This is a genomic window from Gammaproteobacteria bacterium (assembly GCA_021647245.1).
Taxonomy (GTDB): Bacteria; Pseudomonadota; Gammaproteobacteria; order RBG-16-57-12; family RBG-16-57-12; genus JAFLJP01.
The window spans coordinates 1-54,189 of sequence record JAKIVC010000023.1 but is presented as its reverse complement, the minus strand read 5'-3'; the positions used below and the strand labels follow the sequence as shown (position 1 = coordinate 54,189).

52 protein-coding genes, 1 pseudogene and 1 riboswitch are annotated in these 54,189 nt (G+C 46.7%); of the genes and pseudogenes, 8 read left to right on the top strand and 45 right to left on the bottom strand.

Annotated elements, in window-relative coordinates; genetic code table 11:
• Positions 1–165 precede the first annotated feature (165 nt).
• The 36 genes and pseudogenes from rpoS to L3J94_07995 form a co-directional block, all read right to left on the bottom strand.
• Complete coding sequence (gene rpoS / locus L3J94_08170; protein ID MCF6218716.1) at positions 166–1,122, bottom strand: RNA polymerase sigma factor RpoS; 957 nt, start codon at positions 1,120–1,122, stop codon at positions 166–168.
• A 14-nt stretch (positions 1,123–1,136) separates the two neighbouring features.
• Entirely contained in the window at positions 1,137–1,826 is a 690-nt protein-coding gene (locus tag L3J94_08165) for a peptidoglycan DD-metalloendopeptidase family protein (protein ID MCF6218715.1), read from the bottom strand.
• A 44-nt stretch (positions 1,827–1,870) separates the two neighbouring features.
• Positions 1,871–2,425 (bottom strand): DedA family protein, encoded by a 555-nt coding sequence (locus L3J94_08160; GenBank protein ID MCF6218714.1) that lies wholly within the window; start codon positions 2,423–2,425, stop codon positions 1,871–1,873.
• Positions 2,426–2,446: 21 nt separating this feature from the next.
• Entirely contained in the window at positions 2,447–3,106 is a 660-nt protein-coding gene (locus tag L3J94_08155; protein MCF6218713.1) for a protein-L-isoaspartate(D-aspartate) O-methyltransferase, read from the bottom strand.
• On the bottom strand, positions 3,103–3,861 hold the full coding sequence (gene surE, locus L3J94_08150; protein MCF6218712.1) for a 5'/3'-nucleotidase SurE: 759 nt from the start codon (positions 3,859–3,861) through the stop codon (positions 3,103–3,105). The genes L3J94_08155 and surE overlap by 4 nt, the downstream gene beginning before the upstream one ends.
• A 553-nt stretch (positions 3,862–4,414) precedes the next feature.
• A complete protein-coding gene (locus L3J94_08145; GenBank protein ID MCF6218711.1) occupies positions 4,415–4,723 on the bottom strand; it encodes a DUF3301 domain-containing protein in 309 nt (102 codons plus the stop codon).
• Positions 4,723–6,573, bottom strand: a complete 1,851-nt coding sequence (recD, locus tag L3J94_08140) for an exodeoxyribonuclease V subunit alpha (GenBank protein MCF6218710.1) — start codon at positions 6,571–6,573, stop codon at positions 4,723–4,725. Before recD ends, L3J94_08145 begins: the two co-directional genes overlap by 1 nt.
• Before the next feature lie 17 nt (positions 6,574–6,590).
• On the bottom strand, positions 6,591–7,166 hold the full coding sequence (gene pgsA, locus L3J94_08135) for a CDP-diacylglycerol--glycerol-3-phosphate 3-phosphatidyltransferase (protein ID MCF6218709.1): 576 nt from the start codon (positions 7,164–7,166) through the stop codon (positions 6,591–6,593).
• Between the two features lie 3 nt (positions 7,167–7,169).
• Positions 7,170–9,008: an excinuclease ABC subunit UvrC gene (uvrC, locus tag L3J94_08130; GenBank protein ID MCF6218708.1), complete on the bottom strand. Its 1,839-nt coding sequence runs from the start codon at positions 9,006–9,008 to the stop codon at positions 7,170–7,172.
• Between the two features lie 98 nt (positions 9,009–9,106).
• A complete protein-coding gene (locus L3J94_08125; protein ID MCF6218707.1) occupies positions 9,107–10,189 on the bottom strand; it encodes a DUF1972 domain-containing protein in 1,083 nt (360 codons plus the stop codon).
• A 104-nt stretch (positions 10,190–10,293) separates the two neighbouring features.
• Complete coding sequence (locus tag L3J94_08120; GenBank protein ID MCF6218706.1) at positions 10,294–11,292, bottom strand: sulfotransferase; 999 nt, start codon at positions 11,290–11,292, stop codon at positions 10,294–10,296.
• Positions 11,292–12,401, bottom strand: coding sequence for a sulfotransferase (locus tag L3J94_08115; GenBank protein MCF6218705.1), 1,110 nt, complete (start codon positions 12,399–12,401; stop codon positions 11,292–11,294). Before L3J94_08115 ends, L3J94_08120 begins: the two co-directional genes overlap by 1 nt.
• Positions 12,329–13,246 (bottom strand): NAD-dependent epimerase/dehydratase family protein, encoded by a 918-nt coding sequence (locus L3J94_08110; GenBank protein ID MCF6218704.1) that lies wholly within the window; start codon positions 13,244–13,246, stop codon positions 12,329–12,331. Before L3J94_08110 ends, L3J94_08115 begins: the two co-directional genes overlap by 73 nt.
• The gene (locus tag L3J94_08105; GenBank protein MCF6218703.1) at positions 13,243–14,460 is read right to left on the bottom strand and encodes a glycosyltransferase family 4 protein; all 1,218 of its coding nucleotides are present in this window, start codon (positions 14,458–14,460) and stop codon (positions 13,243–13,245) included. The genes L3J94_08110 and L3J94_08105 overlap by 4 nt, the downstream gene beginning before the upstream one ends.
• Before the next feature lie 193 nt (positions 14,461–14,653).
• Positions 14,654–15,047 (bottom strand): annotated as a pseudogene (gene tnpA, locus L3J94_08100) (IS200/IS605 family transposase).
• A 157-nt stretch (positions 15,048–15,204) separates the two neighbouring features.
• Entirely contained in the window at positions 15,205–16,518 is a 1,314-nt protein-coding gene (locus L3J94_08095; protein ID MCF6218702.1) for a hypothetical protein, read from the bottom strand.
• A 6-nt stretch (positions 16,519–16,524) separates the two neighbouring features.
• The gene (locus L3J94_08090; protein ID MCF6218701.1) at positions 16,525–17,601 is read right to left on the bottom strand and encodes a hypothetical protein; all 1,077 of its coding nucleotides are present in this window, start codon (positions 17,599–17,601) and stop codon (positions 16,525–16,527) included.
• Positions 17,592–18,839 (bottom strand): O-antigen translocase, encoded by a 1,248-nt coding sequence (locus L3J94_08085; GenBank protein MCF6218700.1) that lies wholly within the window; start codon positions 18,837–18,839, stop codon positions 17,592–17,594. The genes L3J94_08090 and L3J94_08085 overlap by 10 nt, the downstream gene beginning before the upstream one ends.
• Positions 18,826–19,929 carry a DegT/DnrJ/EryC1/StrS family aminotransferase gene (locus L3J94_08080; protein MCF6218699.1) on the bottom strand — a complete coding sequence of 368 codons (1,104 nt, stop codon included), beginning with the start codon at positions 19,927–19,929 and terminating at the stop codon, positions 18,826–18,828. Before L3J94_08080 ends, L3J94_08085 begins: the two co-directional genes overlap by 14 nt.
• On the bottom strand, positions 19,926–20,837 hold the full coding sequence (locus L3J94_08075) for a WxcM-like domain-containing protein (GenBank protein MCF6218698.1): 912 nt from the start codon (positions 20,835–20,837) through the stop codon (positions 19,926–19,928). The genes L3J94_08080 and L3J94_08075 overlap by 4 nt, the downstream gene beginning before the upstream one ends.
• Before the next feature lies 1 nt (position 20,838).
• A complete protein-coding gene (gene rfbB / locus L3J94_08070) occupies positions 20,839–21,879 on the bottom strand; it encodes a dTDP-glucose 4,6-dehydratase (GenBank protein MCF6218697.1) in 1,041 nt (346 codons plus the stop codon).
• A gap of 79 nt (positions 21,880–21,958) precedes the next feature.
• On the bottom strand, positions 21,959–22,417 hold the full coding sequence (locus L3J94_08065; GenBank protein ID MCF6218696.1) for a hypothetical protein: 459 nt from the start codon (positions 22,415–22,417) through the stop codon (positions 21,959–21,961).
• Positions 22,414–22,707, bottom strand: coding sequence for a nucleotidyltransferase domain-containing protein (locus tag L3J94_08060; GenBank protein MCF6218695.1), 294 nt, complete (start codon positions 22,705–22,707; stop codon positions 22,414–22,416). Before L3J94_08060 ends, L3J94_08065 begins: the two co-directional genes overlap by 4 nt.
• A gap of 1 nt (position 22,708) precedes the next feature.
• Positions 22,709–23,605, bottom strand: a complete 897-nt coding sequence (gene rfbD, locus L3J94_08055; protein MCF6218694.1) for a dTDP-4-dehydrorhamnose reductase — start codon at positions 23,603–23,605, stop codon at positions 22,709–22,711.
• A gap of 1 nt (position 23,606) precedes the next feature.
• Positions 23,607–24,161, bottom strand: coding sequence for a dTDP-4-dehydrorhamnose 3,5-epimerase (gene rfbC, locus L3J94_08050; GenBank protein ID MCF6218693.1), 555 nt, complete (start codon positions 24,159–24,161; stop codon positions 23,607–23,609).
• Complete coding sequence (gene rfbA / locus L3J94_08045) at positions 24,161–25,033, bottom strand: glucose-1-phosphate thymidylyltransferase RfbA (protein MCF6218692.1); 873 nt, start codon at positions 25,031–25,033, stop codon at positions 24,161–24,163. Before rfbA ends, rfbC begins: the two co-directional genes overlap by 1 nt.
• Positions 25,034–25,092: 59 nt before the next feature.
• Positions 25,093–26,106, bottom strand: a complete 1,014-nt coding sequence (locus tag L3J94_08040; GenBank protein MCF6218691.1) for an NAD-dependent epimerase — start codon at positions 26,104–26,106, stop codon at positions 25,093–25,095.
• Between the two features lie 22 nt (positions 26,107–26,128).
• Complete coding sequence (locus tag L3J94_08035; GenBank protein MCF6218690.1) at positions 26,129–27,412, bottom strand: nucleotide sugar dehydrogenase; 1,284 nt, start codon at positions 27,410–27,412, stop codon at positions 26,129–26,131.
• Between the two features lie 32 nt (positions 27,413–27,444).
• The gene (gene cysC / locus L3J94_08030) at positions 27,445–28,053 is read right to left on the bottom strand and encodes an adenylyl-sulfate kinase (GenBank protein MCF6218689.1); all 609 of its coding nucleotides are present in this window, start codon (positions 28,051–28,053) and stop codon (positions 27,445–27,447) included.
• An 86-nt stretch (positions 28,054–28,139) separates the two neighbouring features.
• Positions 28,140–28,991, bottom strand: a complete 852-nt coding sequence (gene metF, locus L3J94_08025; GenBank protein MCF6218688.1) for a methylenetetrahydrofolate reductase [NAD(P)H] — start codon at positions 28,989–28,991, stop codon at positions 28,140–28,142.
• 60 nt (positions 28,992–29,051) lie between these two features.
• Positions 29,052–30,458: an adenosylhomocysteinase gene (gene ahcY, locus L3J94_08020; protein MCF6218687.1), complete on the bottom strand. Its 1,407-nt coding sequence runs from the start codon at positions 30,456–30,458 to the stop codon at positions 29,052–29,054.
• A 12-nt stretch (positions 30,459–30,470) separates the two neighbouring features.
• Positions 30,471–30,549: riboswitch (S-adenosyl-L-homocysteine riboswitch) on the bottom strand.
• Positions 30,550–30,569: 20 nt separating this feature from the next.
• The gene (gene metK / locus L3J94_08015) at positions 30,570–31,730 is read right to left on the bottom strand and encodes a methionine adenosyltransferase (GenBank protein ID MCF6218686.1); all 1,161 of its coding nucleotides are present in this window, start codon (positions 31,728–31,730) and stop codon (positions 30,570–30,572) included.
• Between the two features lie 34 nt (positions 31,731–31,764).
• A complete protein-coding gene (locus L3J94_08010; protein MCF6218685.1) occupies positions 31,765–32,703 on the bottom strand; it encodes a Wzz/FepE/Etk N-terminal domain-containing protein in 939 nt (312 codons plus the stop codon).
• 2 nt (positions 32,704–32,705) lie between these two features.
• A complete protein-coding gene (locus tag L3J94_08005; GenBank protein ID MCF6218684.1) occupies positions 32,706–35,519 on the bottom strand; it encodes an SLBB domain-containing protein in 2,814 nt (937 codons plus the stop codon).
• Between the two features lie 164 nt (positions 35,520–35,683).
• Complete coding sequence (locus L3J94_08000) at positions 35,684–37,231, bottom strand: hypothetical protein (protein MCF6218683.1); 1,548 nt, start codon at positions 37,229–37,231, stop codon at positions 35,684–35,686.
• A gap of 66 nt (positions 37,232–37,297) precedes the next feature.
• Positions 37,298–37,567, bottom strand: a complete 270-nt coding sequence (locus L3J94_07995) for a helix-hairpin-helix domain-containing protein (GenBank protein ID MCF6218682.1) — start codon at positions 37,565–37,567, stop codon at positions 37,298–37,300.
• A 272-nt stretch (positions 37,568–37,839) separates the two neighbouring features.
• Here L3J94_07995 and hflD point away from each other — a divergent pair, with 272 nt between their 5' ends.
• Complete coding sequence (hflD, locus tag L3J94_07990; protein ID MCF6218681.1) at positions 37,840–38,487, top strand: high frequency lysogenization protein HflD; 648 nt, start codon at positions 37,840–37,842, stop codon at positions 38,485–38,487.
• Here hflD and L3J94_07985 read toward each other — a convergent pair.
• The 4 genes from L3J94_07985 to L3J94_07970 all read right to left on the bottom strand — a co-directional run bounded on the left by L3J94_07985 (position 38,479) and on the right by L3J94_07970 (position 41,951).
• Entirely contained in the window at positions 38,479–40,296 is a 1,818-nt protein-coding gene (locus L3J94_07985; GenBank protein MCF6218680.1) for a tetratricopeptide repeat protein, read from the bottom strand. The two genes, hflD and L3J94_07985, sit on opposite strands and share 9 nt — an antisense overlap.
• Before the next feature lie 46 nt (positions 40,297–40,342).
• Positions 40,343–41,509 (bottom strand): nucleotide sugar dehydrogenase, encoded by a 1,167-nt coding sequence (locus tag L3J94_07980; GenBank protein MCF6218679.1) that lies wholly within the window; start codon positions 41,507–41,509, stop codon positions 40,343–40,345.
• Between the two features lie 104 nt (positions 41,510–41,613).
• Positions 41,614–41,793, bottom strand: coding sequence for a hypothetical protein (locus tag L3J94_07975; protein ID MCF6218678.1), 180 nt, complete (start codon positions 41,791–41,793; stop codon positions 41,614–41,616).
• Entirely contained in the window at positions 41,790–41,951 is a 162-nt protein-coding gene (locus L3J94_07970; GenBank protein ID MCF6218677.1) for a hypothetical protein, read from the bottom strand. Before L3J94_07970 ends, L3J94_07975 begins: the two co-directional genes overlap by 4 nt.
• A gap of 24 nt (positions 41,952–41,975) precedes the next feature.
• On the opposite strand from L3J94_07970, the gene hpnD reads away from it, so the two are divergent.
• The 3 genes from hpnD to L3J94_07955 all read left to right on the top strand — a co-directional run bounded on the left by hpnD (position 41,976) and on the right by L3J94_07955 (position 44,761).
• Positions 41,976–42,839, top strand: a complete 864-nt coding sequence (gene hpnD, locus L3J94_07965) for a presqualene diphosphate synthase HpnD (protein MCF6218676.1) — start codon at positions 41,976–41,978, stop codon at positions 42,837–42,839.
• A gap of 52 nt (positions 42,840–42,891) precedes the next feature.
• Complete coding sequence (locus tag L3J94_07960) at positions 42,892–43,647, top strand: YciK family oxidoreductase (protein MCF6218675.1); 756 nt, start codon at positions 42,892–42,894, stop codon at positions 43,645–43,647.
• A 193-nt stretch (positions 43,648–43,840) separates the two neighbouring features.
• Positions 43,841–44,761 (top strand): GGDEF domain-containing protein, encoded by a 921-nt coding sequence (locus L3J94_07955; protein MCF6218674.1) that lies wholly within the window; start codon positions 43,841–43,843, stop codon positions 44,759–44,761.
• A gap of 84 nt (positions 44,762–44,845) precedes the next feature.
• Here L3J94_07955 and L3J94_07950 read toward each other — a convergent pair whose 3' ends face one another.
• From L3J94_07950 to L3J94_07940, 3 genes are all read right to left on the bottom strand, one after another.
• Complete coding sequence (locus L3J94_07950) at positions 44,846–46,567, bottom strand: protein kinase (GenBank protein ID MCF6218673.1); 1,722 nt, start codon at positions 46,565–46,567, stop codon at positions 44,846–44,848.
• Between the two features lie 210 nt (positions 46,568–46,777).
• A complete protein-coding gene (locus L3J94_07945) occupies positions 46,778–47,593 on the bottom strand; it encodes a formate/nitrite transporter family protein (GenBank protein MCF6218672.1) in 816 nt (271 codons plus the stop codon).
• A gap of 234 nt (positions 47,594–47,827) precedes the next feature.
• Positions 47,828–48,856 carry a glycosyltransferase family 4 protein gene (locus tag L3J94_07940; GenBank protein ID MCF6218671.1) on the bottom strand — a complete coding sequence of 343 codons (1,029 nt, stop codon included), beginning with the start codon at positions 48,854–48,856 and terminating at the stop codon, positions 47,828–47,830.
• 346 nt (positions 48,857–49,202) lie between these two features.
• Here L3J94_07940 and ylqF point away from each other — a divergent pair, with 346 nt between their 5' ends.
• From ylqF to L3J94_07920, 4 genes are all read left to right on the top strand, one after another.
• On the top strand, positions 49,203–50,066 hold the full coding sequence (gene ylqF, locus L3J94_07935; protein ID MCF6218670.1) for a ribosome biogenesis GTPase YlqF: 864 nt from the start codon (positions 49,203–49,205) through the stop codon (positions 50,064–50,066).
• Entirely contained in the window at positions 50,059–50,901 is an 843-nt protein-coding gene (locus L3J94_07930) for a S1-like domain-containing RNA-binding protein (GenBank protein MCF6218669.1), read from the top strand. The genes ylqF and L3J94_07930 overlap by 8 nt, the downstream gene beginning before the upstream one ends.
• A complete protein-coding gene (locus L3J94_07925; protein ID MCF6218668.1) occupies positions 50,898–51,242 on the top strand; it encodes a hypothetical protein in 345 nt (114 codons plus the stop codon). The genes L3J94_07930 and L3J94_07925 overlap by 4 nt, the downstream gene beginning before the upstream one ends.
• A 131-nt stretch (positions 51,243–51,373) precedes the next feature.
• Positions 51,374–52,966 (top strand): ABC-F family ATPase, encoded by a 1,593-nt coding sequence (locus tag L3J94_07920; protein ID MCF6218667.1) that lies wholly within the window; start codon positions 51,374–51,376, stop codon positions 52,964–52,966.
• Positions 52,967–53,037: 71 nt separating this feature from the next.
• On the opposite strand, the gene grxD is transcribed toward L3J94_07920, so the two are convergent.
• Positions 53,038–53,364, bottom strand: a complete 327-nt coding sequence (gene grxD / locus L3J94_07915; GenBank protein ID MCF6218666.1) for a Grx4 family monothiol glutaredoxin — start codon at positions 53,362–53,364, stop codon at positions 53,038–53,040.
• A 125-nt stretch (positions 53,365–53,489) separates the two neighbouring features.
• Positions 53,490–54,189, bottom strand: a 700-nt coding sequence (locus tag L3J94_07910) for an HDOD domain-containing protein (protein ID MCF6218665.1), incomplete at its 5' end; no start/stop codon positions are given.

Here is a 54,189-nt window from a genome sequence, read left to right as displayed (position 1 = left end):
AATTCTGGCGTTCTTCTTCTGATAACCGAATGATGTATTTCTTTTTCATGAGCACCCTCAACAAGATATTGACCAACCATGAGAAGGAATTTTAACACTAGGCAATATCACATTGAAAGAGTACTAGTACATCAACCATCTTATGTTACCGGGTCAGTTGATGTACTAATTACTATCCAGCAGCGCATCCATTGAGAAGCCCTCGCGAGACATAATCTGGCGCAGTCGCTTCAGCGCCTCCAACTGAATTTGGCGCACTCGCTCACGGGTAACACCCAGCTCAACACCCACCTCTTCAAGGGTAAACACATCGTAGCCATTAAGGCCAAAGCGGCGTGACAACACCTCGCGCTGTTTCTCACTCAACAAACCTAACCAGTGCTCGATACTGTTACGCACATCTTCATGTTGCAGGCTTACATCCGGCTCATTGCCGTGATCGTCTGCAATGCCATCAATAATAGAACGGTCAGTATCACGCCCCATCGGCACATCCACTGAAGTTACCCGCTCATTCAGGCTGATCATACGCTGAATCTCTTCTACCGGCTTATCGAGCATCTCGGCAATCTCTTCAGCGCTGGGTTCGTGATCGAGTGTTTGCGACAGGTGGCGCCCGGCACGCAGATAAACATTGATCTCTTTCACGACATGAATCGGCAGGCGAATGGTACGGGTCTGATTCATAATTGCCCGCTCAATGGTCTGGCGAATCCACCATGTGGCGTAGGTTGAAAAGCGAAACCCCCGCTCTGGGTCAAACTTCTCAACTGCTTTGATCAGCCCCAGGTTTCCCTCCTCAATCAAATCAAGCAGAGCCAAGCCCCGGTTCAAATAGCGCCGTGCGATCTTGACCACCAAGCGAAGATTACTCTCAATCATCCGTTTGCGGCAGTTTTGATCACCTCGCTGTGCCCAGCGTGAAAAATGAACCTCCTCCTGAGCCGTCAACAGTGGGGAGAAACCAATTTCATTTAAATAGAGGCGTGTGGCATCCATGTCACCATCCGATACCTCTCCTTTTTCAAAAGTGACCTCACCCGTAGTTGTACTATCAATAACCTCTGACTTTTTATCCAGATTTTTGTTATTGTTATTTTTTTTATCCCGACCTGACACCATACTCTCTACACCTGCTATCTATTTTTTCTCGGCAAAAATTTCATAGGATCAACCGGTTTCCCTTCACGCCTTATCTCAAAATGCAACATCACCTGGCGAGCACCACCGCTCCGCCCCATAGAGGCAATTAACTCACCCCGCTTCACCTGCTGCCCCTCTTTGACCCGGTTTTCATCATTATGTGCGTAAGCACTCAGGTATTGAGTGGAGTGATTGATAATAATCAAGTTACCCATCCCCACCATCCCGGTACCACTATACACAACCTTACCTGAGGCCGCCGCAAACACGGGCTGCCCCCGCTTGCCCGTGATATTGATCCCCTTATTCAGTGCTGAATAGGAAAAATAGTGCAACACCTTGCCCTGCGTGGGCCACTGCCATGTGATATCCCTGTTATCGGCGGAAGATTTAGAAGAAACTTGAGGGGTTAACGCCCGCGCCGTCACGGACTCTTTAACCGCTGGCAACGGCTTTGAGGCGGCAGCCTTTAGCGATGGCTGAAACACCACAATATCCCCAGGAATTACTCGCAAACGCTGCCCTACGTTCACACCATAAGGTGGCGGAATACCATTCCATTTCGCCAGCTCACGGTAATCGTGCCCATACAACCAGCCCACCGAATAGAGTGTTTCACCCGGCTCTACCACATGGTAGACGTGGCCGCCACAGCCCGACAGCACCAGCAGCAAAGCAGCCATTACAAGCCACTTTTTCATCAAGCGATAAAGAGGCACCACTCAGCCTACCGACCGAATATCAGGTAGGCAACCACCAACAGCGCAACCAACCCCCAGCCAATGCGATCAATATTTTTTCTTATTGCCGACTCCATTCGCTCACCACCCCACACAATCAAACCTGCCACCAGAAAAAAACGCGCTCCCCGCCCCACCAATGAAGCGAGAATAAAGGGCAAAAGCGGCATCGCAATCACACCGGCACTGATCGTAAAAACCTTGTAAGGAATCGGTGAAAATCCCGCAATCAGAACAGCCCAGATACCGTATTCATCAAACCACTGCTGTGCTAGCAGATAGCCGTCCCAGTAGCGTTGATTGCCCTGCAACCACGCCTCAATCATCTCAAAAGAGAACATTCCAATCACATAGCCCAGCACACCACCGGCTACCGAAGCCACCGTGGTAATCAGTGCAAACCACCACGCCCGCTGGCGACGTGCCAGCGCCATCGGTGCCAGCATCACATCCGGTGGAATCGGAAAAAAAGAGGACTCGGCAAAACTCAGCCCCGCCAGCCCCCAGCTGGCATGACGATGCTCTGCCCACTTCATCGCCATACTATACAATCTTGAAAACACTTAACTAACCCCGCCTACTAATGGAACAAAACTCACATAATCCAGCACCTGTTGCTGAAATCCCTCTTCAGTGTGCGTAATCAGCAGCAGATCTTGCCGCCCCGGTGGCCCCACCGGAATCACCAGACGACCACCCACTGCCAGCTGCTTTTTAAGTGATTCTGGCACCTGTTCCGGCGCAGCCGCCACCAAAATACCATCGAACGGCGCTCGACTCTCCAGCCCCCATGCACCATCACTGTGGCTCACCCGCACATTACGAATGGCCAATTTACGCAGATGGCGCTGTGCCATCTCCACCAACGGCTGAATACGTTCCACGCTGTAAACCTGTTCGACCAGTTGGGAGAGCACCGCCGCCTGATAGCCGCAACCGGTTCCCACCTCCAGTACCCTCTTCATCTCACTGCCCTGCAACAGCAGCTCGGTCATTCGCGCCACGACATAGGGCTGGGAGATCGTTTGACCATAACCGATGGGAAGCGCGGTATCTTCATAAGCACGGCTGGCCAGTGCTTCATCAACAAAAATATGGCGCGGCATCTGACGAATCACCTCCAACACCCGATGATCCTTAACGCCACCCTCCATAATGCGCCGAACTAAGCGGTCGCGGGTACGTTGCGAGGTCATGCCGATACCCTGATGTGAGTGATTCATGACCACGCCAAACTTCCCACCCGCGAGCGCAGCTCATCCAGTACACCGTGCTGAGTAAGATCCACATGCAGCGGCGTTAATGACACATAGCCGTTTTTCAACGCATCAAAATCGGTTCCCGGCCCAGCATCCTGTTCAGGCCCGGCAGGGCCAACCCAGTAGATAGCACGGCCACGAGGATCCTCCGACTTAACCACCGGTTCGGCACGGTGGCGCTGGCCTAAACGTGTCACCTTAACCCCTGCCAGTTGATCCATGGGCAGGTCTGGCACATTAATATTTAAAATGGTATTGGCGGGCAAATCGGTCAATTCGAGCTGTTTCAACAGTTTCACCACCACTTGACAAGCAGTCGAAAAGTGCTGGTATGGGTACTTCCCCACCAGCGAGACCGCTATGGCAGGCAAGCCTAGAAAACGCCCCTCCATCGCCGCCGCAACGGTGCCGGAATAGAGTGTATCATCCCCCATATTGGCACCGGCATTGACACCCGAGAGCACAATATCCGGCTCATAATCAAGCAACCCGGTAACCGCTAAATGAACACAATCAGTGGGGGTGCCATCAACACAAAAGCAGTTACTATCCACCTCTGTCACCCGCAACGGCCGGTCCAGTGTCAACGAATTACTCGCACCACTCCGATCGCGGTCAGGTGCCACCACGCACACCTGTGCGATTTCAGCCAATGATTGCGCCAGCGCTCTAATCCCCGGGGCAAGGTACCCGTCATCATTACTCAATAATATTTTCACGTAAAAAATCTTGTGTAGTTATCCAATAATTCAATAGATTACAATGAATCACACACTCAAAGTACCTCTTTATCCCCTCTATTTTACGAACCCGGGTAAAACAGGGAATATTTCCCGTGGAACAACCCTAGTACATCAACCCTCTTATATTGCCTAGGAGGCTGTCGGGCTTAGGTGATCGTAGCGAGGGAAAGCCATTTTGAGTCCATTTTTTTGATCGTTTGAGGCGAATATTGAGCATATTCAACGAAAATGATCGAAGAAATGGGCCTGAATGGCTTTTCCGCAGTAGATTCACCCTAAGTCCGACAGCCTCCTAGTCAGCGATTCTGTGGCATTTCGCATCAAGGCATAGCTCGCGGGTAATGGTTATTTCCTTGACAAGCGCTATAACGCCGAGGCGGAGTGCCACAGAAACGCCCGCAAGGTGGGTCTGTCAGTACCCATGGCGGCGTTGCGTTTCTTGTAAAGGGAATAACCATTCCCTGCGAAGCGCGCCTTATCATGGGTACTGACAGATCAACTGACCAGGCAATATAAGAGGGTTGATGTACTAGTCACGACTCAACATGGTGAGCTGTTGTACCGTTGGCCCGAGCATGACAACCAGCCCCTCTTGGCGGTCACCGCCACCGGTGCTGTAGTCAAAAGCATATTCACGGCGCAGCTGAATTCGCCCGCGGAGATTGCGTCGCGGCCAAATTTTTTTCAATACCACCGCTTGATCCAGATAGTTCCAGCCCTCTTTTTCACACGCTTTTTTGCAATATTTCACGGCAGCTTCATGAGCACGCATGGAGTCGAGCCAAAACCAAACAGCCAGCCCAACCAGCACCATAAAGATCAAAAACTCTTTGTCCATCAATATCTCAGCGCCTCTGTCAATCCACTGGCTCGTGCAGTCGGGCGATTAATGGCCCGTTCAAATATTGAGGGGTGCGACCAGATCTCCACCCTTTTTTTAGCACGGGTAATGCCGGTATAGAGTAGCTCTCGGGTGATAACCGGCAGCGCTTCATCGGGCAGTAGCAAAATGATCTGCTCAAATTCGGAGCCCTGGCTCTTATGTACCGTCATCACATACGTTGTTTCATGCTGCGGCAGACGGTTGGGTAAAATTTTACGCAGTGAACCATCAGCCATCATGAAGAAGGCACGCAACCTGCCTCCATTGTCACTGTCTGGCCAAATCAAGCCAATATCTCCATTATAGAGCTTTAGCGCAGCATCATTGCGGGTAATCATTACCGGTCGACCGGCATAAAAGCGCTGACGATTATCGATTAAACGCTGCTGGTTAAGCGCCTTTTCCAGCCGTTGATTGAGTTGCTGAACCCCAAACACCCCTTCACGCAGAGCACACAGAATACGGAAGCGGTTAAAAGCCTGAAGTGCATCCGCAGGATTATCGCAATGAAGGTAGTGACGGTAATACGCAACCCCCTGCTGAGCAAGCCGGTGTGGCAGCTGCTCGGCTGTGACACTCTCCAACTTGATATTATCGTTAAACAGGTCATCAAAGCTGGCAAGTGCTTTTTTTGCTTTTCCGGCGTTTACCGCCATCGCTAACATTCCGATACCACCTGCACCATCAAAGCGATAACTTTTTCGTAACCAGACAATGGCGTCATTCAAGGGTGAGTCAAGCTCTTTAAGCGCTACAAGATGGTTTCCGGTCAGCGCCTGCAACTGCTCACATATTGCGACAGAGTAGCCGTCACGCAGCCCAGCCGCGCAAATATCACCCAACACGCTACCCGCCTCTACCGAGGCCAGTTGATCTTTATCACCCAACAGAATCAACCGGCAGTGCAGGGGAAGTGCATCCAATAAGCGCGACATCATGGGTAGATCGATCATTGACGCTTCATCGATCACCAGCACATCCAGGTGCAGTGGATTGTCACGGTTATGGCGAAAGCTCACCTTGCCCGGTATGACACCCAGCAGGCGGTGCAAGGTAGTCGCCTCGTCGGTGATCGCCTCACGCACGGTATCTGAACAGAGTAGTTGGCTCTTCTTTTCCCGGATAGACTCACTGAGTCGAGCGGCGGCCTTTCCTGTGGGTGCGGCCAGTGCAATACGTGGCGGGGTTGCCTCTTGCTGCTCAACCAGGAGTGCCAGCAGTTTAACCACGGTGGTGGTTTTGCCGGTACCAGGCCCTCCTGTGATCACTGAAAACGGTTTAAGCACCGCAATGGCCGCCGCGATTTTCTGCCAATCAATCGACGCTGGGCTATCCGGAAAAAGTCGTTGCAAGCCTGCCTTAAGAAGTGACAAGTTTGCCTCAACCACTTGAGAGGCATGTTGGTTTAACGCAGCCGCAGTAGCGGCTTCGAAGTGCCAATATTTTGCGAGGTAGAGCCGGTCTGCGGCATCAAGCACCATCAACCCATGATCGCCTGGGAGAGCAACCTGCTTGCACCCCCGGAGTGCACTGCGCCATACCGAACGCTTAGGGGCTAATAGTGTTTCTGTTTCGGGATGCCGGTCACTGCCAAACAGCGGCTGTCCAGCAAATTTTTTTAGCTCAATACAGAGATGCCCCTGCCCGGTTTGGTTGCTCAGTAAGGCGGCGGCCAGCAGCACTTTTGTGCTGACATCGGGGGATTTTTCGGCAATAAAACGGGCGAATTGATAATCCAGGTCACTAATCAACTTCAGGTTGGCGCACTGTTTAAGGTGGCTCAGGATGCTGTGCGGTTCCTGCATTGCTGTCGCCATCGCCCTTATGAGTCGTGCTTGTTAAGAATTGGCCACGCAGCTTTCAAGTAGATAACCATTGAATAGAAAGTCAATATAGCTGAAACATAGAGCAGCACCAGCCCTGCATCCGCCGCTGAAACGCCCACAATCGGCGCCTGATAAAGCAACAGTGTGATGGCGATCATCTGTACGGCTGTTTTCACTTTGCCAATCATCGAGACTGCGACAGCGGCGCTTTCGCCAATTTCGGCCATCCATTCGCGTAACGCAGAAATGGCAATTTCACGACCGATGATAACAATGGTAGGCAGTGCCAGAAAGATGCTATCGGCACTGGTCGGATTGCGTTCCACCAAAATAATAAGCGCAGCCGCAACAATCAGCTTATCTGCAACGGGGTCAAGAAAAGCACCAAATGCCGAGGTTTGATTCCAACGGCGCGCCAAATAGCCATCCAGCCAATCGGTAACAGCCGCCACCATAAAAACCACGGTGGCAGCAAAAGCTGACCATTCAACCGGTAGATAAAAGAAGATAACCAACACCGGAATGGCCAAAATCCTGCCGTAGGTCAGTATATTGGGTATTTTCTCTTTCATTTTTTATACATCATCCTGGTGAAACTGATCATAAATGCGTTGTGCGAGCTCAGTGCTGATACCACTCAACTTAGCCAGATCTTCAACCCCGACACGCTTTATCTCCTGAATACCACCAAAGTGCTTTAAAAGCTGTTGGCGTCGTTTTGGCCCCAGCCCCGCAATACCTTCAAGCGGTGAAACATTACGTATTTTAGCACGTCTAGCACGGTGGCCGGTGATGGCAAAACGGTGAGCCTCATCACGAATCTGTTGAATCAAATGCAAAGCGGGTGAATCGGCCGCCAGTATAAAGGGGCTGGATGATGCGGACAAGAAAAGGCTCTCTTCTCCAGGCTTGCGGCTTACCCCTTTGGCAACGCCAACCAACAATACACCATTAATTTGCAGCTCTTCGAGCACCCCTTCTGCCTGACTCAGCTGGCCCTTACCACCATCAACAAAGAGAATATCTGGCATTGCACCTTCACCCTTCTTTAACCGAGTGTAGCGGCGCAACAGTGCTTGGCGCATCGCGGCATAATCATCACCGCCGGTAATATCCTTAATATTAAAGCGGCGGTAATCAGACTTAACAGGCCCCTGCCCGTCAAATACCACACACGAGGCCACCGTTCCCTCCCCCATGGTGTGACTAATATCAAAGCACTCCATTCGCTGCGGAATGGCATCCAATTGCAGCGCATCTTGTAGTGCTTCATAGCGCTGTCGCATATTAGCCTTGCTGGTAATCTGGCTACGCAGTGCCACACGCGCATTATTGGTCGCCATCTCTAACCAGCGACGGCGCTCACTGCGCACCTCGGTTGAGAGCTGTACGGCATAACCTGCCTGCTCACCCAGCAGCTTTGCCAACCAACCCATCTCATCCAGTGGATGGTTGAGTAAAATGCGCTTTGGTATTCCACCCTTTGCGTGATGAGCGGCAAGATAGTATTGAGGCAAAAAAGCGCCCAGCACCTCCGATGGTGTGGCATGTTGGGTCTGTTTTGGGAAAAAACTCTTATTTCCCAAATTACGCCCGCCTCGAATAAAGAATACCTGCACACAGGCGAGACCCTTTTCCACTGCACAGGCGACCACATCCAGATCCCCCCCCTCATTACTCACATACTGCTTCTCCTGCACACGGCGAAGATTGGCAATTTGATCACGGTAATCTCCCGCTTTTTCAAATGCCAAGCTGTTTGATGCGACCTCCATACAGGCCACCAGATCATTTATCACCTGCTCATTCTTTCCTTCAAGAAACATCACCGCATGGTTAATATCCTTTGCATAAGCCTCCTTGGTTACGAAACCCACACACGGCGCGGTACAGCGTTTAATCTGGTACTGCAGGCAGGGACGGGTACGGCTGCGATAAAATGTATCTTCACATTGACGCACTGGGAATATTTTCTGCAGTAAATTTAAAGACTCACGCACTGACCCCGCACTGGGATAAGGACCAAAGTAACGCCCTTTAGCACGTTTCACTCCCCGGTGATAACCGAGCCGAGGAAAATCATCATGGGTGGAGAGAAAAATAGAGGGGTAGCTCTTATCATCCCGCAGCAAAATGTTATAGCGCGGTTTGAGCTCTTTAATCAGATTATTTTCGAGTAGCAGCGCCTCCCCTTCGGTATGGGTGACGACCACTTCAATATTGGCAATTTGTGTCACCAATAACCGTGTTTTGGGGTTGTCCACACGCTTGCGAAAGTAGCTGGTGAGACGTTTTTTGAGATTTTTTGCCTTACCCACATAAATCACCACCTGCTCAGCATCCAGCATGCGGTAAATTCCAGGTTTACTGGTGATATTTTTCAGAAAATGGGGGGCATCAAACTTATCAGCCATGTGATTTTGCCGCATCGATGTTTGTCCAGCGTTACAGCTTCTTCTTTAAGTTTTGTGCTATACGCCTTAGGTTTTGCTTTTTCCTCATACGAAGCACCTCAATTTAATAAAGAAAAATACTGTTCAGCGACAGTTTCCCAAGTGTAGCGATTCTGAGCTAGCTCACGCATTTCAGATGCTATTTTTTGCGCCAATCTATCATCAACATTAACCACCTTATCCATCAGACTTTCAATGCTATTAAAGAAAATCGCACAATCATCGGTAGTGCTTCGGTTAAAATCACAATCAAAAGCCACTATCGGAATACCAAAATGCATCGCTTCAACAAGTGAAGGATTGGTTCCTCCTGCAGAGTGGCCATGCACATAAATAGAAGCTTGGGAGCGCAGTGTTCGAAGCTTTCCTAAATCATAAATCGGGTCTAATAAGTATAAATTATCACAGGTTGAAAATCGCTCATGAATACTCCGTCCGTATTCACTGTTACCCCAGTTACCCACCACGACTAGGGAGTGATTTTTCAGCTTCGAGAAGGCATCAACCATCATCTCAATATTATTTTCAGGTTCAATACGACACACTGAAAATGCATATTTCACTGGCAGATCATACTCAGTAACACTCTTCAATTCGGCGTTCATAACGTGGTCGCCACCGTAAGCAATAACGTGGCTATCAATACCATAAGTCGCTTTCACATAATCAGCAATTGCACCATTATCTGCAATCACTTCATGAGAAAAACGCACGGCCATCTTTTCGGATAGGCGCAGAAACCATTTCGCCAACCCTTTCCATTTCTGTCTGCGCCACTCGATACCATCAATATTGGTTATGATTTTGGCAGAGGAAAACAAGCGAACCAAAGGCAGCATGGTTGCACCTGAGACACCCAGCAAAAGAATCACATCAGCACGCCACATTGCCAGCAGCAGCGAGATCCAATCATAAATAATACTTTGTGCGCCATTGGCGTTGAGTGGAATATATTTGAGTTTTGCTGATAAAAAAGATCTCTTCTTTTCAGGATAACTTTTGCTGCTGCAATACACCGTCACATCGCACGGCAAGTCATTGGCATCATGAAAACGTAGCAAATTTTCCACCAGAGTCTCAAACCCGCCATAACTGGCAGGCACGCCGACAGTGCCAATAATGGCTATTTTTTTACTCTGCACCTGGAAAATCCTTCAAAATATTTGCCCAGAGGTTTTAGTAGTCCCAAATTTTAAGCACACAAAGGTGATGTAAACAGAAGAGCCATACATACAAACCACTTTTTTCATGACGCATATCCAAGTTGTCGCATGGTTTGCGTAAAAGGTTCTTGAATATTCTCAGCCAAAGGAAATGGCGATTTAGGGGGAGTTAGGTGCAATGTTTGCTGTGCATACTGACTAAACACTTCATCCTGGCGCAGTTGACAAAAATCAATAATTTTTTTCAACTCAGACTGGGCAGATACACATAACTCTTCATACTTCACGCGTAACACATGGCCTGGGTAACGCCTCTCTAGCTGCAAACCCTCTCTCATTGTCACAATCCACTCGACAGCGGCCATATCAACATGGTTCGTCCATTGCTTCATATCACCTACATACGACACCAAATCCTCATGCTGAGAAACAACCTGCTCCAAAAGAAGATTCCACTTGCGATTATTCACACCCCACCAGTCATGAATTTCCCCATTTTTTTGTTTCCCCAGCCTAGCAGACCACCCTTCTATCGAGTGACATGTATCCCAACCATTCCTGACCAAAAATAAAAACTTTGCATCCGGAAACAATGATTTTACAAACGGTACACGAAAAATCAACTCTGGGTATTTATCCACCACACGTTTAGAAAAAGTTGCGGTCAAATACGCACCAAACAAGCGATGTGCATTTCTCTTCATCAGCTCATCTACATCAGAAGCATTAAGGTAATATGAGGCACTCTTCCTACTATAGCTGCCAATCAAATCTTCATTCGGGTGAATCGCATGCCAAAGTGCTTTAGGTTCATTCAAAAATCCGACATCTTTATGCATAGACAACACGATACCTAGAATGGTGGTGCCACTTCGTCCTGTACCTAAAATAAATACCGGATTATCCGCTGTTTTTAACTGTGGAAGACGCTTGTAAAGCGAGAAGCTGGCAGATAGCAAAGGATTAATCCACTGGCCTCTGGTGGTTAGTGGTCTGCCTTCAAAAAGCAGGTAGCTTACAAGTCTAGAATAGAGTTTTGTGGGGCGTTTTTTTATGTAACGAGCATCAACTTGTGCAACCATTACGACATTTTCTCGTTGGGCTTTATCAATCGGCGGCGTATAGACCCTATCATGCTCTTGCTTCTCTTTAGGTTGAACAATAACGCCATAGATATTTTTAATATAAAAGTCACCATGTTTAACCATCTAAGCCAAACAGCTACAGAAACTGGACTAACCTTATAACCCAAACGCTTCATCTCTTGCGCTGTAACACGCTGACAAAGGTATAGCTCCACCTTTGATAAGCCCCCTTTTGACCATCCAGAGGCTTTTGAGTGATCAATGCCTATTTTACTATGGTCATCTGCACCTGCCGAAGAACCAACTTGTGGTACTTCTAGCATATTCGGCTCATAGGCCAAACCAACAAAATCGCACAACCTTCTAATTTCACCTTCAGGATTGTTTAGTAAACTCTCAAACTGAAGCGAAAAAAAACGTGGGTGCTTTTCAAGGCTTTGAGCTGTTTGCACAGAAGAGACCCACAGCTTTGAAATTGTATATGGATGATAATTCACCCATGCACGAAATGCCTCACGAATAGGGATGTTTTTTGCCCCCAAAAAACGTCTGCGCCACTTATTTTTTTGTGAAAGCAAAACATCTCTTGGGTCTCTTACTAGATTGATAATATATGCTTCTGGAAAAGATGAAAATATAGTTTCCGAAGCATACAGATAGCGTGGCGTTTGCTCACATGGAATACATTTTCCATTTTTCTTTGTTTCCTCCCTCAAAAAACGCTCATAAACTGATACAGGGTCCTTCTCGGTGCATAAGCTTAAAATTATTTTTGCATCATTACTGTAGCGCCCCCTACTTACAGGAGAAAAAAGGCCGTCTCTCGCAGAGGTTATTAGCCGCTCCAACATGCTTACAAGTTTTATATCATCCCAACAATTACGCTGGCTAACTATCCGATCATTGATCATCTGCTCAAAAAAGTGTAACTCACCAAATGTATGTACTTGACTACTCTTCCCAAAGACACGGCCTAGCATTGTTGTTCCACTACGACTACTACCGACAATAAAAATTATTTTATCATTGCCCATCACTTTACTTGAGCCCTCACCCATCCCCACGTTTTTGCCATGCCATCTAGCAAACTTATCTCGGGATTCCATTCAAACTCTCCTTTTGCTTTAGCAATATTCAATACCACTTTGGGTACATCATAGGAACGTCCTAAGCTATATTTGGGCTGAATATTTTGCTCGGTTACAGTTGAAAGCGTTGCCACTATCTCCTGAATAGAACACCCTTGACCACTGCCCGCATTAAACACACCAATAGCATGCGAGTGGCCAACCTTCTCACATAGCTTTGCCAAATCCTTTATATAGATAAAATCACGCACCACGCTGCCATCCCCCCAAACTTCAATGCTTTCACCAGCCACAACTTTAGCCATAAATGTGCCTATCACTCCTTGCACACCCGCATGCCCTTGCCGTTCACCATACGGATTAGAAACCCTAAGTACAGCATACTCAATACCATATAAGTGGTGATACATCTGCAAATAATTTTCGACTGCAACCTTCACCACACCATAGGAGCATATGGGTCGTAAAGGATGAGACTCTGAAATGGGTGAGTGCTCAGGAATGCCGTAGACCGTTCCACCAGAAGATAAATAGACAATACGCGAGACACTAGAGTCACGTACTAGATTTAGTAATTTAATTGTTCCAACCAGATTAGATTCAGTATCATAAACAGGGTCTTTATTTGAAGTACTTGGTACCGTAGTGCTGATCAGGTGATAGACCACATCAATGCCTTCCAGTGCTTCTGCCAATGCGGGCACATCATCAAAGGGAGACAAACGATAATCAACTTGAGTCAACGGGGCTCTAAACTTCTCCACACCACGATCAAACACCCTCACTGAGTGACCTTGAGCCAGCAGATGATCCACAATATGCGAGCCAATAAAACCATTTCCACCAAGAACTAGAGCTTTCATGATAGTACTTCAGTATATATTCCATGAAGCGTTTGATATAGGCTCTGGTCGTTAAACTCACGATCAGAGAACTCTTTAGCCCGTTGACCCATCGTTTTAATACGCTGAGAATCATTCCACAACTCACGAACTGTTTGTGCCAAGGCTGCCGAGTCCGTCGCCTTATATATTAAACCTCGTTCGCCATGTGCGACCAACTCGGTAATCCCCCCCCGATTGGAGCCAACCACAGGCTTACCAAATGCAAAAGATTGATTAATCACATAAGGAAAATTTTCGTGCCAAATGGATGGAACCACAACAAAAGCACATTGCTTTAGCTCTTCATCCATCTCCTCCCCCCACTTCGCTCCCGTAAACACAATATTTTTCACACCCAAATTTTCTGCCATTTCTTTCAAGCTACTCAAATCAGGCCCATCCCCAACCAAGCGAAAAGAAACCTGTGGCAATTGAGCCGCCGCTTGCACCAATATATCCACACCTTTCTCATCAATAATACGTCCGAAAAATAACACCGAACCTTTAGGGGTGTAAGTTGCTTGATATTTTGTACTATCAAAGGGGTTGCGTAGCTTACGCCAACGAAAAGTATCTTTACCCCAAAACTCTTCTGTTTTGTGTGCCATAAACTCGCTTGAAAATAGGAATGTATGTATATTTTTGCGGTAAATATTCAAATAATTATGCACATATGCTTCAATGCCGCTTGCTACACTGTAAACCATCGAATCATGGGCGCACCGGTTAACCACTGCACGATAAAATTTACCGCCTTTGCACTCTTCACAAATCTTTCCACGATGATAAAGCTTATAACTTGGGCAAATATGCTTATAGTCATTGCAACTCATCACCACAGGAATACCCGCTTCCCTCGCCGCATCCAAAATAGAAGGGGTAAGCTTCACATAAATAGCAAAGGCATGAATAATATCCGGTTTAAAATCTTCAATCAGCCTTGCCATTGCTTGCTTGGATTTTTTTGAATAAACCATAGCAGGGAAAGCTTGTATCTTCTGCGCAAAACCACCCGATTGATAATCCACACTTTTGGGAAAGTAATCAGCCCACTGCGTGTCCAAACCACCTTCTTGGCATGAGAAATAAGCGACCTCATGCCCATTTTTTTCTAATACACGCCCAACCCCACGGTAGAATACTTCAGCGCCACCTGTGATCGTATAATTATTATGTGCTAATAATACTTTCATGATTAAGTTATAACTCTCAAAGTCGGCCTTTATTCACAGAAACGATAGCGTCGTTTACACGCACATGTAAAAGGTTATTAATAGGGCGAAATGTGAATACTCCACTGGCTAAAAGCCGATGGCTTCGAGTTACGGCTGAATGCCGATCATTTCGCCTTAAGGCGACTTACAGCACGCTAAAACCATCGTCCAGCTAATTTTGCTTCTGATTTTTTATATACTCCTGCCAAACTTCATCTGTCACATTCCCGCTCGAAGCAACCCAATAGCCTCTAGCCCAAAGATGCTGATCCCAGTATCTTTTTTTGAGAGCAAGATACTCCGACAATAATTTATGCGAACTTTTACCTTTCAGAAACTGCACTACTTTGGATACTGATAGGTTCGGGGATACCGATTAGCATATAGTCTCGGTTGATCGAGCCTGCATAGATCATCATCTCCTTGCTACGAGCCATTTCTCGAAGTAGCTCTCGACACCGAATACTCACGTCTCCGCCTAGTATTGAGTAACGATATTTCGTCACCCACACTATGTGGCACTTACAATCCCAAACCGCATGGCTACCATACTTATCATTCTGCATCTCTTAAGTTAAGCATACCACCGCACCCCAGCCGCCCGAAGGCGGGGGATTTACGGATCCCCTATCGGGGACTTTAAAGATGGAATTAAGCTAAAAAATACCAAACTAGGCCACCGCTTGATTTTTTTGGTGGGGCACCACACTCGACAGTAGCTCTTCATGATTCAACTCGCTCCTTAATCGCTCGCCTTCTTTGCACCAATGCTATCCCACAAAAGAGCCACAAATAAAAAGAAAATGTTCTAGCTTCAAATGCTTGATTTAAAAGATTTAAAGGAATGGAAGTAAGAAGCAATGTCACGGCGACCATAGCAATATAATTGCCTTTATACCTTAACAAATTTATAGAGCACTTCACCCGTTTATACACATGAAAAAGAAACAACAACCAACACACAAAGCCAAACAACCCGTAATAGACATACATTGCCACCCAGTAAACATCTTCAATCACATAAGGAAGAACGGCTATAAGGATAGCGGGTACCATTGGAAAATTTATGGTAACAAATTCTGTGAAAACATACTTATCAGGGCTAAAACCAATAATGTTGTGCCCGGATAAAAACAATTCTGGTAAAATATATACAATAATTCCCAAACGGGAGTTCATCATCCCTTCCATAAGTTGAGAGGTATTAGCCTGAGCCTCTACAACCCTGTCAACAGAAATAGTGGCCCACGCAAACACCATCAGTAGAGGTAGCACAACCACACACCAAACCAGGAGCCTCTTATAACCATATTGCCAAACTAAATAGCCCATTAGCACCATTATCGAAGTCACAAATACTGACTTGGATCCAGATAAATATATTAATGCAATAAAAATTGAGCCGACAAACCAGATCTCCCTTACTTTACGAGGCTTTTTCAATATCCAAAAGACAAAACCAATCATTAGAAAGTATGCGTAACTTATTGTGTCACCCATTGTACCCATGAGATCGTTTCTGTCCTCAAAACGATTGCCTGTAAAATCCTTAACAATTCCCCCTAGACCTTCCGATGCACTCCTTGCCGATAAAAAATCTCTTGCAGAAATGCCACCAACTAACTGAAACAAACCTACAAATAGCTGTATTGTGATAGCAAGCCAAAACCACCGTACAAGCTTATCTATCTGTCCCTCATTAGGGTTTAATAATAAAATTATATAAATTAGTAACACATATCGTAACAGCGCTTTAATATTTGCTACGCCTAAGAAAACATCAGCCCCAGGGTTCAATAACAAAGTTGCAAATGCCAAAAAAATGAATAAGAGCAAATAAAAATCCACCCTCCCGCCTATAATGGATATTGGTCTAACTAATAAAAGCCTCTCTAGCATTAACAAACCCATCAGCCCAAAGACCAATAAGTCAGGAGCCTGCCTTAAAAGTGAGTAACCAATATCACCCACAGGGAGCCATTTAAGAATAAACTCTTGGAGTGGTAGGTACACCACCAAAAACAATAGTACCTTCATACTTTTTTATTTCAACATAGCGAAGTCTAAATATTGCTCCGCTACTGTTTTGCAGTCATGTACTCGTTCAACGTATTCTCTAGCACTTACTCCAGATTCTTCAAAGCTGTCCCTCTTCTCCAAGCATAACTGAAGCTGCTTGAAAATATCATTGGAGTTAGGCTTTATATTAATAACGGGACAATTTTCTACGCCCAATGCCTTGATTGCTTCAGGCTCTGAACCACTCAAAACCTGTTTCCCATACGAAAGTCCAATAATTGCATTCATCCCATAAGAATAGGAGTTTGCTTGGTCTATTATTACATTAGCTATTTTTAATTCTTCAACATATTTAGAGTACTTGAGCTTAGTAGGGGTGGTGACTTCAACATCATTAGGATACCTTTTCTGCAGTTTATTCATTGCCTCTGTAATTATATTAGAACCTTTAAATCCCGGTCGGCTAATACCATGAAAAAAAACAACTTTATTACCAACAGTGTTAGAAGGGCTCCCTATTTCTTTAACATCAAACGGCAAAGGAATAATCCGCAAAGGCTTTCCCTTATCTTGGTAGCCTAAAGAGTATTCATACATAACAGGCACAAAACCTTTAGCCGCACTACAGACCTTTTCATTTAGCTTTATTCTCTTAGGTCTCAAGTAGTTTGGATCCCCCTCTTGATCCAGAATATCTCCTTCAAACCATGTATAGTTAAGCTTATCTTTTGTTGCTTGGTATGTGTAAAAGTCATTTCCTGCCACACTAAGAAAAAACCTCCCCTTATATCTAGAAAAAAAGAAGTCAAATAGAAAGGACGGGACAAGAGGTGAAAACACCATAGCATGACAAGCAAATATGATATCAAAAGAGTCTAAGTCTAGAGCCTTTAAATAAAATGGCCCTCGAATTGAAGTTGCATAAAACCCAGCCCTTCCCTTCAAGCCAAAGCTTAAATCTGTATCTGATGTAATCGCCTTCCAGCCATCTCCCCCTGAAATATGGGTAACACCATGCCCAAGTTGAAGAAAGCCTTTCTTTAGCTCACGGTACATTCCACTATATTCACCCAGTAACAGAATATTCAATTCTATACCCACACTTTTCTTGTAAGTAAAATAACCACTATTAAATAAAGGAAGTAATTTATAGAAAAAGCGTATGTTATCCCAACTAGACCGTAGGTATCTAACATAAAAATTGCGATGAAAACAAACGACAAAGAGAATATCAGCTCTGTAACAATGTACATTTTAGCCATTGCTTTCGCTGCCATTAAAGTCGCGACTAACCAAGCCGCGATCTTGATAACATCGCCAATCAACTGAAACAGAAACAGATCTTTCATTGGTAAAAATGCGGAAGAAAACAATATGTTAATAATTTCATCCTTAAAAAATAAAATACCTAGGGACATACATATTACTATAGGTAATATAATGATATATCCCGAAACCAACTCTTTTCTAAGTTCTTTTTTATCAGTCAGTTCTGAAAACTTTGGTAAAAAATAAATACTCAAGGTAGTTGTTACCACCATTAGGTACATCATAGATATATACCAAATTGCCTGCCAATAGCCTGCCTCATCCCAACCAATATTTTCACCGATATAGTTTCTTATTATCAAATGAGAAATAGGTATCGTAAGGGCTGTAGTAAGTGCCATCGCAGCAAAAGCCATTAACTTTTTTGCTTCAGGTTTATTAAAATCCCCTTTGAAGTTACTAACTTTAATAACTTGGTGCTTTCTCAGCATCCATAATACGATAAAAAACACCACCGATTGATTGGTAACCAAGGCAATTAGAGCGCCATCCAAACCAAGCCAAAAAATTAAAGATGTTGTAAAAATAAGGCTATAAATACTTTGAATAATATTTATTGATACCCAAGTTTTGATTTCTTTTAACCCATTCAAAATAGACAGGAGGAGACTGTTCAAAACAAACAAAATTATGGTGAAACCAAAAATCACAAATATATAACTATGATCACCTGACTTTAAAAAATATATTGACGTATAATTGGAAAGAAGCACTATGCCCGCCCCAACCAACGCGGAGGCAGTCAAACATATTTTACTTGCTGTACTAAATAAAATGGAGAGGCTGCTTCCCTCATCTTTTGCATACTCAGCTGTATACTTAGTTACACCAGCATTGATTGCGCCTTGTGCAAAAGTCATCACAACTTGGGTGAAATTTTGAAATTGACCTATAAGTGCCAAACCAGCTGGCCCAATATACACGGCAACCGCCTTATTAATGACCAATGCAGCTAGCAGCTTTATCACTGTGGCTATAAAACTAAGAATAGATGTTTTAACTAAAGTCATTGACCAACAATGCTACTTTTTTTACATCATCCAAAGACAGCACAGGACTCACTGGCAAACTCAATACCTCTTGGTGAACTCTTTCAGTAATTGGGAGTGACTTACTCCTCCATTCGGCATAAGCCTGCTGATGATGTGGAGCTGTCGGATAGTGAATTAAAGTTTGCACACCCCTTCGCTTTAAATATACCTGTAAGGCTTCTCTATTTTCACAGCGCACCACGAACAAGTGCCACACATGCGCTTCTTTTTGTGTTATGTGCGGCAAAGTAATATCTGTATGTTTGATACCCTCTAAATATGTATATGCAACTTCACGGCGCTTTTTTATTTCTTCATCTAAGCCACGCAATTTCACCCGTAACAGAGCTGCTTGCAGCTCATCCAGTCGACTATTGATACCTTGATATAAATTTTCATATTTTTTATAACTGCCATAATTACCTAAAGCACGAATTGCTTGAGCAAGGTCGTCATGTTTTGTAGTCACTGCTCCGGCATCACCCAATGCGCCCAAATTTTTACCTGGATAAAAACTAAAGCCTGAAGCATCACCCCACGCACCAGCTTTAACCCCACTCAAACTTGCGCCATGTGCTTGTGCAGAATCTTCAATCAACAGCAGACCATGTTTATCTGCAATATTTTTTAGTGCGGGCATATCTGCCAGTTGACCATATAAGTGCACTGCCAAGATTGCTTTTGTTTTAGAGGTAATCGCCTGCTCAACCAATTCTGGGGCAAAGTTATATGTATTTAAGTCAGGTTCAACCAATACAGGCTTCAAACGATTTTCTGTAATCGCAAGAATCGAAGCAATATAAGTATTGGCGGGCACAACAACCTCATCGCCTTTTTGCAGTTTGCCCATTTCCATATATGCCCTGAAAATAAGGATCAGCGCATCCAAGCCGTTGCCAACACCAATGCAGTGCTCCACCCCACAATAATCAGCAAACTCTTGCTCAAAATATTTTACCTCTGAGCCTTGTATATACCAGCCACTATCTAATACCCGCTCAAAGGCTTCCACCATTTCATCTTTGTACTGTGCATTTATTTCTTTTAAATCTAAAAATGGAACTTTCATTTTTTCACCATACCTAGAAATTCGTCATAGTCACGTATATACTCATCCGCATCATAAATATCAGAAGCTAACACCAACAAAACAGCATCTGATGAGTATTGATATTGAATACCCCAAAGCATAGGAGGTATATGTAAGCCTTTGCTGGGCTTATCAAGCAATACTTCTGAGCGACCGTACCCATTATCCACAACAACTGAGCAGCTACCTTTCACACAAATAAGAAACTGGTGAATTGTACGATGTGCATGTTCGCCCCTGACCTCTTTTCCAGGAACATCAAAAACTGTAAAATATCGCTTAGGAACAAAAGGCAAGTGCTGAGGAGATTCAGCAAAAGACAAACTTCCACGTAAATCATTAACTACTGGAATGTCATGTAAAATAGCTCCCGCAATACTTTTCATGCTTGTTTTAACCGTAGAGCACTGTTCTGAGCTAGAACCTTTATCACTATTTACATAACCAGCAATGTTAGCGGGATTTCCAACAACAATAGCATGAGGCGGTACATCTTTGGTTACAACTGATCCCGCACCAACCATTGCATTTTTATTTATTATCACCCCTGGAAGAATTGTTGCGTTGGCTCCGATTGAAGCACCTTCTTTAACAACTGTTTGTAAAAAACTATCAGGGTATACTTTGGAACGAGGGTGTAAATCATTGGTAAAGGTTACATTTGGCCCAATGAACACATTATTTTCAATTGTAATTCCATCCCAAAGCTGAACACCATTTTTAATCGTTACAGAATCACCAACCACAACATTATTTTCAATGAATACTTGTGCGCAAATATTACAGTCCCGCCCTATTTTTGCACCTGACAAAATTACACAAAACTGCCATATGTTCGTTCCTTCTCCAATTTTATCGCTTTGCACATCTGCTAATCGATGAATCACTTCATGCCTCCAAATACCAAGCTACCGTTTTACGGATGCCTGTCTCAAATGTTTCAACAGGCCTCCAATCTAAATCATCACTCATCTTTGCCGCATCAATCGCATAGCGCCAATCATGGCCTGCCCTGTCTTGTACAAATGTAATTAAATCAGTGTGCGGTGCGTTCTCAGGTTTATGTTCGTCCATGAGTTGGCAAATCAGTTTGCATATATCAATATTTGCCCACTCATTAATGCCGCCAATGTTATAAACCTCACCCAGCTCACCACCACGTACAACTGCATCAATGCCTGAGCAGTGGTCGGTTACATACAGCCAGTCCCTAATATTAGAGCCATCACCATAAACAGGAATTGCTTCTTGCTCTAAGCATTTGCGAATCACTGTTGGAATAAATTTTTCACTGTGTTGGTAAGAGCCATAGTTGTTTGAGCAGTTGGTGGTGGTTACGGGTAGGCCGTAGGTATGAAAATAGGCACGCACCAAGTGGTCTGATCCTGCTTTTGATGCAGAGTAGGGTGAGTTAGGCGCATAGGGTGTGGTTTCGCTAAAGGCGGGGTCATTAGCTTCTAATGTGCCATACACTTCATCGGTTGAAATATGGTGAAAGTGGCACTGCATTTGATTCCTACCTTTTTCGCCTTGCCAGTATTGGCGCGCCGATTCCAGTAATGTGAAGGTGCCCATTACATTGGTTTTTACAAATATTTCGGGGCCCGATATTGAGTTATCAACGTGAGACTCTGCGGCAAAGTGGACAATAGTATCGATATCGTGTTCACGTAAAAGCTTATCGATCAGCTCTCGATCACAAATATCGCCTTCTACAAAAAAGTGACGGGATTCGTCCGGTAAATCCTTTAGGTTATCCAAAGAGCCGGCATAGGTGAGCATGTCAAGGTTGACTATTTTGACTTGATCATCCGTTGCCAGCATGTAACGGACATAGTTACAGCCAATAAAACCTGCGCCACCCGTTACTAAAATAGTTTTAGGTGTGTAGGCGTTAGATGATGAGTTAGGAGTGTTTGAGGTGGTCATTTTAAATCTTCTTTTAAAGAATTTTTGTTACGGATCAGCAGTGAAAAAGAGGCGGTTTTTCTAGTTTAATTGGACTGAATCACGGATCTAACAACCCCTTTTTTTTTGCATACTGAAAAAGTGTTTCATTGAGGCTCTTTATATCAGCAAACACATTTAAGGCGGTGTGAATGCCCTCAAGCAGTTCTTCCCTGTTGTCAGGATATTCATGTGTTAATACATTCCTTAAATTTCTATAATCCATCCACTGCTCGGCGCTGCTTAATAGCTCTAGTTTTTCCAGTCGATCCAAAACATCAAGCATACTCATCGAGGGCTGATACTCACCTAAAGCATCAAGAAGCTCTCTAAATAGTTTGTTGCCCATTAAGTCTTGTATTTTAATAAACCTGAAGATGAAACTATCAATCACCTTCACCTTATCAAAATCATCCAATGACTCTGCACTTAAAGTATTTGAAAAGCTGACCACCTCTTCATGGGCTCTATTGGCGCGACTTATATGCAATGCTAATGTCTGAAATGTTTCAGAAATCACAAATGCACCCCTTCCGACTTTGCGGTATCGTGGATAGACTTATGTTCACAGCCTTTTGTTTTTACGATTAAATCAATCTTTCTCAAACCAATAGCCCGTTGGATTTTTGTTATTAGTCGTAATTTTTTTTGTAATCCGCACGGCTGGTCAGTCTCCACATAAAGGTCAATATCACCACCACGAGCCGAATCATTAACTCTCGACCCAAAGAGCCACACCTCACTGGCTGAACCTAATGAGTGTTGAATAATACTCTTAATGGCTAATACCTGACTTTGAGTGAGTCGCATTTTACAGCTTTCGGCTGCGAGCAGCCGACGCTTCCGCAAGCGTGTTAATCACCTCGGTCAGAGACTCTGCCCAAGGCTGTAGCTTTATTTCAAACGTTTCTTCCAACTTTGTACAGTTTAGCTCAGAGTTTACGGGGCGTTTGGCTGGTGTTGAGTAATCTTTGCTGGCAATAGCGTTCAGCGTGCTGATTTTAAGCGCCATGTGCTGATTTTTTGCTTCTAAAAAGATAGCCTCTGCAAAATCAAACCATGTGGTCACATTGGGCTGTGCAATATGGTAGGTTCCCCATGCTCGCTTATTGCTCATTAACATTCTATAAACTGTTTTAGCTATCTCTTGAGCGGAGGTTGGTTTGCCATGCTGGTCGGCTACCACACCCAATGTTTCTCGTTCTGCAGCCAGGCGTAACATTGTTTTGACGAAATTACTGCCGTGCGGGGAGAATACCCAGCTGGTGCGTAAGATATAGTAGGCACTACACATCGTTTTCACAGCCTCTTCACCGGCCAGTTTTGTCTCACCATAAACACCAAGGGGAGAGAGTGCGTCACCTTCGAAGTAGGCTCCCTGCTTGCTGCCATCAAAGACATAATCTGTTGAGATATGAACCAAGGGGATCTTTAAATCGGCACATGCTTGCGCCAAATAGCCAACGGCGGTTGCATTAACTGCCAGTGCAGCCTCGGCATCTGATTCTGCTTTATCTACCGCCGTATAGGCTGCGGCATTAATAACCGCATCGGGTTGTTGTTGCGCGACTGTTTTTTGTACGGCGACTTGATCTGTAATATCCAGCGTATTGCGCTCAAAGCCGACCGCTTCACAGCCGTGGCTTGCCGCTAATGCCATTAACTCGCGGCCAACCTGCCCCTGAGACCCTGTAATTAAAACTTTCATTTCAATAATTCGGTAGCAGTGAAGTGTCGATCTCACAGAGCATGGGAAGTGCCCGATCCTTCTCTGATAACAGCGGCTCTTTTAGGGGCCACTCGATAGCCACTTTTGGGTCACTCCACAGCAGCCCACTCTCATCGTCAGGGCGGTAATAGTCGGTACATTTATACAAAAAGTCAGCACGCTCAGAGAGCACACAAAAGCCGTGGGCAAATTGCGGAGGTATCCAGAGCTGATGGTGATTCTCTTCACTTAGGATACAACCATACCACTGGCCAAATGTGGGTGACCCGATACGAATATCTACGGCCACATCAAACACCGAACCAGAGCTTACCTGAACCAGCTTCCCCTGGGGATGGTTAACCTGAAAATGTAACCCACGCAGCACACCCTTGCTTGAGCGGGAGTGATTATCTTGCACAAAATCCACATCTGGAAAACCAGCGGCCATGTAACGCTCTTTATGATAGGTTTCCAGGAAAAAACCACGTGTGTCACCAAATACCTTCGGCTCTATATGCAACACGCCGTTTAGATTAGTTTTATTTATTTTCATCACGCCTTACCCTTTAACAGTTTCAGCAGATACTGCCCATAACCATTTTTTTTCAAAGGAGTGGCTAACTTCAACAAGTCTTCATCTGAAATATACTTTTTTTGCCAAGCAATCTCCTCCAGGCAGGCAATTTTCAGCCCCTGGCGTTTCTCCAGCACTTCAACGAATTGAGCGGCCTCTAGCAGCGAGTCATGGGTGCCGGTATCGAGCCAAGCAGTACCACGTCCCATGCGTTGAACATGCAGTGCATTCATCTCAAGGTAAACTTTATTGACATCGGTTATCTCTAACTCACCCCGTGCGGAGGGCTTGAGATCAGCGGCTATATCAATCACTTGTTCGTCATAGAAATAGAGGCCGGTTACCGCATAGTTTGATTTTGGCTGCTCGGGTTTCTCTTCAATGGAGAGCGCTTTGCCTTCTTCATCAAAATCAACCACGCCATAACGCTCTGGGTCGTTGACGTGATAGGCGAAGACGGAAGCGCCACTCGCTCTAGCGGCCGCATGGCGCAACTGATTCGACAAACCATCGCCATAAAAGATGTTGTCTCCCAAGATCAGAGCCGAGGGTTCACCTGCCACAAAATCTTTGCCAATTTGATAAGCCTGTGCCAGCCCGTCAGGGCTAGGCTGCTCCGCATAGGAGATCGAAAGACCCCATTGTGAGCCATCTTTCAATACATGCTGAAACATCGGCAAGTCACGGGGTGTTGAAATCAGCAAGATTTCACGAATACCCGCCAGCATTAGTGTGGAAAGCGGGTAATAGATCATCGGCTTGTCATAAACCGGCATTAACTGCTTACTAACGGCTAATGTTAAGGGATGCAGCCGTGTACCGCTGCCACCGGCCAAGATAATACCTTTCATACAACACTTCCCTTTAAATACAAAATACTACTGATATTTTTGGATTTAATATCAAAACCTTACACGTTGTAATATTCACGATACCAATCAACAAAGTTTTGAACGCCCTTTTCGACTGGCATGGCAGGCTTGAACCCCACATCATTTACCAGGTCGTCAACATCAGCATAGGTAGCGGGTACATCACCTGGTTGCAATGGCAGCATATTTTTCTCAGCCTTTTTACCTAAGGCCTTTTCGATGGCACCAATGTAATCGAGAAGCTCAACGGGGCTGTTATTACCGATATTATAGATACGGAAGGGCGCGTAGCTGGTACCACTGTCGGGCGCATCCCCCGTCCACTCCGGGTTAGGCTTGGCGGTATTATCGAGAACCCTGATAACCCCTTCGACAATATCATCAACGTAGGTGAAATCACGTCTCATTTTGCCGTGGTTAAAGACATCAATGGGGCGATCTTCAAGAATCGCTTTGGTAAACAGAAACAGCGCCATATCGGGACGACCCCACGGGCCATAAACGGTAAAGAAGCGCAAGCCGGTCGTGGGCATATCATAGAGATGAGAATAGGTATGTGCCATTAGTTCATTGGCTTTTTTGCTGGCAGCGTAAAGCGACACCGGATGATCAACATTGTGATGAATCGAAAATGGCATTTTGGTATTGGCACCGTATACGGATGAGGAGGATGCATAGACCAGGTGCTTTACTTCATTATGACGACACCCTTCAAGAACATTGGTAAAACCGACAATATTGCTCTCGATATAAGCGTGAGGATTAATGAGTGAGTAGCGAACCCCAGCCTGTGCGGCAAGATTGACCACTTTATCAAACTTCTGCTCTTTAAAAAGTGCGGCCATCTCATCACGGTCTTCCAGGTTTATTTTGACGAACTCAAAACCGGGCTGATCTTTTAACTTGGCCAATCGATCCAGTTTAAGCTGTACCTCATAATAATCATTGAGATTATCCAGCCCAACGACTTGATCACCTCGTGCAAGCAGGCGCTTAGAGAGCGTTGAGCCGATAAAACCCGCCGCACCGGTTACCAATATTTTCTGTGGCATTTTTTTTCCTAATTATGCGTTATTACAGACGCCAGAAATCAAAGCCGGCATCGACAAGTGCTTGTCGATCAAAGACTGATTTCACATCCATAAAGGGGGCGTTTTTCCCTGTTTTTATCACTAATTCATTCAGATCATAGCGGACTATTTCATCATGAGATACTGCCGCTACCACCGCTTCAACATGATCAATGGTATTAATATCCACCAGCTCTATGCCATATTCATGCTTTGCTTCAATGGGCTCTGCAACCGGATCCCATACCAACACCTTGATTCCGTAATTGCGCAGCTCTTCTATCACATCGATCACTCTGGAGTTACGCAGATCAGGGCAGTTCTCCTTAAAAGTCAACCCCATGACCAATACGGTGGCATCTTTGATGGGACGACCCTGCATAATCAGTTTTTTAACCGTCTGTTCAGCAACATATTTACCCATGCCATCGTTAATACGACGACCGGCAAGAATCACTTCAGGGTGATAACCCAGCATGGAGGCTTTATGGGTCAGATAATAGGGATCAACACCAATGCAATGCCCACCAACAAGGCCAGGGCGGAAGGGTAAGAAGTTCCACTTGGTGCCCGCGGCCTCCAATACATCAACGGTATCGATACCCAGCTTTTCGAAAATAATCGAGAGCTCATTCATTAGTGCGATGTTCAGGTCTCGCTGAGTATTCTCGATCACCTTGGCGGCTTCAGCTACTTTGATAGTGGTGGCACGGTGGACACCGGCCTCAATAACCTGTTCGTACAGCCAGGCAACCTGTTGCAATGTATTTTCATCCTGGCCGGCAACCACTTTGACGATGCGTTCAAGTGTATTTACTTTATCGCCCGGGTTAATACGCTCCGGGGAGTAGCCCACAAAGAAATCCACACCACATTTCAAGCCAGAGCCCTGCTCAAGAAGGGGGACGCAGATCTCCTCTGTCACACCGGGGTAAACCGTCGACTCATAGATGACAATGGCACCCTGCTTTAGGTTTTTTGCGACCACTTCACTCGATTTTATAACCGGTGTCAGGTCAGGTTGTTTGGCTGCATCAATAGGAGTCGGCACCGCAACCACAACAAAGTCAGCCTGTTTAATCGTAGCAGAATCAGTACTGTAGGTGATCTGAGTGGCTGTCTTAAATGCTTCGGGTGACATCTCATTGGTAGGGTCAAAGCCATCTTTATAGGCTTGAACTTTTTCATCAGAAATCTCATAACCGAGGGTTGGCATCACACGGCCAAAAGCGAGGGCTAATGGCAAACCGACATAGCCCAGACCAACAACACAAACTTTCTTACTCACGTAAATATCCTTCTGTGACGATTAAAATCAATTTATGCGGTAATAATACCACGTTCCTTCAAGACTGAAATCACATCATCGGCACATTCATCCAATGATTTTTCCCCTGTTTTAGCAATAATTTCAGGGTTTATGGGGGCTTCGTAGGGGGAGTTGATTCCGGTAAACTCAGGAATTTCGCCCGAACGTGCTTTTTTATAGAGCCCTTTAACATCTCGCCCTTCACAGACCTCCAATGATGACTCACAGTAAACCTCGATAAAATCACCGTGGGGAACACGGTTCCTCACCTGCTCGCGGTCGGCAATAAAAGGGGAGATAAAAGCGGTCAGTGTGATAACACCCGATTCGGTAAACAGCTTGGCCACTTCACCAATACGACGTATATTTTCGGTACGGTCTTCATCACTAAAACCGAGATCAGAGCATAAGCCGTGGCGAACATTATCACCATCCAGCACGAAAGTGCGACAATCCAACTTATGAAGGCGCTCTTCTACCGCGTGCGCCAGGGTTGACTTTCCAGAGCCGGAGAGTCCGGTAAACCATAAAATCGCACTTTTGTGGCCATTCTGTTTTTCACGCAACTCACGTGTAACGGTGGCGTTGTGCCAGACAACATTACTGCTTTTTTGTTCCATTATAATAGTATCCATATTATCTTAAATTGATGATATACGAGCTAATGAGCCAGTCTATATTCAATCCGACCCGCTCATTGGCCCGCCTAAATATTTATTCCAAGATTCTTGCAAATCGCCAGCGTTGATACTGATTGATTCATGGTGTAGAAGTGTAGTCCAGGCGCGCCCTGCTTAAGCAAAGAATGACATAATTCACTGGTTACCTCTAATCCGTATCTCTTCAACCCGTCAAGATCATCACCAAACCCTGCCAGGCGCTGACGCAACCAGCGCGGGATCTCGGTACCACAACCATCCGAAAAACGTGCCAACTGTGTGTAATTAGTGATCGGCATGATACCGGGTGTAATCGGTATATCAAGTCCCATTTTCTCACAATCATCTATGAAACGCAGATACGCATCAATATTGTAAAAGTACTGAGTGATTGCCGCATCGGCACCGGCTTCAACTTTACGTTTAAAGTTGAGCAGATCATGTTGTGCACTCTCTGCCTGAGGGTGAAACTCAGGGTAGGCGGCCACTTCCAAATAAAAGTAATCACCGTATTCACTGCGAATAAATTCGACCAACTCATTTGCATAGCGAAACGCGCCACCCTCACGCATACCCGAGGGCATATCACCCCGGAGTGTGACAATTCGGCGGATACCGTTTGATTTGTATTGCTCAAGAATAGATCGAATATTATCTCTGTTTGAGCCAATACATGAGAGGTGAGGGGCCGCATCGATACCTTCACTTTTAACACGCAAAACCGTCTCCAGCGTCCCCTCCTGGGTGCTACCGCCTGCGCCAAAGGTGACAGATATGTAGCTGGGATTTAACTGTTTCAGCGCTTTTATGGTATTGCCCAGCTTCTCTTTTCCTTGCGCTGTTTTAGGTGGAAAAAACTCGCAACTGATATTTTGTGGGTATTTTTTTTGGGTCTGCATTGGGGGTGCCTCAAGCCATAGTCACGATTACCGAGCTGACAATTCAGCCCGGCGATGATATTAGTAACGATAGTGATCGGGCTTATAGGGCCCCTCAACGGGCACACCAATATAGTCTGCCTGATCCTGGCTCAGCACGGTTAACTTGGCACCGATTCTCTCCAAGTGCAGGCGCGCCACCTCCTCATCAAGGAATTTAGGCAGAATATGCACACCCACTGCATACTTTTCTGGTGTGACAAAAAACTCAATCTGCGCCAATACTTGATTGGTAAACGAGTTGGACATCACAAAGCTTGGATGACCAGTAGCACAACCCAGATTAACCAAACGACCTTCAGCCAGCATGATAATTCGTTTGCCATCGGGAAAAATAATATGGTCTACCTGTGGTTTGATATTTTCCCACTGGTATTTTTTAACACCTGCAATATCGATTTCATTATCAAAGTGACCAATATTACAGACAATCGCCTGATTTTTCATGGCCACCATATGGTCGTGGCAGATAATATCTTTGTTGCCCGTAGTCGTTACAAAGATATCAACCGATGGTGCGACATCATCCAGAGTAACCACACGATACCCTTCCATCGCCGCCTGCAGAGCGCAGATAGGGTCAACCTCGGTCACCCAGACAGTCGCGCCAAGACCACGCAGTGATTGTGCACACCCCTTGCCCACATCACCATAACCACAGACCAAGGCAACTTTACCAGCAATCATCACATCGGTAGCACGCTTAATGCCATCAACCAGTGACTCACGACAGCCGTATAGGTTGTCAAATTTTGATTTGGTAACAGAGTCGTTCACATTCATCGCCGGAAACAGCAGCTCACCGCTCTCAACCATCTCATAAAGGCGGTGCACGCCGGTGGTGGTCTCTTCAGTTACGCCTCGGATATTTTTCGCCTGTTTATGCCAATATTGTGGATCTTTAGCAATGGTGCGCCTCAACACCTCAAGAATACATGTGTACTCATCATTATCATCAGCACTCGCATCGGGGACCGCTCCGGCATTTTCAAACTCAACGCCTTTGTGAACCAGAAGCGTTGCATCACCCCCATCATCAAGAATCATGTTGGCGGTTTCACCATTAGGCCAGTTGAATGCCTGTTCAGTACACCACCAATACTCTTCGAGTGTTTCACCCTTCCAAGCAAAAACAGGGATTTTTTGCGCAGCAATTGCCGCCGCCGCATGATCCTGGGTAGAGAAGATATTACATGAAACCCAGCGCACCTCAGCACCCAGCACCACCAATGTTTCGATTAAGACAGCTGTCTGAATAGTCATGTGTAGGCTACCCATAATGCGGGCACCCTGGAGGGGTTTACTTTCACCAAACTTTCGACGCAGCGCCATCAAGCCTGGCATTTCGGTTTCAGCTATTTTGATCTCTTTATGACCCCAATCGGCCAGTGAAATATCAGCAACTTTGTAATCCGTAAATTCAGTCATTTTTTTCTCCGAATAAACACAGCGCCGTTAAAAGTTTAACGCCAACTACCGAGCCTGGCAGGATTAACCTGTTGCAGCGCTTCTCAGTAATCGGCATGATTAAAAATCAATTTATAAACCAGCCGCATCTCGTAATGCATCTGCTTTATCGGTTTTTTCCCAGGTAAACAGGGGCTCTTCACGGCCAAAATGTCCATAAGCGGCCGTGGATGCGTAACGGGGTTTAAGTAGATCCAGCATTTCGATAATGCCACGGGGGCGCAGGTCGAAGTGCTCACGAACCAGCTCAATAATCCGTGACTCTTCAAGCTGGCCGGTTCCAAAGGTATCAATACTGATAGAGGTTGGCTCGGCAACGCCGATGGCATAAGAAATTTGAATTTCACAACGATCGGCTACTCCGGCTGCCACCAGGTTTTTTGCCACATAACGCCCAGCATAAGCAGCCGATCGGTCTACCTTGCTGGGGTCTTTACCAGAGAAACAGCCGCCACCATGGCGTGCCATGCCACCGTAGGTATCAACAATAATTTTTCGCCCGGTCAAGCCACAATCACCCACTGGGCCGCCAATCACAAAACGACCCGTTGGGTTGATATAAAAACGGGTCTGGCTATCTATCCATGCCTCTGGAAGTGTCGGTAAAATGATCTCATCCATCACCGCCTCTTTGAGCGTTTCATGGGCAATATCCGGTGTATGTTGGGTCGAGAGCACCACCGCTTCAATCCCCACCGGCTTGCCATCTTCATAGCGAAAAGTGACCTGGCTTTTAGCATCTGGACGCAACCACGGCAGAGTGCCATTTTTGCGCAGCTCCGCCTGGCGTTTAACCAGCCGATGAGCGTAGGTGATCGGTGCAGGCATCAATACATCCGTTTCATTACTGGCGTAACCAAACATCATCCCCTGATCACCCGCGCCCATATCCTTGTTTTCACCTTCATCAACGCCCATTGCAATATCAACAGACTGCTTATCGATGGAGGTCAGTACCGCACAAGATTCGTAATCGAACCCCATATCGGAGCTGTTATAACCGATCCCTTTGATTGTTTTGCGTATCACGTCCTGCATATCGACCCAGGCAGAGGTGGTAATTTCACCGGAGATGATGACCATTCCAGTGTTAACCAGTGTCTCACAGGCGACACGCGCCAGGTGATCCTGCTCAAGAATCGCATCGAGAATCGCATCTGAAATTTGATCTGCAACCTTGTCCGGGTGCCCTTCAGAGACCGATTCAGAAGTAAAAAGGTGCTGTTTTGCCATTGTTAATACCTCTATTAAAGATCTCTATCTCATATTAATTTTGTAACGAAGTGCTCTCCGATTTGGATGAACGCTCCTGTTTAGCCTTGCGAATAAACGTACGAAAAAACACAAAAAACACCGCAAAGAAGAGACCAAGAACCATCCCTAAAATAACGATCAGTGCCCGTTTTGGTTTTATTTTTTTCTCGGGGACAACCGCAGGGTCAATCACTTTAAAAGCATATTCAACCCGCACATTGGCCAGCATGGTTTTTTTTGTTTCATCTTCAATCAGGCCATAGAGCATCTGTTGCATCTCCAAGACACTGGTTTGGCTGATCTGCTGATTCAGGTAGTCAATGCTTTGAGTCGCCTCCTCAATTGCATGGCGTCGCATGTGCTCATTTAATACCACCACCAGTTTATTTGCCCAGCTAGCCGCTATAACAGGATCTTTCCAGCTGATTGACAGTTGGATCATACCGTTTTCTTTGCTGGTGCTCGTTGAAAGCACTTGTTTGGTAAAGAGCGCATAGGCATCCCATAGCGTGGGTCGTAACTCAGGCTCACTCTCCTGCCACTGCTCTGCAAACAGTACTGGCAGCAACGACTCCTTAACAAAAAAATCATTCAGAAACAGACGTGACTTCAACACCGCAAGTCCCTCCTCAGCGCCACCACCAAGGGAGCCTGAAACACCGACCAAAGAGGCCAGCCCTCCCAAGCCGCCTAAAGAGATTCCGCCACCCTCCTCCGCCCCGGCAGGTGCTAACAGAACTTCCGCTTTATAGATGGGTGTCGTCAGGAGTGCAATCACAATGGCGAGCGTTGTAAATGAAGTTGTAATGAGTACAATCAGCCATCGATTACTCCACAATAGATCCCAGTATTCCAAAAGGTCGATCTCATCTTCGGCCTCAGAATAGTATCCTTGAGGCACTAGACATGGCTCACCACACTGGCTATCCGCTTTAAATGCTTTTTTAGTCATAACTAGAGCAACCCAACCGCATTCCAGCTGGCAACCGCAATACCCAACTGATAAACAATTTGACTCACATTAGTCCAGAGGCGCAGGGTGCTCAGATAATCCACATCCAGCGGTACTATGATGGTATCCCCCGGTTTTAATTTGATGCCAGACTTAAACCAACCAAGCCCTGAGGTAACAACAGCACCATTGGCCCTTACCACATACACCCTGGCATCATCAGCCCGCTGCGTCAGGCCACCACTTTGATTGATATATTCAGCAACAGAGAGGCTACCGTCATATAAATGTGACGTGGGATGAAAAACTTCACCCAGGATTGAAACCTCTTGGGTTTTGCTCGGGACAATCAGGCGATCACCCGATTTAAGGACAATATCTCTACGCTCATCGCCAGAGAGCACCGCTTCAAGGTCGATGACCAAACGTCCGAGAGCTTTAGTTGACTCTAACCTTGAGGCCAAATCGTTGCCAACAATAACCGCACCCTGCGAAGCGGCACCGGTCATACTCGCTTTTTCAAGGTTGATCGCAGCAATCTCCCTCTCTAGGCGCATACGCATATCATCCAGATTTCGCTGCTCCTTGATTCGCAACTCTTCACGTAAAAAAATCGCAGCCTGGGGGTAAGCCTGCTCAGTAACACCTCCGGCACGAGCCATCACATCGGCAAGTGTTTCACCTTCCAGAAAAGCATAAGTACCCGGAAATCTCACCTCGCCTTTGAGTTCAACACTTTTTCCATCTCGCCAGTTGGGTAGCTGTTTAATCGTCAGCGAATCATAAGGCTCCAATAGTTGATCAAAGGATCTATCCCCTGCCAGAATTTGAGTCAGATTCACAACCCGATGCTCAATCTCCCGAGTGCTGGAATCCTTAATGATATATCGACTTAACTCCGCTTCTAATGAATAGGCTGACTCTTTAAGATAACCCGCCGCTCGAACAAGATCACTTAAATACATCCCCTCTTCTAGCGGATATTGCCCCGGATTTTTAACCGGCCCGGTGATAGTGACAACCTGGCGTGGCTCATTAAAGTCAGCTTGCTGCGCCAACCTAGAGAGCAAACCACTGAGCTGATCCTGACGCGACTCTGCCTGATTAAAGAAATAGGCGGTATCCCGCGCCTCAAGTAGCGGGTCAACCGTAACATCTCCATTTTCAGTCAGATCATAGCTCTTCAATTTCAGCTTTCTGGCGGCGCCCATTTCGCTCTGAACCAGCACATAGGAGAGATCTGTCTCCGGCAACACATCAACCGTGGCCTTAACAAGATCGGAGAGGTGCATCCCTTCGGTTAAAGGATAAACCCCCGAATGACGCACATTACCTAAGAGTGTGACGATTTTCTCTGGTGCATCCGGGCGGCCCTGATTCCTGAGCTGCTCGACCAACGGTTTAAGCATTTCGTTACGTTTGCCATACAGGCCAAACACCATCAGCATGTCGCGCTCAAAAATCTCGATATTTTTTTCACTGTTCGGTGATCTTAAAATATCACCAAGCGAGACATGCAGAATCATAATATGACGTTCAGACCCTGTTTCACGACGGATCAAAGCATACTGAAGGTCTGCCTGGGGCTTCAGGTCATCAATCGAGGGGATTAAATCCGACACACGCATCCCCTCAAACCACTGATATCGAGCCGGACGCTCGACATGACCCCTCAATAATACGGTATTTTCAATCTTATCCAGCACCGAGCTAACGGTAATCGAGTCACCCGCTAAAATTTGCTGATGAGTCGCTTTTTTATTGCTCAAATCAATATCGAGCAGGCGACGTTCGTTGGCCTCATCAATACGAATAATACGCGATGCTTGTGGATAGGCTGTCGGTAGCATGCCACCGGCAAAGGCCAAGACATCGGCAATGGTTTGTCTGCCCTTAAGCTCATAAATAGCCGGACGGATAACGGCTCCCTCAATTTTTACCACATCACCTATCGGAGGAACAAAAATCACATCCCCTGGCTGCAACCTCCGGTCGGCACGGGTATCGCCCCTCATGAGTAAGTCATACAGATCAAACTCGGAGATCACCTCGCCACGACGCTTTAACTCGATCCGCCGTAGCGAACCCAAAGGGGTGACGCCGCCACTATTGAATAGCGCATTGGTTAAAGTAGATAACGCACTCACTGTATAAGAGCCGGCGTGTTTTACATTACCCATCACAAAAATACGGATCGAGCGCAGCGTACCCATGGAAATGTGTGATTGAACACCAATAAACTGCTTTTTAATGCGTTGAGTTAACTGTTTTTTAACCTCATCAAAACTCAAGCCAGCAACACTGATAACGCCAACACGGGGGAAATTTAGCGAGCCATCTCGCGAAACTATCAGGCTATAATCAGCATTTTCTTTACCAAAAATCTGTATATATATTTCATCACCGGGGCCAATTATATAATCACTCGGTACCGGGATATCTGCCGCAGGTGCGAAAGCGCTCGGACTCCCCCTAAAAACATCATACCCAAAATGGGGAGTCTTATTTTCAGCCGCAGGCGGTTCAATAAAAATATTACTTATTTTCTCCTGCTTTTGCTGATGCTGCTCTCTCTCTTCAACGGTCTCTTCAACGATGGGTGGTATGACCTGCGGAGTATTGACTTGGTCTTGCCAGTTACCGCGCTGGGTAGGAGGCGAAACATCGCCACTCACACCGTACTGCTCCAACAGCCGCTCTTGCTCCTCTCCACTTAAGGATTGAAACAGCTGAATTTGTTGCGGCGTGGGTACCGCGACTGCCAACGAACTGGCCACAGTAGACAAAATCAATAGAATAAATAACTTTTTAAACATTAACCTAAAAATCTCCAGACTAGATATTTCTCTAGGAGGCAGCCGAGCTGAGGTGATCGTCTCGAAAGAACGTCACTCAACGTCAACAGCCTCCTGATTATCTGCTATTAGAAATGGCTCAGAAGATTAACACAGTATAAAGCCAATATATAAGCAGAAAAGTGTTACTGTGCAGAGGCAATCGCAGAAAATCGATAGATGAGTGACAGCTGAATCAGATGAGCACTCAACGACCCTTCCAGTGCTTCAAAGCGCCCTGCCACCGCTTCCAGTGCAATTTGTTTATTGATTTCATACTCGGCGGTTAAATAGTAATGCCCCACCAGACCATCGCCAACCGCTAAACCACCACCACCCGCCGAGCCCACACCCACTTCCCCCCCAAAAAATAGCGCGTTTGTAATGGGCTGTCGATACCCTAAAGCAAACATCCCCGCAGCATATCCGCCAGCCCCTCCGGCATAGGCACCGATGGCTTGTCCAGAGAGGTAGAGGTTCGGTGTTACAAACAGATCCACCGCCATACCCACCAGATCCACTCGCACGTTATTCGCGACACCTGAGCCTGGCTTTCGCATCACACTCCCGGTTACTGGAAGGTAACTTTGATGCAACATGCGCACGCGCCAATCACGACGCGTCAAACCAAGGTCGGTTAGCAGCGGTCTGGATAGCGTTGAAATACCGAGTGAATCATATTGATAGCCCGCAGATAGCGTATAACTGGTAGCTGAAAAATCACCACCGGGTGCGATAATATAGCCCGCCTCAAGCCCAAGGGTGAATGCGTCACTCAACGACAGGCTTAAACCCAGCTCGGTGGCAACAATAAAGCCCCCTCCGGTCTCCACCCGGCCACCTCCCGCAGATCCTGCTTGCAGCTCAACATTACCGGTTATAACCGATGTAAGTGGCCACGCCACACCTGCAATCAACCCGAGCTGGGCAAACCCATCAACTTCACCACCATTAGCACCGTAGGTTGCCAAGCCGGTATAAAATGAGTCCACAGGAAAATAGCGTATCTTGGCACCCAGCAGCCGCATGGCATCCGGGTGGGTTCGCCCTGTGGTCATTCGGGAGCCTGAAGTGGGGTAGTACTGTTTAAACTGGGCTAAAAACTGATAGCGTTCAAGGCCAACATTTTTACCCACATTCAATAAAGAGAGCAGATCATCATCCAGATTTGCCACATCATAATCTACAGGCGAGAAGAGCGAGTCAAAGCGTCGACGATAACCCAATGTCAACTGTTCGCTACTGATGTCACCATTTGGGAACTGTACACCACTCACACCCAAAGAGTAGGTGTTATGGCCTGATAGGTACTCAACGGCGAGTGACTCTCGCAACATCAAACCGCCCCCTTGTGGCGCAGAGCCACCACCACCACCACCCACAAATCCACCGACATTGAGTTGCCATGAGGTGCTTAAAGGGAAAGTTCGGCCAAACTCAAGACCAATGGTATAAAAACCACCCCGCTGCCCACTGACCGCGCTGTATGTTCCCAAGCCACCGTACCATGGCCCCTGCCGACGCAGATAGCTGCCGCCCAAAAGCCCCATGGACTCCTTTCCTGGCAGAAGTACATTCTCATATGTAAAGCGATACTCACCCACGAGGGGCGTTAACTGATCAGCAAAGCTTACCGCTGGCATTATGGTGAGCGCCAACATCAGCGCCAACAGGTTGTTTTTATAAAATGTCATTTTGAACCAATAAAAAAACCGGGACCAGAGAATAGGGCCCGGTTATAAAAGTCAGTGTACTGATCCCTACTGTTGCGTGGCGGTTAAAATTTTGCGATTGGCCTCAACGGTCTTGCGCCCAATGCCTTTAACCTTGACCAGTTCATCAACTGACGAAAAAAGGCCATTCTTTTCACGGTAACGTACAATATCCAACGCTTTTTTATCACCCACGCCCTTCACATGCTTGGCGATCGTCGAGTGATCTGCGCTGTTAATATCCACCACCACATCCGCCATCAAAACAACTGGCAAACACAACCATAGCAACAATAAAACCATCTTAATTCGCGACATAATATACCCTCCATAGTATTTCCTTGTCTGCACACGACTAACCCGAATAATTCATACCTTGCGCACAATTTGATAAAACACCCGAGTTAATTCAGTGCACTGAAAAGGTAGCGACATCCACAGCTAACGTCAAGCACTACTGTAACCCCCTGCACCTGTCATTTTTTACGGAGGTGGAAATCACTCTCATTTATTCTAAAGATCACTATATAATAGGGCGACCACTGACCTACAACAAAAAAACTGAACAACCACCCACCTAAGAGAGAATGATGAGTCAGCATACAATTGAAGAGCGTGTTATTGCGCTGGCAGCACTTTATCAAGCCACCGCACTCGTACAGCAAGCGGCACGAAGTGGGCAAGTCGAAAGTGAGCCTTTTCGGCGTTCAATCGAAAGTATATTGGTTACTGATGCTACAAATAGTGCTGAAATCTATGGTGGAATCGAAGGAGTTGCCCATGGGTTGAAGGCCCTCACCCAGCAGACATCAACCAAAAACCCGCAAGATGTGGAGATCACCCGCTACGCGCTTAGCCTGATACACCTTGAGCGCAAACTAAGTAAGCACCCCAAGTTGCAGCAGCATCTTGGCCAAGGGATCGAAAACGTCATCACCCAAGCTGAGCACTTTTCATCAACCCATGAGAATGTAATTGCAAATTTAGGCGGGCTCTATTCCGATACCATCAGCAACATCCCGCCAAAAATAATGATTGATGGTGAGCAGGGCCACCTGAACAATCCAGCCAATGCAAACAAAGTGCGCGCCCTGTTACTCGCCGGTATGCGTGCGGTTATTTTATGGCGGCAATGTGGCGGCAACCGATTTCAGTTGCTATTTCAGCGCAAAAAATTACTGGCGACTGCTCAAGCTCTTTTATCAAACTTATCACTCCCAACAGACCGGTCAGCGTAGCTGGCAGCGATTACCTGCCACAAGATAGCGACGAGCAAGATGCGCCTCCGCATTTATCCGTTCCGTTTCCGGGAGAGTAAACTGTAAATAGTATTGCCAGCTTTGATACGCATCCGCACAACGCCCCATTCTCTCCTGAATAATGGCACTCATGCGGACATACTCAGCCTTAAAGGGGGCCAACCTTCTCGCCTGATAGGTGAAGTCCAGTGCCTTATCCAAAAAGTTGTCTGGCCTCACCCCTTTGGCGACCTCTTCAAGATGCAGCCATGCCATATTATTTAGCCATGAATGTCCGGTTTTTTGGGTACGATAAGCCATTATGAGGTAGCTGCGGGCTTCCACAAGCCTCCCTTCAAAGAGAAAAATGGTTCCCATCGCCTCAAGGACAGAGGCGTTATCAGGCTCCAGTTTTAGCGCATGTTCAATATTGGGTATAGCATCATCATAATGCCCTTGGTCGATGTAATAACGGCCAAGATTTGACCAGCTACGGGCGCTGTTTGGTGCGTGCTGGGTCGAGTTGATCAACAGCGCCTCCGTTGTCTGCCACTCGGGGATACGTTGGAATGTCGCCGTTGCCAAACCGGCAATTAGCAGCGTGGTCACTGCAAGCAGTGGCCAAGCCATTTTATGGTAACGTTGCAACAGGTAAGCCAGCCCCACTGCAAACAACCCGCTCAAACCCACCAATGGCAGGTACATCCGGTGTTCGAACACCATTTCAAGTCCGATAAAGCTACTCTCCACCGAGAGCGTTACCGGCAACCAGAGCATCAAAAAGGCGATAATACGCAGCCCCCGACGCGACCAAAGATAAATGGCCGTCATACACCAAGCCACTATCGCCAGCAGTGCCACCAGCGTTGAGACCGGATTGAAGAGAGATCGAGAGAGCACAAAGTCATGCTCCAGTGAAAAACGATCGGGTAGTGGCCAGAAAACCTGAGAGAGATAGAAAAAGATAACCCGTGGCTGAGTAAGCAAGCGCTCCTCCATGGTGAAATCACGGATTGCATAAAAGCTATGAAAATAGCGACCTAGGGCACCCACATCAGCAATGGCCAATAGTGCCAGTATCATCCCGCTGGCTATAGGCAATATCAAGACAGTACGGTCAAATCGATTATAAAAAAGAGTTGTGGCGCGATTGCGAACCACACAATACTCGGCCAGTAATATCAACAGCGGTGTTATCCAGGCCAGCTCTTTGCTCATCATTCCGGCCAGCAGTGAGATCAAGCAAATTGCAAAGCCACTGATTTTAGTCAGGGTGTGCTTTGATGAGCGCGCCAAAAGGTAACTCACCACAGAGAGTAGCGTAAACAGTGTTGCCAGCGAGGTCATGCGCTGCACAATATAGCTCACCCCTTGCACTTGTATCGGGTGAAGAGCCCACAGCGCAGCTGCTGAAAAAGCAGCTAACATGATCGGTATTGATGAACGATTAAAATAACGCTGCAACAGCAGCACAAACAACCCCATCACCAGCAGTGCGTTAATCGAATGAATCAGCAGGTTGGTTTGTAAAAAAGCGGCTGCGCTACCTCCACCGCGCCACCAATCGACTGCAAACGTCACACTGGGCAAGGGGCGTGGCGAGTGGTAGGCATTGACACCCGCATCCCATAGGTTATCAAACGAAAATTGCGTCACATGGATAGGGGCGTGTTCGAGAATGCTGTAACGATCATCAAAATGGAATGTATTGTTGCTGTTTTGCTGGTATGTCACGGCGATCAGCAGCAATAACAACAGCGAAAGCACACTAAAAACAAAACCGGGTGATCTAACTACTTTTTTATACATTAGTAACTCTGGTTAACTCGACTTTTATTGCTGGGTTGGCTATTTTTCAGTCACTACAAAAAAGATCACGTGTATATATTTTATCCAAGACATCCTTAATCTCATCTGATAGTCGGTTTGCCACAATCACATCCGAGATCTGTTTAAACTCATCCAGATCCGTCACCACCCTTGAGTTGAAAAACTCGGGCACCTCAAGCACCGGTTCAAAAATCACAACATCAATCCCCTTCGCCTTGATACGCTTCATAATCCCTTGAATGGATGAGGCGCGAAAATTATCAGAGCCGCTCTTCATAATCAGTCGATAGATCCCCACGACGCTGGGGTTACGCTTTATGATTGAGTCGGCAATAAAATCCTTACGGGTGCTGTTGGCATCAACTATTGCACGAATAAGGCTATTGGGCACTTCCCGGTAATTGGCCAGCAGCTGCTTGGTATCTTTTGGCAAGCAGTAACCACCGTAGCCGAATGATGGATTGTTATAGTGGCTACCAATACGCGGATCCAGACCCACACCCTCTATAATTTGGCGGCTGTTGAGACCATGTATCTGGGCATAACTGTCCAACTCATTGAAAAAAGCAACACGCATGGCCAGGTAGGTGTTGGAAAACAGCTTAATAGCCTCTGCTTCTGTCGAATCAATAAACAGCACATCGATATTCTCTTTGTTCGCACCCTCAAGCAGCAGTTCAGAAAATTTTTCCGCTCGCGCAGAACATTCACCAATAATAATACGTGATGGATACAGATTATCGTGGAGTGCTTTGCCTTCCCGTAAAAACTCAGGTGAAAAGATAATATTGTCACACGCCATTTTATTTTTAATTTTAGCGGTATATCCAACAGGAACGGTCGATTTCAGAATCATCACCGCATGCGGGTTAATTGCGATTACATCATGAATAACCGACTCAACCGATTCGGTATTAAAATAGTTGGTTTCAGGATCATAATCGGTCGGTGTGGCGATAATCACAAAGTCCGCGCCAACATAAGCGGCCTTTTTATCCATCGTCGCTGTGAAGTTCAACTCTTTTTTTGCGAGAAAGTGCTCAATTTCACTATCTTGAATGGGTGATTTCCCTGTGTTGAGCAGCTCAATTTTCTCTTGGATAATATCCAATGCCACCACTTCATGGTGTTGTGCCAATAACATGGCATTCGACAAACCAACGTATCCCGTACCTGCAACCGCAATTTTCATAGCTCATTTCCAACTTTACAAGCGAGCATTAGACCATACCCGTTTCCTCACCAGCAAGCGCCAGCGCGTGACATCTGTAGATTACCTACCCAATCTGGATGAGATCAAGGGAGTAAGTTTTTCCGCCCCTCCTGTATCGACTGGGTCGAACCGTCCAAAAACTGGCGCGCCTCCTCCATCATATCCGGGTCGGTGTACAACGGCATCTCCTCTTTAGTGAGAAACAGTGCCAACGCAAACCCAACCACTACACCTACAACAAAACCTAAAACCAATTTATTCATAATATGATGCCATCCACAGCCACTTTCATTTGAATATCTTTAGCATAACCACAATAGCCACGATGACAAGCCTTGAGATTGGAGATAAAACCAAATCGAGCACTTTGCACCATCAGCACCTTTAATAGCGTAGTCAGCTCAGGTACAATGATATTCAATCCCCACAAGCTCACAGATTGACCATGACCCCAGACCAATATTGCCAGGATAAAGCGGCCTCCAGCGGCTCAAGTTTCTACTATAGCTTTATGTTCCTGCCTGCTGAGCAGCGTCAGGCTATTGTCGCCCTTTATGCCTTCTGCCGTGAGGTAGATGATGTTGTGGATGAGTGCAGCGACCCAGGCCTTGCACGCATTAAATTGCAATGGTGGCGTGATGAAATCGGCAAGATTTTTGATGGTGAGCCTACTCAACCTGTTGCGCAGGCGCTTAAACAGAGTGTAAGTAAGTTCAACCTGCCACTGGAGCATTTCCTTGAGATCATCGACGGTATGGAGATGGATCTCAATCAGGTACGCTACCGCAGCTTTAAAGAGCTCCAACTCTACTGCTACCGTGTTGCCTCAGTGGTCGGCCTCATGGCCGCTGAAATATTTGGCTTCGAAGATCGCCAAACCCTCGATTACGCCCTCAACCTCGGGCTCGCTTTCCAGCTCACCAATATTGTGCGTGATGTGCGTGAAGATGCCATGCTCGGTCGCATCTACCTTCCCAGCGATGAGTTGGCTGAATTTGGTGTCAGCGAACAGGATATTCTGAGTGGACAACAGACAGAGGCGGTCACCCAACTCATACGGTTCCAGGCGCAACGCGCCCATGAGTACTATCAAAAAGCTTTTGAACTACTCCCAGAGCCAGACCGTTTCAAACAACGCAGCGGCATTATTATGGCGGCTATCTACCAGGCCACACTCGCTGAAATTGAAAAAGATAACTACAACGTACTCAAGCACCGCATCAAGCTCACCCCGCTACGCAAACTGTGGCTCGCGTGGAAAACAGCACGCAGTGAAAAACGACGCAAAAAAAGCTTTAAAGCAGCATAAACAGTGCGGCACACCAAGCCGTTGATAATCCATTCATATAAAGACAATTATCATGCAGACAATTCCACAAGCGTATCGAGCAGAGGCCGGTTGTTTGGCTGAGCGGGTTATTTTAGTGACTGGTGCCACATCGGGCATCGGTGCAACGGCCGCCGAGACCTTCGCCAACCATGGGGCAACCATTATACTACTGGGACGAAAACAGCGCGCACTTGAGCAAATCTACGACCGAATAGAGGCATCAGGAGCACCCAAGCCCGCCATCATCCCCTGCAACTTGGAGACAGCCACCCGGCAAGACTTCCAAACCTTGGCGGGGAAAATCGAACAGGAGTTTGGTCAGCTGGATGGTATTCTGCACAACGCGGCTACACTGGGTTCGCTAACCCCTATCGAGCACTACTCCGCTGTCGAATGGAATAAGGTGATGCAAGTCAACCTCACAGCACCGGTTTTTTTGACACAAGCCTGCTTAAACATATTAAAAAAATCACCCGATGCCAGCATCCTTTTCACCTCAGACAGCGTTGGCCGCAAGGCACGCGCATACTGGGGAGGATACAGCATCAGTAAATTTGGTATTGAGTCACTCACCCAGATACTGGCAGATGAGCTTGAAGAGAATACCAACATTCGGGTTAACAACATTGACCCAGGTGCCCTGCTTACCCGCTTTCGGAAAAATGCCTACCCCGGCGAAAGCAATGAAGCGCTACGTCAACCCACAGAGATTATGGATGACTACCTCTACCTGATCGGCCCCGACAGCAAAGGTGTCAATGGTGTAGCATTTACCGCCCGCTCCTGATTTTTGACGTTGTTAGCGTCAAAAATGCCGCATAGCGTGCTTGAAAACCGTGAGCGGCCACTCTATTGCCGCTACACGAATACCAGCAACAATAGCTAGTAGCTTGTTTATTAAACGAATAATTACAATAAAATAAAAACGGCATGTTTTTCGCATAATCCCCAGTAAGATCAATTTTCCGGAGATTGTCAAAATGTCTACAGCCATCCCCTTTGTCGCTGACACATTGACCGGCATCACCAGGCAACACAAAAAAAATGTCGTTGTGAACCGTGCCCGTATTGAAGCGTTTAGTGATCAGGCCTCGCAATTCACCGGCCTGCTGCAGACATCACTTGAGCTGCCCGTGGTATTAAATATATTTGCCGAACAGACAGAAAAAGTACTCCCTTTTGCCGGCATCACCTACACCAGCGCCGAGAGCAAAGAGGATATTACTATTGGCGAACGTGGCCGCCACAGCTGTAGTTACCGACTCACCCTAGAAACAGAGACCCTGGGTGAAATTTGCATCAGCCGCCGCCAACACTTTAGCGAAGATGATCTGGAGCTGTTTGAAAAACTGATCGCACTATTGCTCTACCCGCTGCGTAACTGCCTGCAATTCCAAAAAGCGACCAAAGCCGCAAGCAAAGATCCCCTAACAGGCCTGGACAATCGCCGCAGCATGGATGAACACATTGCCCATGAAAGCAAGCTGGCCCTGCGCTACGGCAATCCGCTGGCGATGTTAGTACTCGACATTGACCACTTCAAGCGCATTAACGATAACCACGGGCACAAAGCGGGTGACTGTCTAATAAAGGCGTTTGCTGACGTCATGATAAGTACTGCCCGCACCACTGATTACGCCTTCCGCTATGGCGGTGAAGAGTTTGTAATGCTGCTGCCAAACACCAGCCCCGAAGGTGCAATGCTGGTAGCGGAGCGTATGCGCCAAACCGTAGAACAGACCAAATGCATCTGCCACGGAGAGACCTTAACCATGACCATCAGCATTGGCGCCTCCTATCTCACTAGTCAGGACCGCGATGACAGCTTGTTCCTAAGAGCCGACGACGCACTCTACAAGGCCAAAAACAGTGGTCGAAACCGGGTTTGTAGTAGCGCTTAAGTTGGGGTTAACTCGCCGAGAAAGCATCTGAACAGCTCATGACTGCGTTACGCTGACCAAAACCATCTCATTTATCCCGCGCCTCTATCTGAGTAGCAGTGCGATAATTATAATGGCAAATATCAATGAGACAGATTGCCAAAAAAGCACTGGGTTACGCTCTAGCAGTGGCGGTTTCGTTCTGTTGATAAAGCTTTTATTGGGACGACGCAGGTCATAGATAAATTCTGATATTGTGTCGTATCGCTTAGCGGGATCCGGATGAATCGATTTTTTGATCGCCTCATCAACCCAGACAGGTATTTCACGCTCATCATCCAGCACACCTTGGTATTTCAACCTTCGCTGTGCGGCTTTGGTGCGCGACTTGGCCACATGCGTCCCATAGGGCAGCTTTCCAGATAGCATCTGATAGCAGATCACCCCGAGTGAAAACATATCCGAACGCTCGGTACTCACTTCGCCAAGAAAACACTCTGGTGCGCTATACAGTGCTGTGCCCAACACCTCCTGCTGCTCAATACTGTTCGTAACACCTACCAGGCCGGCCACCCGAACAGAGCCAAAATCGATAATTTTTGCTGTCCCCACCTCATCAATCATAATATTATCGGGCCTCAGGTCCTGATGAAACATCTCCTGACGATGAAAAGCCCGCAACCCGATGGCAATTTGCTCCACAAGGGTGCGCACCTCCTCAATATCAGGCTGAGGATTGTCGGTCATCCACTGTTTCAGCGTCTGTCCTTTGATAAATTCAGTAACAATATAGAGATAATTTCTCTTGCGGGTTTGCAAGCAAGGTTTTAGTACGTGGGCATTATTGATGCGACGAGCAACCCACTCCTCCATTAGAAAGCGCTCCAGATACTCAGGGTTATTGCGAAGATCGACCGAGGGAATTTTCAAAACAACCTGCTCTCTGCTCTCCACATCAACCGCCAGATAGATATGACTACGGTGACTAATTCGCAGCTCACGGATCATCTCATAACCATCAAACACCATCCTCGCTTTAAGCTCGGGAGGAAAGGGTAGTTTGGTCAGTTGCTTATAGGCCTCTCCAACATCTTGACTGGGAAGCTTGTCGATTCTGACAATTTGAACACTGAGGTTATCTGTACTCCCCTGTTGAAAAGCCTCTTTAATAATCAGCGAAGCCGCTTTGTCTAAGTCAGTACCGTGAGAGCGGATTGTCTCAATAATAAAATCATCGGCGGCATACTCATAAACACCATCGGTTGCCAACACATAGAGGTCCCCTACTTCCAAGATAAAGGATTGATAATCCAACTCAAGTTCATCTCCCATACCCAACGCACGTTTCAGATAACTTTTATCCTTTGAAACCCAAAGCCGGTGATCTTCGGTGATCTGTTCGAGACTGTTTTTGAGCAGGCGGTAAACACGGGTATCCCCCACATGAAAAACGTGCGCAGTATTAGAGCGTATCACCAACGCAGTGAAGGTACAGACATAACCCTTATCGGGCAAATAGCGGTAGGGACTGTTGCGGGTTTGCAGGTAAAGCCAGGAGTTGGCCGCCTTCAATACCCGCTGTACAGACGTTTTAACCGTCCAGGATTCTGGCGTGCAAAAGTAGTCTTCCAAAAAACTTTTAATGGCAACTTCACTGGCGTGCTGGCTCACTTCACTGCTGCTGATACCATCGGCCAGAGCAATCGCGATACCCTTTGAGGTTAACAGCGGCTCTTTTGGTACGCAGGCACCATGGAAATCCTGATTAACCTCCTTGCGCCCCTTATCCGACCCTTGGCCAATAGAGACTTTTAACTGATTCAACATCGTAAGCTAACCCATCGCCATACCGGCCGTAAGCAATAAAACAAGAGGAGACCGGTCGTAAAATTGATTTACAACAAAATTACCGGCCGGTTATACAGTTTTTCATTGCCCTTAAAAGCAGAAAATATTGTAACTAATCAGCGCATTCATCACTCACCTCACGTCGAGGAAGAGCATAAACACGCTGCATAGTTACGAAATATTTATGATTTACTTGCTAATTTTTCGATCAGGGCTGGTTCTAACATGGGTGTAATAGAGTGGTAGTGCCACAAACACCAAGCCACCGACCAAATTGCCCAGTACGGTAGGTAGCTCATTCCAGAGAAGGTAATCGGAGACGGTAAAATCGCCGCCCATAATCATTGAGAACGGGAACAAAAACATATTTACGATTGAGTGCTCAAAACCCATATAGAAGAACAACATAATCGGCATCCACATGGCCGCGATTTTACCGGTAGCAGAGGTAGAGATCATCGCCCCCACAACCCCCATAGAGACCATCCAGTTACACAACATGCCACGCATAAAGATGGTCAGCCATCCCTCAACACCATGCTCTTTATAGCCCAGCGTTCGAGACTCACCGATATGCCCCACTTTATCAGCAACGGCACCTCCGTCGATATTGTAACCGTAGGTCAAAACAAAAGACATGATGACGGCAACCGTCAGCGCTCCCCCCAGGTTCCCCAAAAATACCCAGCCCCAGTTGCGCAGCACCTGTCCAATGGTCACACCGGGCCGCTTATCAAGCCAGGCAAGGGGCACTAGGGTAAAAACCCCCGTTAACAAGTCAAACTTCATCAAATACAACATGATAAAGCCCACCGGAAAGAGTATTGACCCCAGTAGCAGCGAGCCGGTTTGAACAATAACAGTAATCGCAAACATCGCCGCAAGCCCAAGCACAGCCCCCGCCATGTAGGCACGAATAACCGTATCCTTGACCGACATATAAACTTTGGACTCCCCCGCATCCACCATTTTTGTAACGAACTCTGACGGCTCTAAATACGACATAACACTCCCCTTTACCCCATAAATATTATTAAAATTACTGTTGTTATTGGGACTTAACCAATCTATACCGTTGAGGCAAAGCAGGTTTTAGGCCAACAACGCAATAATATTAACCAACTGATTATTAGGTGTTTTTTAATGCAAAGAAGATAATCTGCCTGAATGAAAAAACTACCCGCACAAGAACAGTGCAAGGTGCAATCTTATAGTGCAACCACAGACCAACAACAAAAATCACCCAGCCAGAATATTTTGATAATACTCAATGGTGGTGGGAATCACATTCCCCTTGCGATAATGTCGGTTAAACAGGGCCAGTGCGGCTTCTGCTTTCTGCCAACGCTCTGGAGACTGCAATGCCAGCGCCATTGCATCACTTAAAGATACGGGATCCCCCACATCAGCAAAGAAGGCTGTTTCATCGGATAGAATCTCACATGCACCTGTGGTTTTTGTAGTAACGATCGGCACCGCACAAGCCATCACTTCCAGTAAAACGATTCCAAAAGGTTCATCGCGGGATGGCAGTACAAAAACCGCCCCCCGATCAAGGTGCTGCTTCACATCCTCTACCCAACCCACAAAACTAACCTGGTGCTGCAAGCCAAGCTCCAGTAGCCAATTTTGCAACTCATTTCTCCCTACCCCCTCACCGCCAATCAGCAATTTCGCATCCGGTTGCTTCTCGGCGATCAGATGAAAAGCGTGGATCAGATCTATGAAACCTTTTTTGGGTACCATCCGCCCATAAGCTACAAAAATTGGGTTCGTGCTCTTTTTTATTTCAGCAGTCGGTTGAAAATTAGAGAAGTTGGGTATTTTAACGATAGCCTCACCGCTCACCCCCTGACCCTTTAAGTAGTCACGCTGCGCTTCAGTCAGCACAATAAAATAGTTGATGTTTCGGCAATATTTTAATTTGATATTGTTGTGTGTAGTAACCACCGCAGGCAGTGACAACTTGGCTGCTGCGCGCCCACCCATCAGCGCCCCCCGGGAGAGGTGACAATGCACAACGTCCGGCGAAAATCGCTGCATTTTCTTGCACAGGTTGGCCGCTGCAATGAAGTCTATATGGGAGAGAGGGCGGATAAAAGAGGGGTGGATGTTATCGATACCTTCCAGCCGTTTTTTTTGCTGGAAGCGCCTATCCATAATCACCTGAACCTGAATACCCTGCTCAGCCAACCCCTTCACCAGATCAATAAAAATGCGCTCCGCACCACCCCACCCTTTGGATAACATAATTTGAGTAATTCGCATCACTGACACTGCCATCAAATTTAAAGGGTGCCTCTAAAGAGACTGCTATGGAGGCTATAAACATGACTTATTCGTGGCCTCCTCGAAGCACACCAATAGTATTTCCCAATACTTAATTGAACCTGAAGAAGTAGAGAGTAGTGACTTGTCAGCCGATGCTCAGAAGCTTGTCAGAAACGAGAAGAGAGATTAATAAAACCCACAGCCACCCCAAGGTGCACCGCTTTATTCCAAGACCCTCTTGAGTTATTTTCGGCCAACGCAGAGGTTGGCGGGTGATTGATCCGCCAGTTTTTATGGGAATGAGGTAAAATGGTTGCTTTAAGATCTATGTTGAGAGTGAGTGATGGCGGTTAATTGGTATCCTGGGCATATGAACAAGGCTCGCAAAGAGATGAAAAAGGTGATGCCCAGTGTCGACCTGGTAATTGAAGTGATGGATGCCAGAATCCCTTTCAGTAGTGAAAACCCCACGGTGACGGAGCTGCGCGAAGATCGCCCTTGCATCAAAATTCTCAATAAAAATGATCTGGCAGACCCCAAGATCACCCCGCTCTGGCTCGACTACTACGAACAAGAGCATGGCGTAAAAGCAGTGGCTTTGAGCTGCACACACCGCGCCCATGTGCGCGGCAAAATATTAGAGCTTGCCCGCAAGCTACTTCCTCATCGCAATGATGAGTTCCTGAAACCGATTAGGGCAATGATTATGGGAGTGCCCAATGTGGGCAAATCGACACTGATTAATGCACTGGCAGGCCGCAGTGTGGCAAAGGTGGGAGATGAGCCTGCCGTCACAAAACAACAACAGAAGATCTATCTAGAGGGTGGCATTGTACTCTCGGATACGCCCGGTATTCTCTGGCCACGCATGGGAAGTGCCGACTTTGGTTACCGGCTTGCGGTGTCAGGTGCGGTAAAGAACACCGCCATTGAGTTTGAAGATGTGGCGCTGTATGCCGCAAACTATTTTTTAAAGGCCTACCCCGAGGTGATGCTCACACGCTATAAACTCAAGCAGTTACCGGAGAGTGATCTGGCACTGCTGGAGGAGATTGGCCGCAAACGGGGAGGATTACGGCCCGGCGGCCGGGTTGATATGCACAAGGCTTCCGAGGTGCTATTGAATGATTACCGAAGCGGTGCGCTCGGGCGTGTAAGCCTAGAGAGCCCCGCAATGATTGAAGAGGGTGAACAATCCCATGATTGAAGTTGGCCAGTTTAATACCCTTCGGGTGGTAAAAGAGGTGCCGTTTGGTCTCTATCTAGAAGGGGGAGAGTGGGGTGAAATTTTACTGCCTAATAAGTTTGTACCGAGCGGGAGTTCTGTGGGCGATGAACTGGCGGTATTTCTCTACTTCGATTCAGAAGATAAAATTATTGCCACTACCCAGCGCCCCAGAGCAACGCTAGGGCGCTGCGCCTACCTAAAAGTAATTGATGTTAACCGTGTGGGTGCCTTCCTCGACTGGGGGCTGGATAAAGATCTGCTGGTACCCAAGCCCGAGCAGCGTCGCCCAATGGAGAAGGGGAAGTCCTATATTGTCTATCTAAAGCAAGATGGCGAGGGGCGACTTGTTGCCAGCTCCAAGTATGATCGATTTCTCGATAAGTGGCGCTGTCGCTTGATGGAGGGTGATGAGGTGAACCTGTTGATCGCGGAGAGCAGTGACCTAGGACATAAGGTCATTGTGAATGATAGCTACTGGGGCTTGGTGCACTTTGAGGATGTTTTTCAGGAGCTGCGTTACGGTAAACGGATGCGGGGTTACATTAAGCGGGTGCGGGATGATGGCAAGCTGGATGTGACCCTAAGCAGAACCGGTAGCGATAAAATAGCTGATCTGGCCGAACGTATTGTTGCCACCTTACACAAAGAGGGTGGCTTTTTACCCCTGCACGATAAAAGCTCTGCTAGTGAGATCAAGCAAGTACTGGGTGAAAGCAAAAAAAGCTTTAAACGCGCCATTGGCCATCTCTACAAAAAAAATCTGATTGTTATTGAGGCCAATGGTATTCGCTTGGTGAAGGGTGAGGCCGAGTGAAAATATATATTCTGGCGGAGCACGATGAGTTAGCCAAAATTGCGGAGCCCATGGCAGAATTGATTGCAAACTGGTTAACCGAAATGGCATGCCAGCATCTTTCGCTGATCGCGCCAAGTGGTGATGATATGTCGGTGGGATTAAACCTGGAGACCGGCAAGAAAATCTCTTTGAAAGCACCGCTTAACTTCCTCTACTCTCTGGCTAAACAGCACCAAGCCGAATTTATTGTGGGCCGGATAAACGCCGATGGCTTACGGGAAAATATCTGTTTTTTCGGCCATGAAGAGGGTCGCCCTGATATTAATGAAATAGCACACTATTTGGGGCTGAAACGCTGAAGCCTACTACTTTTACAAGCACTTGAAACTCCCCTGAAAAAATCTCTATCGGTCAGCCCCCTTTTATCTGCCACATACGCTACAATAGCGCCCTTTTATCTGTTCAATATTTAGACACTCAGGAACACGCTATGCTCACCACCGCCAATATCACCATGCAGTTTGGTGCCAAACCTCTTTTTGAAGATATCTCCGTCAAGTTTGGTGAGGGTAATCGTTATGGCCTGATCGGCGCTAATGGCTGCGGTAAATCGACACTCATGAAAATATTGGGCGGCGACCTGGAACCTTCCGAGGGCAATGTCTCTAAAGGGCCCGATGAGCGCCTGGGTAAGCTACGCCAAGATCAGTTTGCCTATGAGGAGTGCAGTGTGCTCGATACGGTGATTATGGGGCATGAAGAGCTATGGGAAGTGAAGAAGGAACGTGATCGCATCTACTCATTGCCGGATATGTCGGAAGCTGATGGTATCAAGGTTGCCCACCTTGAAGTGGAGTTTGCGGAGATGGATGGTTACACCGCTGAATCACGCGCTGGTGAGTTGTTGTTGGGGGTTGGTATTCCGATTGAACTGCATACCGGTTCCATGAGTGAAGTGGCTCCTGGTTGGAAATTACGGGTGCTACTGGCCCAGGCGCTCTTCTCTGACCCGGAAATTTTACTCTTGGATGAACCCACCAATAATCTGGACATTAATACCATTCGCTGGTTAGAGGGCGTGTTGAATCAGCGCAACTGCACCATGATTATCATCTCTCATGATCGCCACTTCCTAAACAGCGTCTGCACCCACATGGCCGATCTGGATTTTGGCGAGTTGCGCGTATACCCCGGCAATTACGACGACTACATGCTAGCGTCAACACAAGCCCGTGAACGCCAGCTGTCAGATAACGCCAAAAAGAAGGCGCAAATTGCCGAATTACAGCAGTTTGTCAGTCGTTTTTCAGCGAATGCCTCAAAAGCGAAACAGGCTACCTCTCGCGCCAAGCAGATCGATAAAATTGAGCTGGATGAAATCAAGCCCTCCAGCCGTGTCAACCCATTTATCCGCTTCGAGCAGGCAAAAAAGCTTCACCGCCAAGCCGTTGAAGTCACCGCGTTAGGAAAAAGTTTTGACGGCAAGGTGCTGTTTAATAATTTGAATTTAATGATCGAGGCCGGCGAGCGCATTGCTATCATTGGCCCGAATGGTATCGGCAAAACAACACTATTACGCTGCCTGGTGGGTGAGCTTGAACATGAAAAGGGCAAGATAAAATGGGCAGAAAATGCTCAGCTGGGTTATTTTGCACAGGATCACGCCGCAGACTTTGCTGAGGATGAAAACCTGACGGACTGGATGGGGCGCTGGAGTAAAGAGGGAGATGATGACCAGATGATCCGTGGCACGCTGGGGCGTTTGTTGTTTGGCCGCGACGATTTGGCCAAATCCATTAAGGTGCTCTCTGGTGGAGAGCAGGGACGAATGCTGTTTGGCAAACTGATCCTGCAAAAGCCCAATGTCTTGCTGATGGATGAGCCAACCAATCACCTGGACATGGAGTCGATTGAATCACTCAACCTGGCACTGGAAAACTTTCCTGGCACCCTTCTGTTCGTAAGCCACGATCGTGAATTTGTCTCATCAATTGCAACCCGTATTATTGAGATCACCCCGGATGGGGTTAAGGACTTCTCTGGCAGTTATGACGACTACCTGCGTAGTCAGGGTGTTGTATAAGCTCAACTCGTACCCCTAACTTAGAAGTGGAGAGAGGCTGGGGGTGTGGTACCCCCAAGCTGTGATGCAGGTTAAGCGGTCGATTTGGCGTTAGCAGTTTCCATCATTTTTTTCAGTTCACCTGTCTCAAATAGCTCCAGGGTAATATCACAACCACCAATGAGCTCACCATCGATATAGATCTGCGGAAAAGTTGGCCAATCAGCAAACTTGGGTAGCGCCTCGTAGATCTCCATATCTTCGATGATGTTCACATAGGAAAACGCCTGTTCACAAGCGGCTAACGCTTGAGACGCACGGCTGGAAAAGCCACAAGAAGGGAGCTGAGGTGATCCTTTCATATAGATAACTACAGGGGTTTCAGCTACTTGCTTCGCAATACGTTCTAAACCAGTCATTCAATTACACCCTCTAAGTTCTGACACTGAATAAGCGCCTAGTCCTACATTTTAAAGTTAAAATCAACGCATACCTTACCATATTTGTCGGCTATTATGCAAAGCAGTAGAGCTGCAACCTACTCTCAAAGCATAAACCGTTCACCCAATTTTTCGTGGGACTCATCAATGATGGATGTCAACTGCGACTCACTCAGGTTCAACGTCTCCAACAACTTCGGCACTTGCTGCTGTGTGTGCTGATAAACCACAACCAAATCATTCTCATGTAGTTGCTGATCGATATTGTGAGCCAGTGCCAATATGGATGCCTGACACTGGGCATTGCTGCCATCATTAGCAGCCGCGTTACCACTCACCTCTATTTTTTCAGCAATCCCGTACAGCTGTTTGATCGCATCCATCGATGTCGAAGGCATATGAAGTGTGCTGGCTATCCAGTCGATCAACACCTCGCGATCTAGCTCGAAAGCCTGCTCCTCTAACTGATCATACCCTTGCTCCTCACTACACAACTTGAGTTGACCATCACACGCTTCAGGGAAATTGGCTGCCAGGGTCATCGAGCTAATATCATGAATAATACCGGTAAACTCCATCTCTTCCGCTAGCTGGCGGCTGATTTTCGCACCAATCAGCTTACTGATCAGAGCAATTGAGAAAGAGTGCTCCCAGAGTTTTTCAACGGCCACACTCCGCACATCCGAAAAAGAGCGCATCGCCGCCAGTGTCACTACCAACTTGACATTTTTCGCCCCCAGAAGGTTGATCGCATTACGCACACTGGTCACCTCCTGGTAGCGACGATAGAGGGGCGAGTTTGCA

Bases quoted from the DNA above. Each gene is read 5' to 3' on its own strand.
- rpoS (MCF6218716.1), bottom strand. From the start codon at position 1,122: ATGGTGTCAGGTCGGGATAAAAAAAATAACAATAACAAAAATCTGGAT.
- L3J94_08165 (MCF6218715.1), bottom strand. From the start codon at position 1,826: ATGGCTGCTTTGCTGCTGGTGCTGTCGGGCTGTGGCGGCCACGTCTAC.
- L3J94_08160 (MCF6218714.1), bottom strand. From the start codon at position 2,425: ATGGCGATGAAGTGGGCAGAGCATCGTCATGCCAGCTGGGGGCTGGCG.
- L3J94_08155 (MCF6218713.1), bottom strand. From the start codon at position 3,106: ATGAATCACTCACATCAGGGTATCGGCATGACCTCGCAACGTACCCGC.
- L3J94_08145 (MCF6218711.1), bottom strand. From the start codon at position 4,723: ATGGACAAAGAGTTTTTGATCTTTATGGTGCTGGTTGGGCTGGCTGTT.
- recD (MCF6218710.1), bottom strand. From the start codon at position 6,573: ATGCAGGAACCGCACAGCATCCTGAGCCACCTTAAACAGTGCGCCAAC.
- pgsA (MCF6218709.1), bottom strand. From the start codon at position 7,166: ATGAAAGAGAAAATACCCAATATACTGACCTACGGCAGGATTTTGGCC.
- uvrC (MCF6218708.1), bottom strand. From the start codon at position 9,008: ATGGCTGATAAGTTTGATGCCCCCCATTTTCTGAAAAATATCACCAGT.
- L3J94_08120 (MCF6218706.1), bottom strand. From the start codon at position 11,292: ATGGTTGCACAAGTTGATGCTCGTTACATAAAAAAACGCCCCACAAAA.
- L3J94_08115 (MCF6218705.1), bottom strand. From the start codon at position 12,401: ATGGAATCCCGAGATAAGTTTGCTAGATGGCATGGCAAAAACGTGGGG.
- L3J94_08110 (MCF6218704.1), bottom strand. From the start codon at position 13,246: ATGAAAGCTCTAGTTCTTGGTGGAAATGGTTTTATTGGCTCGCATATT.
- L3J94_08105 (MCF6218703.1), bottom strand. From the start codon at position 14,460: ATGAAAGTATTATTAGCACATAATAATTATACGATCACAGGTGGCGCT.
- L3J94_08095 (MCF6218702.1), bottom strand. From the start codon at position 16,518: ATGAAGGTACTATTGTTTTTGGTGGTGTACCTACCACTCCAAGAGTTT.
- L3J94_08085 (MCF6218700.1), bottom strand. From the start codon at position 18,839: ATGACTTTAGTTAAAACATCTATTCTTAGTTTTATAGCCACAGTGATA.
- L3J94_08080 (MCF6218699.1), bottom strand. From the start codon at position 19,929: ATGAAAGTTCCATTTTTAGATTTAAAAGAAATAAATGCACAGTACAAA.
- rfbB (MCF6218697.1), bottom strand. From the start codon at position 21,879: ATGACCACCTCAAACACTCCTAACTCATCATCTAACGCCTACACACCT.
- L3J94_08060 (MCF6218695.1), bottom strand. From the start codon at position 22,707: ATGCGACTCACTCAAAGTCAGGTATTAGCCATTAAGAGTATTATTCAA.
- rfbD (MCF6218694.1), bottom strand. From the start codon at position 23,605: ATGAAAGTTTTAATTACAGGGTCTCAGGGGCAGGTTGGCCGCGAGTTA.
- rfbC (MCF6218693.1), bottom strand. From the start codon at position 24,161: ATGAAAATAAATAAAACTAATCTAAACGGCGTGTTGCATATAGAGCCG.
- rfbA (MCF6218692.1), bottom strand. From the start codon at position 25,033: ATGAAAGGTATTATCTTGGCCGGTGGCAGCGGTACACGGCTGCATCCC.
- L3J94_08040 (MCF6218691.1), bottom strand. From the start codon at position 26,106: ATGCCACAGAAAATATTGGTAACCGGTGCGGCGGGTTTTATCGGCTCA.
- cysC (MCF6218689.1), bottom strand. From the start codon at position 28,053: ATGGAACAAAAAAGCAGTAATGTTGTCTGGCACAACGCCACCGTTACA.
- metF (MCF6218688.1), bottom strand. From the start codon at position 28,991: ATGCAGACCCAAAAAAAATACCCACAAAATATCAGTTGCGAGTTTTTT.
- ahcY (MCF6218687.1), bottom strand. From the start codon at position 30,458: ATGACTGAATTTACGGATTACAAAGTTGCTGATATTTCACTGGCCGAT.
- metK (MCF6218686.1), bottom strand. From the start codon at position 31,730: ATGGCAAAACAGCACCTTTTTACTTCTGAATCGGTCTCTGAAGGGCAC.
- L3J94_08010 (MCF6218685.1), bottom strand. From the start codon at position 32,703: ATGACTAAAAAAGCATTTAAAGCGGATAGCCAGTGTGGTGAGCCATGT.
- L3J94_08005 (MCF6218684.1), bottom strand. From the start codon at position 35,519: ATGTTTAAAAAGTTATTTATTCTATTGATTTTGTCTACTGTGGCCAGT.
- L3J94_08000 (MCF6218683.1), bottom strand. From the start codon at position 37,231: ATGACATTTTATAAAAACAACCTGTTGGCGCTGATGTTGGCGCTCACC.
- L3J94_07995 (MCF6218682.1), bottom strand. From the start codon at position 37,567: ATGTCGCGAATTAAGATGGTTTTATTGTTGCTATGGTTGTGTTTGCCA.
- hflD (MCF6218681.1), top strand. From the start codon at position 37,840: ATGAGTCAGCATACAATTGAAGAGCGTGTTATTGCGCTGGCAGCACTT.
- L3J94_07985 (MCF6218680.1), bottom strand. From the start codon at position 40,296: ATGTATAAAAAAGTAGTTAGATCACCCGGTTTTGTTTTTAGTGTGCTT.
- L3J94_07980 (MCF6218679.1), bottom strand. From the start codon at position 41,509: ATGAAAATTGCGGTTGCAGGTACGGGATACGTTGGTTTGTCGAATGCC.
- L3J94_07975 (MCF6218678.1), bottom strand. From the start codon at position 41,793: ATGAATAAATTGGTTTTAGGTTTTGTTGTAGGTGTAGTGGTTGGGTTT.
- hpnD (MCF6218676.1), top strand. From the start codon at position 41,976: ATGACCCCAGACCAATATTGCCAGGATAAAGCGGCCTCCAGCGGCTCA.
- L3J94_07960 (MCF6218675.1), top strand. From the start codon at position 42,892: ATGCAGACAATTCCACAAGCGTATCGAGCAGAGGCCGGTTGTTTGGCT.
- L3J94_07955 (MCF6218674.1), top strand. From the start codon at position 43,841: ATGTCTACAGCCATCCCCTTTGTCGCTGACACATTGACCGGCATCACC.
- L3J94_07950 (MCF6218673.1), bottom strand. From the start codon at position 46,567: ATGTTGAATCAGTTAAAAGTCTCTATTGGCCAAGGGTCGGATAAGGGG.
- L3J94_07945 (MCF6218672.1), bottom strand. From the start codon at position 47,593: ATGTCGTATTTAGAGCCGTCAGAGTTCGTTACAAAAATGGTGGATGCG.
- L3J94_07940 (MCF6218671.1), bottom strand. From the start codon at position 48,856: ATGCGAATTACTCAAATTATGTTATCCAAAGGGTGGGGTGGTGCGGAG.
- ylqF (MCF6218670.1), top strand. From the start codon at position 49,203: ATGGCGGTTAATTGGTATCCTGGGCATATGAACAAGGCTCGCAAAGAG.
- L3J94_07930 (MCF6218669.1), top strand. From the start codon at position 50,059: ATGATTGAAGTTGGCCAGTTTAATACCCTTCGGGTGGTAAAAGAGGTG.
- L3J94_07920 (MCF6218667.1), top strand. From the start codon at position 51,374: ATGCTCACCACCGCCAATATCACCATGCAGTTTGGTGCCAAACCTCTT.
- grxD (MCF6218666.1), bottom strand. From the start codon at position 53,364: ATGACTGGTTTAGAACGTATTGCGAAGCAAGTAGCTGAAACCCCTGTA.